The sequence below is a fragment of the Segatella maculosa DSM 19339 = JCM 15638 genome, from assembly GCF_000382385.1.
Classification (GTDB): domain Bacteria; phylum Bacteroidota; class Bacteroidia; order Bacteroidales; family Bacteroidaceae; genus Prevotella; species Prevotella maculosa.
In genome coordinates, this window is the sequence record NZ_KB908325.1 from 57,672 (window position 1) to 115,342 (window position 57,671).

General features: G+C 49.4%; 46 protein-coding genes and 2 tRNA genes (1 of these 48 only partly in view). 26 read left to right on the top strand and 22 right to left on the bottom strand.

Going from position 1 to position 57,671, the window contains the following annotated elements:
- The 3 genes in view from H164_RS0107720 to H164_RS0107730 are tightly spaced (at most 26 nt apart) and all read left to right on the top strand, a layout consistent with a single transcriptional unit that may run on beyond the window.
- A protein-coding gene (locus H164_RS0107720; RefSeq protein ID WP_019968081.1) for a glutamine--tRNA ligase/YqeY domain fusion protein crosses the window boundary here: on the top strand, positions 1-986 show its 3' portion. 733 nt of this gene lie to the left of the window's left edge; the window shows 986 of its 1,719 coding nt (coding positions 734-1,719); the start codon falls outside the window, past its left edge; it ends in the stop codon at positions 984-986.
- Between the two features lie 26 nt (positions 987-1,012).
- Entirely contained in the window at positions 1,013-2,437 is a 1,425-nt protein-coding gene (locus H164_RS0107725) for a tetratricopeptide repeat protein (RefSeq protein ID WP_025829809.1), read from the top strand.
- Positions 2,434-3,072, top strand: a complete 639-nt coding sequence (locus tag H164_RS0107730) for a DedA family protein (protein ID WP_026356282.1) — start codon at positions 2,434-2,436, stop codon at positions 3,070-3,072. Before H164_RS0107725 ends, H164_RS0107730 begins: the two co-directional genes overlap by 4 nt.
- A gap of 38 nt (positions 3,073-3,110) precedes the next feature.
- On the opposite strand, the gene H164_RS0107735 is transcribed toward H164_RS0107730, so the two are convergent.
- Together H164_RS0107735 and spt are read right to left on the bottom strand one after the other, a co-directional pair.
- Positions 3,111-3,184, bottom strand: a tRNA-Pro gene (locus H164_RS0107735).
- A gap of 155 nt (positions 3,185-3,339) precedes the next feature.
- Positions 3,340-4,527 carry a serine palmitoyltransferase gene (spt, locus tag H164_RS0107740; RefSeq protein ID WP_019968084.1) on the bottom strand — a complete coding sequence of 396 codons (1,188 nt, stop codon included), beginning with the start codon at positions 4,525-4,527 and terminating at the stop codon, positions 3,340-3,342.
- 238 nt (positions 4,528-4,765) lie between these two features.
- Between spt and H164_RS0107745 the strand changes: the two genes are divergently transcribed.
- On the top strand, positions 4,766-5,797 hold the full coding sequence (locus tag H164_RS0107745) for a diacylglycerol/lipid kinase family protein (RefSeq protein ID WP_019968085.1): 1,032 nt from the start codon (positions 4,766-4,768) through the stop codon (positions 5,795-5,797).
- An 898-nt stretch (positions 5,798-6,695) separates the two neighbouring features.
- On the opposite strand, the gene H164_RS0107755 is transcribed toward H164_RS0107745, so the two are convergent.
- Positions 6,696-7,391, bottom strand: coding sequence for a tRNA1(Val) (adenine(37)-N6)-methyltransferase (locus tag H164_RS0107755; RefSeq protein WP_026356283.1), 696 nt, complete (start codon positions 7,389-7,391; stop codon positions 6,696-6,698).
- A gap of 154 nt (positions 7,392-7,545) precedes the next feature.
- On the opposite strand from H164_RS0107755, the gene lon reads away from it, so the two are divergent.
- The 4 genes from lon to H164_RS0107775 are packed head-to-tail and all read left to right on the top strand — an operon-like array spanning position 7,546 to position 13,995.
- On the top strand, positions 7,546-10,008 hold the full coding sequence (gene lon, locus H164_RS0107760; RefSeq protein ID WP_019968088.1) for an endopeptidase La: 2,463 nt from the start codon (positions 7,546-7,548) through the stop codon (positions 10,006-10,008).
- Positions 10,005-11,132 (top strand): tRNA guanosine(34) transglycosylase Tgt, encoded by a 1,128-nt coding sequence (gene tgt, locus H164_RS0107765; RefSeq protein WP_019968089.1) that lies wholly within the window; start codon positions 10,005-10,007, stop codon positions 11,130-11,132. The genes lon and tgt overlap by 4 nt, the downstream gene beginning before the upstream one ends.
- Positions 11,133-11,137: 5 nt before the next feature.
- Complete coding sequence (locus tag H164_RS0107770) at positions 11,138-12,412, top strand: LptF/LptG family permease (protein ID WP_019968090.1); 1,275 nt, start codon at positions 11,138-11,140, stop codon at positions 12,410-12,412.
- An 8-nt stretch (positions 12,413-12,420) separates the two neighbouring features.
- Positions 12,421-13,995, top strand: coding sequence for a DEAD/DEAH box helicase (locus H164_RS0107775; RefSeq protein WP_019968091.1), 1,575 nt, complete (start codon positions 12,421-12,423; stop codon positions 13,993-13,995).
- A gap of 531 nt (positions 13,996-14,526) precedes the next feature.
- On the opposite strand, the gene H164_RS0107780 is transcribed toward H164_RS0107775, so the two are convergent.
- Positions 14,527-14,601 (bottom strand) — tRNA-Arg (locus H164_RS0107780).
- 107 nt (positions 14,602-14,708) lie between these two features.
- On the opposite strand from H164_RS0107780, the gene mtaB reads away from it, so the two are divergent.
- Together mtaB and H164_RS0107790 are read left to right on the top strand one after the other, a co-directional pair.
- Complete coding sequence (gene mtaB / locus H164_RS0107785) at positions 14,709-16,049, top strand: tRNA (N(6)-L-threonylcarbamoyladenosine(37)-C(2))-methylthiotransferase MtaB (RefSeq protein ID WP_019968092.1); 1,341 nt, start codon at positions 14,709-14,711, stop codon at positions 16,047-16,049.
- An 11-nt stretch (positions 16,050-16,060) separates the two neighbouring features.
- A complete protein-coding gene (locus H164_RS0107790) occupies positions 16,061-17,095 on the top strand; it encodes a glycosyltransferase family 2 protein (RefSeq protein WP_019968093.1) in 1,035 nt (344 codons plus the stop codon).
- On the opposite strand, the gene H164_RS0107795 is transcribed toward H164_RS0107790, so the two are convergent.
- Complete coding sequence (locus H164_RS0107795; RefSeq protein WP_019968094.1) at positions 17,067-18,311, bottom strand: DUF4861 domain-containing protein; 1,245 nt, start codon at positions 18,309-18,311, stop codon at positions 17,067-17,069. The genes H164_RS0107790 and H164_RS0107795 overlap by 29 nt on opposite strands.
- 190 nt (positions 18,312-18,501) lie before the next feature.
- Here H164_RS0107795 and H164_RS0107800 point away from each other — a divergent pair, with 190 nt between their 5' ends.
- From H164_RS0107800 to H164_RS0107830, 7 genes are all read left to right on the top strand, one after another.
- Positions 18,502-19,275 (top strand): gliding motility protein GldB-related protein, encoded by a 774-nt coding sequence (locus H164_RS0107800; RefSeq protein ID WP_019968095.1) that lies wholly within the window; start codon positions 18,502-18,504, stop codon positions 19,273-19,275.
- A 139-nt stretch (positions 19,276-19,414) separates the two neighbouring features.
- Positions 19,415-20,338 (top strand): tRNA threonylcarbamoyladenosine dehydratase, encoded by a 924-nt coding sequence (locus H164_RS0107805; protein WP_019968096.1) that lies wholly within the window; start codon positions 19,415-19,417, stop codon positions 20,336-20,338.
- 15 nt (positions 20,339-20,353) lie between these two features.
- Complete coding sequence (locus H164_RS0107810; protein ID WP_019968097.1) at positions 20,354-21,442, top strand: hypothetical protein; 1,089 nt, start codon at positions 20,354-20,356, stop codon at positions 21,440-21,442.
- A gap of 541 nt (positions 21,443-21,983) precedes the next feature.
- Positions 21,984-22,907, top strand: coding sequence for a FecR family protein (locus tag H164_RS0107815; RefSeq protein ID WP_019968098.1), 924 nt, complete (start codon positions 21,984-21,986; stop codon positions 22,905-22,907).
- A 77-nt stretch (positions 22,908-22,984) separates the two neighbouring features.
- Positions 22,985-26,392: a TonB-dependent receptor gene (locus H164_RS0107820; RefSeq protein WP_051082191.1), complete on the top strand. Its 3,408-nt coding sequence runs from the start codon at positions 22,985-22,987 to the stop codon at positions 26,390-26,392.
- An 18-nt stretch (positions 26,393-26,410) separates the two neighbouring features.
- On the top strand, positions 26,411-28,183 hold the full coding sequence (locus H164_RS0107825) for a RagB/SusD family nutrient uptake outer membrane protein (RefSeq protein ID WP_026356287.1): 1,773 nt from the start codon (positions 26,411-26,413) through the stop codon (positions 28,181-28,183).
- A 9-nt stretch (positions 28,184-28,192) separates the two neighbouring features.
- A complete protein-coding gene (locus H164_RS0107830; RefSeq protein WP_026356288.1) occupies positions 28,193-29,623 on the top strand; it encodes a sulfatase in 1,431 nt (476 codons plus the stop codon).
- A 345-nt stretch (positions 29,624-29,968) separates the two neighbouring features.
- Here H164_RS0107830 and H164_RS0107835 read toward each other — a convergent pair whose 3' ends face one another.
- The 4 genes from H164_RS0107835 to nth all read right to left on the bottom strand — a co-directional run bounded on the left by H164_RS0107835 (position 29,969) and on the right by nth (position 35,605).
- Positions 29,969-30,595 (bottom strand): TetR/AcrR family transcriptional regulator, encoded by a 627-nt coding sequence (locus H164_RS0107835; protein ID WP_019968102.1) that lies wholly within the window; start codon positions 30,593-30,595, stop codon positions 29,969-29,971.
- A gap of 21 nt (positions 30,596-30,616) precedes the next feature.
- Positions 30,617-31,870 (bottom strand): hypothetical protein, encoded by a 1,254-nt coding sequence (locus tag H164_RS0107840; RefSeq protein WP_019968103.1) that lies wholly within the window; start codon positions 31,868-31,870, stop codon positions 30,617-30,619.
- 30 nt (positions 31,871-31,900) lie between these two features.
- Positions 31,901-34,288, bottom strand: a complete 2,388-nt coding sequence (locus H164_RS0107845; protein ID WP_019968104.1) for a TonB-dependent receptor — start codon at positions 34,286-34,288, stop codon at positions 31,901-31,903.
- Positions 34,289-34,918: 630 nt separating this feature from the next.
- Positions 34,919-35,605, bottom strand: a complete 687-nt coding sequence (gene nth, locus H164_RS0107850; protein ID WP_019968105.1) for an endonuclease III — start codon at positions 35,603-35,605, stop codon at positions 34,919-34,921.
- A gap of 54 nt (positions 35,606-35,659) precedes the next feature.
- Between nth and H164_RS0107855 the strand changes: the two genes are divergently transcribed.
- The gene (locus H164_RS0107855; RefSeq protein ID WP_019968106.1) at positions 35,660-36,364 is read left to right on the top strand and encodes a DUF2461 domain-containing protein; all 705 of its coding nucleotides are present in this window, start codon (positions 35,660-35,662) and stop codon (positions 36,362-36,364) included.
- On the opposite strand, the gene kdsB is transcribed toward H164_RS0107855, so the two are convergent.
- Positions 36,345-37,088 carry a 3-deoxy-manno-octulosonate cytidylyltransferase gene (kdsB, locus tag H164_RS0107860; protein ID WP_008566021.1) on the bottom strand — a complete coding sequence of 248 codons (744 nt, stop codon included), beginning with the start codon at positions 37,086-37,088 and terminating at the stop codon, positions 36,345-36,347. The genes H164_RS0107855 and kdsB overlap by 20 nt on opposite strands.
- 367 nt (positions 37,089-37,455) lie before the next feature.
- Complete coding sequence (locus H164_RS0107865; protein ID WP_008566020.1) at positions 37,456-37,929, bottom strand: Dps family protein; 474 nt, start codon at positions 37,927-37,929, stop codon at positions 37,456-37,458.
- Between the two features lie 340 nt (positions 37,930-38,269).
- Between H164_RS0107865 and H164_RS0107870 the strand changes: the two genes are divergently transcribed.
- The 3 genes from H164_RS0107870 (at position 38,270) to H164_RS0107880 (ending at position 42,730) form a co-directional block, all read left to right on the top strand.
- Positions 38,270-39,382, top strand: coding sequence for a phosphatidylinositol-4-phosphate 5-kinase (locus tag H164_RS0107870; RefSeq protein ID WP_019968107.1), 1,113 nt, complete (start codon positions 38,270-38,272; stop codon positions 39,380-39,382).
- 109 nt (positions 39,383-39,491) lie between these two features.
- Entirely contained in the window at positions 39,492-41,561 is a 2,070-nt protein-coding gene (locus H164_RS0107875; RefSeq protein ID WP_019968108.1) for an alpha amylase C-terminal domain-containing protein, read from the top strand.
- A gap of 11 nt (positions 41,562-41,572) precedes the next feature.
- On the top strand, positions 41,573-42,730 hold the full coding sequence (locus H164_RS0107880) for a DUF6057 family protein (protein WP_026356289.1): 1,158 nt from the start codon (positions 41,573-41,575) through the stop codon (positions 42,728-42,730).
- A 618-nt stretch (positions 42,731-43,348) separates the two neighbouring features.
- Here the strand turns inward: H164_RS0107880 and H164_RS0107885 are convergent.
- The 5 genes from H164_RS0107885 to trmB form a co-directional block, all read right to left on the bottom strand.
- Positions 43,349-44,197: a hypothetical protein gene (locus H164_RS0107885; RefSeq protein ID WP_019968110.1), complete on the bottom strand. Its 849-nt coding sequence runs from the start codon at positions 44,195-44,197 to the stop codon at positions 43,349-43,351.
- A gap of 86 nt (positions 44,198-44,283) precedes the next feature.
- A complete protein-coding gene (locus H164_RS0107890) occupies positions 44,284-44,979 on the bottom strand; it encodes a hypothetical protein (RefSeq protein WP_025829817.1) in 696 nt (231 codons plus the stop codon).
- A gap of 121 nt (positions 44,980-45,100) precedes the next feature.
- Positions 45,101-45,805 carry a hypothetical protein gene (locus tag H164_RS0107895; protein WP_025829818.1) on the bottom strand — a complete coding sequence of 235 codons (705 nt, stop codon included), beginning with the start codon at positions 45,803-45,805 and terminating at the stop codon, positions 45,101-45,103.
- A 666-nt stretch (positions 45,806-46,471) separates the two neighbouring features.
- Positions 46,472-47,578, bottom strand: coding sequence for an Mrp/NBP35 family ATP-binding protein (locus tag H164_RS0107905; protein ID WP_019968113.1), 1,107 nt, complete (start codon positions 47,576-47,578; stop codon positions 46,472-46,474).
- A 19-nt stretch (positions 47,579-47,597) separates the two neighbouring features.
- Positions 47,598-48,368, bottom strand: coding sequence for a tRNA (guanosine(46)-N7)-methyltransferase TrmB (gene trmB, locus H164_RS0107910; protein WP_019968114.1), 771 nt, complete (start codon positions 48,366-48,368; stop codon positions 47,598-47,600).
- 88 nt (positions 48,369-48,456) lie between these two features.
- Here trmB and H164_RS16070 point away from each other — a divergent pair, with 88 nt between their 5' ends.
- Complete coding sequence (locus H164_RS16070) at positions 48,457-48,579, top strand: hypothetical protein (protein ID WP_019968115.1); 123 nt, start codon at positions 48,457-48,459, stop codon at positions 48,577-48,579.
- Here H164_RS16070 and H164_RS0107920 read toward each other — a convergent pair.
- The 5 genes from H164_RS0107920 to H164_RS0107940 all read right to left on the bottom strand — a co-directional run bounded on the left by H164_RS0107920 (position 48,573) and on the right by H164_RS0107940 (position 53,211).
- Positions 48,573-49,196: a DUF975 family protein gene (locus H164_RS0107920; protein WP_025829820.1), complete on the bottom strand. Its 624-nt coding sequence runs from the start codon at positions 49,194-49,196 to the stop codon at positions 48,573-48,575. The genes H164_RS16070 and H164_RS0107920 overlap by 7 nt on opposite strands.
- Before the next feature lie 62 nt (positions 49,197-49,258).
- Complete coding sequence (locus H164_RS0107925; protein WP_019968117.1) at positions 49,259-50,275, bottom strand: branched-chain amino acid aminotransferase; 1,017 nt, start codon at positions 50,273-50,275, stop codon at positions 49,259-49,261.
- Positions 50,276-51,295: 1,020 nt separating this feature from the next.
- Positions 51,296-52,003: a UMP kinase gene (gene pyrH / locus H164_RS0107930; protein ID WP_026356290.1), complete on the bottom strand. Its 708-nt coding sequence runs from the start codon at positions 52,001-52,003 to the stop codon at positions 51,296-51,298.
- A gap of 32 nt (positions 52,004-52,035) precedes the next feature.
- A complete protein-coding gene (locus tag H164_RS0107935) occupies positions 52,036-52,806 on the bottom strand; it encodes a biotin--[acetyl-CoA-carboxylase] ligase (protein ID WP_154652127.1) in 771 nt (256 codons plus the stop codon).
- 30 nt (positions 52,807-52,836) lie between these two features.
- Complete coding sequence (locus H164_RS0107940) at positions 52,837-53,211, bottom strand: YraN family protein (RefSeq protein ID WP_019968120.1); 375 nt, start codon at positions 53,209-53,211, stop codon at positions 52,837-52,839.
- Between the two features lie 274 nt (positions 53,212-53,485).
- Between H164_RS0107940 and H164_RS0107950 the strand changes: the two genes are divergently transcribed.
- The 4 genes from H164_RS0107950 to H164_RS0107965 are packed head-to-tail and all read left to right on the top strand — an operon-like array spanning position 53,486 to position 56,261.
- Positions 53,486-54,187: an ABC transporter ATP-binding protein gene (locus H164_RS0107950; RefSeq protein ID WP_019968122.1), complete on the top strand. Its 702-nt coding sequence runs from the start codon at positions 53,486-53,488 to the stop codon at positions 54,185-54,187.
- The gene (locus H164_RS0107955; RefSeq protein ID WP_019968123.1) at positions 54,180-54,947 is read left to right on the top strand and encodes a hypothetical protein; all 768 of its coding nucleotides are present in this window, start codon (positions 54,180-54,182) and stop codon (positions 54,945-54,947) included. The genes H164_RS0107950 and H164_RS0107955 overlap by 8 nt, the downstream gene beginning before the upstream one ends.
- A gap of 18 nt (positions 54,948-54,965) precedes the next feature.
- The gene (locus H164_RS0107960; protein ID WP_019968124.1) at positions 54,966-55,808 is read left to right on the top strand and encodes a hypothetical protein; all 843 of its coding nucleotides are present in this window, start codon (positions 54,966-54,968) and stop codon (positions 55,806-55,808) included.
- A gap of 6 nt (positions 55,809-55,814) precedes the next feature.
- Entirely contained in the window at positions 55,815-56,261 is a 447-nt protein-coding gene (locus tag H164_RS0107965; RefSeq protein WP_019968125.1) for a nucleoside deaminase, read from the top strand.
- A gap of 22 nt (positions 56,262-56,283) precedes the next feature.
- On the opposite strand, the gene H164_RS0107970 is transcribed toward H164_RS0107965, so the two are convergent.
- Positions 56,284-57,270: an esterase-like activity of phytase family protein gene (locus H164_RS0107970; RefSeq protein WP_025829823.1), complete on the bottom strand. Its 987-nt coding sequence runs from the start codon at positions 57,268-57,270 to the stop codon at positions 56,284-56,286.
- Positions 57,271-57,671: the final 401 nt, after the last annotated feature.

Consider the following 57,671-nt stretch of genomic DNA (forward strand, 5'->3'; position numbering starts at 1 on the left):
TATATGACAAGTTCATCGACTATCTGAAAGAAATGGATGGCACGGCAGACAAGTTGCAAGACAACCGTCCCCGACAGATTGAGTTCAATCGATTGAATCTCACTTACACCGTAATGAGCAAGCGAAAGCTCCACACCTTGGTCGACGAACACCTCGTTAAAGGCTGGGATGACCCCCGTATGCCGACGCTATGTGGCATGCGTCGGCGCGGTTACAGCCCCGAAAGCATTCGCAATTTCATTGATTCCATCGGCTATACCAAGTTTGATGCCCTCAATGATATGGCTCTCCTTGAAGCCAGTGTGCGCGAAGATTTGAACAAGAAAGCCACGCGTTTGAGTGCTGTTCTCGACCCTGTGAAGCTCGTTATCACCAATTATCCCGACGGAAAAACAGAGGAAATGGAGTCTATCAACAATCCAGAAGACGACCAAAGTGGCAGCCATACGATTACTTTCTCAAAGACGTTATGGATTGAACGGGCCGATTTTATGGAAGAAGCTCCCAAGAAGTTCTTTCGCATGACGCCCGGAAAAGAGGTTCGATTGAAGAGTGCTTACATCGTAAAATGCACGGGATGCACGAAAGATTCAGCAGGAAATATCATAGAAATTCAGGCCGAATACGACCCTGAAAGCAAGAGCGGAATGGAGGGATCCAACCGAAAAGTGAAGGGAACACTCCATTGGTTGTCGGTCGATCACTGTCGGAAAGCAGAGGTACGTGAGTACGATCGACTCTTCAACACAGAGAATCCGTCGGCCGACGAGCGCGATTTCCGCGAACTACTGAACCCGGAAAGTTTGAAAGTTCACACCAATTGCTATGTTGAAGACTATGCAGCAAGTCGGCAACCTGGCGAATATCTGCAGTTCCAACGCACGGGATATTTCATGGCCGACTTGGATTCTACACCCGAACATCCCGTATTTAATAAGACTGTGGGGCTGAAAGATACTTGGGCAAAACAAAGCAACAGACAGTAATTCACACAGAATAGCACCTCAATACATTGAATAATCAAAATCATTTCGACAGCGAGGAATTCCGAGAAGCTTTGCAACAATACGAAAAAGCACGCCGGATGGGACAAGAAATATATCTTGACTCCGATGTACTTACGTCCATTGCCGACTATTACGACCGGAACAACAGAACCGACGAAGCTATCGAAACGATTGATTATGCCATTCGTTTGTTCCCCGACTCCGTGCTTCCACTTGCCTTCAGAGCCCGAATGGCCCTGATGCTCGAGGACAGTATCGACGGAGCCAAGCACTTTTTGTCATTGATTACAGACAAAGACAGTCTGGAATATTGCTACACTTCGGCCGAAGTTAAAATCGCCGAAGGCAATCAGGAAGCGGCTAATCGGTATCTTAAAAGCCATATGAACAATGTTGAAGACGATGAACTCGACAGTTACTGCATGGAAGTAGCCATTCTCTTTGCCGATTACGAAGCGTTTGAATTGGCCAAGGAATGGATCGACCGCTGTGAAGATACCGAGGACCCTGACTACTGGGAGACCATGGGAAGAATAGAAATGGGACTCGGCCACTTGGAAGAAAGCGAGCAGATTTTTACAGACTTGATAGATAAAGACCCTTTCTCGTCAAACAATTGGAACCATTTAGCGGCCACGCAGCTACTGAGAAACAAGCTTACAGAGAGCATTTCGAGTAGTGAATACTCCATTGCCATCAATCCAAACGACCCAGAAGCCGTACTCAACAAAGGCAATGCCCTGTTTGCTTTGGGCAATCATGAAGAAGCATTGAAGTATTTCAGACGGTTCACTACGCTGAGTCCAAACGAAGCCAACGGTGAAATGCTCGAGGGAGTGGTGCTGACTGACATGCAGAAATATGACGAATCTCTCGCTCATCTCTATAAGGCAGCGTTGCTATGTCATGGCAACAATCAATTTCGCCTACAGGTTTATCTACAGATTGCCGCTGTTCTTTCAAAACAAGATAGGCTCGATGAGGCCTTATCCTATATCGATCGATGCGGAGAAATGAAGCAAAGCGACCCATTGGAGTTGGCATTAACCCGCGGACATCTCTATCTTGAACACAAAGAAATAGACAAGGCTACCAAGATATTCCATGACACTTTGGCCGAAAGTAAGAACGATCCGGAGATCTATCTCAAGATAGGTGTGTCGTTTCTTGACAACGGTTTCCCCGATTCTGCCTATGGAATCCTCAATCACATAGCCAAGGTTTTGGTGGAACCTCAAGTGCCCGTGTATCCTTATCTTGCTGTCTGCTGTAAGAATTTAGGCTATCAGAGAGAGTATGAAGAGGCAGTTAAGAAGGCCATACACTACACTCCTTTAGATGCAAAGATTGTCTTAGGGCCCTATTTCCCTGAAGAAATGGAACCCGAAGACTATTATAAATATCTCATCAACCACAAAAATAACACATGAACTGGCTATCAACACTGTTAGGAAATCTCAATTACGGTACTGTTTTCTTTTTAATGCTGCTCGAAAGCACTGTCATTCCCGTGCCTTCCGAGCTGGTTGTCTCACCTGCCGCCTATCATGCTGCAGGCGGAAACTTAGACATTTGGCTGGTAATCTTGTTCGCTACGCTCGGTGCCGACTTCGGTGCTACAATCAATTATCTTGCAGGTTACTATTTAGGACGCCCCATTATCTATCGCTTTGCCAACAGCAAATGGGGCAAGATGTGCCTACTTAACCAACAGAAAGTAGAGAAAAGCGAGAAATATTTCTATGATCATGGCATGGTAGCCACTATCACCGGCCGTCTACTTCCGGGCATCCGACACCTCATTTCCATACCGGCCGGCCTGTCAAAGATGGGATATTGGAAGTTTCTTCTCTACACAACCATCGGTGCCGGCGCATGGAATTTCATTCTTGCTGCCTTAGGTTGGTATCTACATTCAGCCGTTCCCGAAGACCAACTGAATGATAAAATCATGGAGTATGGCGAATATATCAAGCTTTTCCTCGTTGCAGCGGTAGCCATTGTCTGTCTGTATTTCCTGTTCAAATGGTATATGGAACGCAAACAAGGCAGAAACAAGGAGTAAACAAAAAAAGACAATCTCGAAAAGAGATTGTCTTCGCGTCGGGGCGACAGGATTCGAACCTGCGGCCGCCTGGTCCCAAACCAGGAGCGCTACCGGGCTGCGCTACACCCCGCTGCAAATCATCTATTTGTTTGCATGTGCAAAGGTAGTGCTTTTATTTAAGTTCGCCAAATAAAACCATTACTTTTTTAACGAAAAGACCGTCCGTAATGAACAAAGAGGCTGCAATCAACTTGCAACCTCTTTTATTTTATATCGTGAAACGGCTTATTTGATGATCCCCTGCTCCACGAATATCTTTTTCAAAGCCTGAACACCACGCTCAACTTCTTCTTTCGTGTGGCTGGCCATCAGGGCAAAGCGCACCAAAGTATCCTGAGGTGCACACGCAGGTGGGATAACCGGATTGATAAAGACGCCAGCATCAAAGGCCAATTTGGTCACAAGGAACGTCTTGTCTACATCATGTACATACAAAGGAATGATGGGACTCTCGGTCTCACCAATCTCAAATCCCTCCTCACGGAAGCGTTTCAAGGCATAATTCGTCACTTCCCAAAGATGTTCAATGCGCTCCGGTTCGTTCTGAATAATGTGAAGTGCCTCCATTGCTGCAGCCGTTGCAGCCGGCGTGTTGGACGCACTGAAGATATAAGTGCGGCAGGTATGCCGCAGAAAATTAATCGTATCTTTGTCCGAAGCTATGAAACCACCAATGGAAGCCAAGCTCTTTGAGAAGGTTCCCATAATCAGATCGACCTCGTCGATGAGCCCGAAATGGTCGCAAACACCACGACCTTGTCTGCCGAAAACACCCAAACCATGTGCCTCATCGACCATGATGGAACAGTTATACTTATGCTTCAGCTCGACTATCTCGGGCAATTTGGCCAAATCGCCCTCCATGGAGAACACGCCATCGACCACAATCAGCTTGATAGCCTCCTTTGGAATGCCTTTCAACACGCGTTCCAAGTCTTCCATGTCGTTGTGCTTATAATGCAACTGACGTGCAAAAGACAAGCGACGGCCATCAACAATGCTTGCATGGTCGCGGTCGTCGCAAATGATATAGTCGCCCTTGCCCACCACTTGGGCCAAAACGCCCTGATTTACAGAGAAACCGGTAGAGAAACACAGCGTATCATCTTTCTGCATAAAGGCAGCAAGCTCCTTTTCCAGCTGAACGTGTATGTCGAGTGTGCCATTCAAGAACCTACTTCCTGCACAACCCGAGCCATATTTGTCCAAAGCGCGCTTCGCTGCAGCTATCACGCGTTCGTCACCCGTCAATCCTGTGTAGGCATTCGAGCCAAACATCAAGACTTTATGGCCTGCCATTTCAACTTCTGTACCCTGTTTGCTCGTAATCGCGCGAAAATAAGGATACACACCAGCCTCTATGAACTTCTGAGGCTCGCGATAATTCTTGTATCTTTCTTGTAATTGTCCCATTTCAAATAGGTGTAGAAAACTACTTTTAATACTTTTAGGCTGCAAAGATACAAAAAATTACACACATGATGAACATTTTCATAAGAAATATACTATTTCGTCAAAATATCATAAAGAAAAAAACATCATACAACTCAAATGATTATCTTTGCAAAAATAAACGGCTGCACCCGGCAAAACACACGAACTTGTTTGCCTTGCACGCACAGATATCTATGCAAAACAGACAAAACAGCAGATGGAGAAAAAGAAAATCGTTTTCATCATGAACCCCATTTCGGGGACAATCAGTAAGGCCGGAATCCCAAAACTCATCGAACGCTATCTCGATCACAATGCATTCGATTACGAAATCAAGCTGACGGCTTATGCCGGACACGCAACCGAACTCGCCACCGAAGCCAAAGAGCACCACGTGCCCATTGTCGTTGCCGTTGGTGGCGACGGAACCGTCAACGAGGTGGCCCGCGCCATCGTCCATTCGCCGACGGCCTTGGGTATCATTCCCTGCGGATCGGGCAACGGTTTGGCCCGCCATCTGTTGCTTCCCCTCAACATCACGAAGGCCATTCAAATCATCAACGCCTGCAAAATCCATCAACTCGACTATGGCATCATCAATGGTCATCCGTTTTTCTGCACATGTGGCATGGGATTCGACGCTTTTATCAGTCACAAATTTGCTGAAGCCGGTAAGCGTGGGCCCATCACCTATGTGGAAAACGTGCTGAGAGGAGGACTGAGTTACAAGCCCGAGACCTACGAGATACGCGACGAGAACGGAACGACACGCCTCAAAGCATTCCTCATTTCGTGCGCCAACGCCTCGCAATATGGTAACAATGCCTATATTGCCCCACAGGCTTCCATGAGCGACGGACTGATGGACATCATCGTTATGCAGCCTTTCGGCGTGCTCGACGCACCGCAAATCAGCATCGAAATGTTCAACAAAACGCTCGACAAGAACTCGAAAATCAAGACGTTCAAGTGCAAGCAACTGCATATCCACCGTGACAAACCGGGCTATATCCACTATGATGGCGACCCCGTTATGACCGGTGAAGACATCAACATCGAGTTGAAAGCAAAGGGAATCAACATCATTGTCAACCCGAACGGCGACAAACGACAGCGAAAACCCAATGCCGTGCAGAATGCTGCAGCCGACCTTTTCAACCAGTTCAACGACCTGCGCCACGACATTCACCGCCAAAGCCGACATATTCAGGCCATTAACAAAACTATTCTGCGAAGATTGAACCTGTAGTCTCCCTACCCTTGTGCCGTTCCCGCAGCGAGAAAGCCGGTCAAAATGGCCGACCGTGCGCCCAGGAACGATACAGACCGAAAGTTGTTTGCTGGTCGGAACGGCATCATCGCATTGCAGACAGCATGGATTTTCAGCTATATATTGTAAAGATTTTTAGTCGAAAAAACCGCTTGATGAATGTGATAAAATAGAAATATGAGTGAGGCTTTTCGACATTTTTCCTATCGGTTTTTCTCTTCTTGGCTTCAGAAGCCCATCAATCGCAGCCATGTTGCATGGTGATTTCAGCTATTTTACACAGCAGTTTCACTCATTTTGCGCGCTCATATCAGCCATATTGCACGGCAAAATGGGTGATGTGAGCTGCTGCGGACGCACGATTCACGCGTCCACTCCGCCAAATCATGCTGAAAGATGCACGTGATTGTGCCCCATTTAAGCGGACGCACGAGCCGTGCGTCCCTACAACACCTTGCCGAATTGCACTTATAACAGACCGTTTGCCCCCACGATGCCTTATAGGATTGTGCCTATAACGAGCTGAAAGCATGTAGGGACGCACGGTCCGTGCGTCCGCTCAGCACGTTCCATGCATGATTGCACCTCCATTCATGTGTCCGTTCAGCACGTTCTACACGTAATTACCCTCCGATTCGCACGTGTTTCCGTTTCAATTTGAACGATATGCCAAACTCAATTCAAAACAATGGCTCACAAACATGCGCAAAACTCGCGTATTCGGAAGCTGAAAACATTCGGTCGGAAATATGGAAATCTCATGAAAGGTTTTGTCAAATAAATTACAAAACGAATACATGTAGCTGTTAAAAAAGTCTCCATCAAAAAGGAAGATTGCCTCCGCAAACCAACCGCAACGCCATTTGGCAACCGAACCTCATAAATAAAAATCAGCTGTCAGGCCCTGATACCACGCCGAACGTTCACCATTAGTCATCAAATCCACGGTTTCTGCTTCGGGTTCTGGGCAAAATTCGAGGCGGAACTCCAGCAAATAACGCTTCACGGGTTTGCGTTCTACCGTTCTGACACCGCAGATACGCGACAAAGAAAAGCCGAAGAGCGTTGCTTCGGCCATGAAACGCGACCGGCAATCGGCTGGAATAATGGCCGAAAAGCGACCTTCCGGCACCAGCAGACGCCCCACTCCGGCAAACAATTCGCGATAGGATAAGGTGGAAGTATGGCGAGCCATGCTACGCAGGGCATCAGGATTGTGCAGTGAATCGACGAAAAAAGGAGGATTACTGACGATACAATCGAAGCTTTTGGGGCCGACATACTGCTGCAATGCAGTCTGAACGACGCGCACTCGACGGGCAAAAACGCTGTTCGCAACATTCTCTTTTGCCTGCAGACAGGCCGCTTCGGCTATGTCTATGGCCTCGATTTCGGCCTTGGGAAAGCGTTGCGCCATCATCAACGCAATCAATCCCGTGCCCGTTCCGATGTCAAGTACGCGGCTTCCACCACGTGCCCACGCCCCCAACAAGACGCCGTCGGTGCCCACTTTCATGGCACATGCGTCCTGTTTGACAGCAAATTCCTTGAATATGAAAACACTGTTGCCCATCATTCTGTCCTCTTCATTAACGTCGGGAATGGCGGTTTATTTTATACATTTTGCGGATTTACACATCATTTATTGGAAAATGTGCCGCCGCATGCCGGATTTCTGATTTAAAAAGCGTATCTTTGCAGTCCAATAGGTTTCAAATAGCATACAAATGAACAACAAGAATACATCAATACAGATGATTGCCGACTATGACGGTGACATTTCGAGTCTGCTCAACACCGACATCAAGGGCGAGATTCCCATTCTTACGACCCGCAATCTGGTGATTTTTCCGGGCGTGGTTTCCCCTATTCTGATAGGAAGGGAGCCCAGCATAAAGCTGATTTCCTATCTCGAGAAACATCCCGAAGCCATGTTTGGCATCTTCTGTCAGCGAGATTCCAACGTAGACAACCCGTCGTTCAAAGACCTTTACGCCACGGGAGTTTATGCAAGAATGGTGAAAGTCATCGAAATGCCCGGTCCGGGTAATAATATCACTGCTATTGTGCAGGGACTCGGCCGTTGTATGCTGGACAATCTGACCAAAACAAAGCCCTATTTCGCTGGTATTGTCTCGCCAAATGCCGAATCGCTCCCCAAAGAAACGGACAAGGAGTTTACAACCGTATGCGAAACGGTGCTGAAAAGCGCAAAAGAATATATCTCGCTCAATGAAGATATGCCCGACGAGGCCCAATATGCCTTGGCAAGCGTACAGAACAAGGTGGTCACCATCAACTATGTGTGCAGCAATCTGCCTTTCAGTATCAAGGATAAAGTCAAACTGTTGGAGATAGATGACACGAAAAAGCGGGCTTACAGCCTGCTGAAAACACTCGACCGCGAGACCCAACTCCTGAAACTCAAGCAAGATATACGCCAAAAGACGCGTATGGACCTCGACGAACAGCAGCGGGAGTATTTCTTGCAACAGCAAATCAAGAACATCAAAGAAGAGTTGGGCCACGGAGACGGCTCTCCTGAACACCGCGAACTGCAGGAAAAGGCCAAAGGAAAGAAATGGGACGAGGAAGTTGCAGCGACTTTCTATAAAGAACTCGATAAGTTGGAACTCTATAATCCGCAAAGTCCGGAGTATAGTGTGCAGCTTAACTATCTTCAAAACATGGTCAACCTGCCTTGGGGCATCTATACAAAAGACGACCTTAACCTGAAGAAGGCCGAAAAGACGCTCGATCGCGACCATTATGGCATGGAGAAAGTGAAAGAAAGAATCTTGGAATACATCTCAGTATTGAAGCTGCGGGGCGACCTTAAGTCGCCGATTATCTGTCTTTATGGCCCTCCCGGCGTGGGAAAAACCTCATTGGGCAAGAGTATCGCCGAGGCAATGCACCGCAAATATGTGCGTGTCTCATTGGGAGGTCTGCATGATGAGTCGGAAATTCGCGGGCATCGCAGGACCTATATCGGTGCCATGCCGGGCCGCATCATCAAGAACATTCAGAAAGCAGGCTCAAGTAATCCGGTATTTATCCTTGACGAGATAGATAAGATCACACAGAATACCATCAACGGTGACCCTTCATCAGCATTGCTTGAGGTGTTGGACCCCGAACAGAACAAAGCCTTCCACGATAATTACCTTGATGTGGACTACGACTTGTCGAAAGTATTGTTCATTGCTACGGCCAATGACCTCAATACCATACCGCGTCCGTTGCTCGACCGTATGGAAATTATCGAAGTAAGCGGCTATATCACCGAGGAAAAGATTGAGATTGCCAAACGACATCTTATTCCGAAGGAGCTTGAAAACAATGGATTGAACACAATTGAACCAAAAGTGAAGTTCAATAAGGCTGCTTTAGAGAAGATCATTGAGCAATATACCCGTGAAAGTGGCGTCAGACAGCTGGAGAAACAAATCAACAAAGCCCTGCGAAAGCTGGCCTATCAGAAGGCCGTAAAGGGTGAGATTGAAAGCCCGGACATTACACCTGACAAGATAGAAGGGCTGCTCGGGAAGCCTCCTTTCTATCGTGATATCTATCAAGGTAACGGTTATGCCGGCGTTGTCACAGGCTTGGCGTGGACCAGTGTGGGCGGTGAGATTCTCTTTATCGAGACTTCTCTCAACCAAGCTAAGGGAGGCAAGCTCACATTGACGGGCAATTTGGGCGACGTGATGAAAGAGTCGGCCATGATAGCCCTGCAATATGTCAAGGCCCACGTGAGCGAATTGGGTGTTGATTATCGTATTTTCGACAACTGGAACATTCATATCCACGTGCCCGAAGGAGCCACACCGAAAGACGGTCCATCGGCCGGTATCACGATAGCCACGTCAATTGCCTCGGCTATCACGCAACGAAAAGTGCGCAAGAACACTGCCATGACAGGCGAAATCACGCTGCGTGGCAAGGTACTTCCCGTCGGTGGCATCAAAGAAAAGATATTGGCTGCCAAGCGAGCCGGCATCACCGACATCGTGATGTGCAAGGAAAATATGAAAGATATCGAGGAGATTCCCGAGAAATATCGCACGGGTGTCGAGTTCCACTATGTTGAAAATATCCGTCAGGTATGGGATTTTGCCCTCACTGATGAGCGTGTGGAGAACGCCATCACGTTCACTATTCCCGAAGAAAAAGGAGAAGGGAAATGACATTTGAGGTTCAACACACCGACAACGCCAGCGATGCAAGGACCGGACTCATCACGACCGACCACGGAAAAATCAAGACTCCGATCTTCATGCCCGTGGGAACTGCCGGAACGGTAAAGGGAGTTCACTTCAGCGAACTGCGCGAACAAGTAAATGCTCAAATCATTCTTGGCAACACCTATCACCTATATCTGCGTCCCGGACTTGACATCTTGCGACGCGCCGGCGGCCTTCATGGCTTCAATGGTTGGGAACGTCCTATCCTGACAGACAGCGGTGGGTTTCAGGTTTTCTCGCTTACAGGCATCCGAAAGCTGACAGAAGAGGGGTGCACTTTCCAATCCCACATCGACGGAAGCAGACATATCTTCACGCCGGAGAACGTGATGGACACGGAAAGAGTCATCGGTGCAGACATCATGATGGCCCTTGACGAGTGTCCTCCAGGGCAAAGCGACTACCAATATGCCCAGAAAAGCCTCGCCTTGACGCAGCGTTGGCTCGACCGTTGCATCAAACGTTTCAACGAAACCGAACCTCTTTACGGCCATCATCAGAGCCTTTTCCCCATCGTACAAGGCTGCACTTACAAGGATTTACGGCAGGAAGCTGCCAAGTTCGTTGCTGACAAGGGAGCTGACGGGAACGCTATCGGTGGCTTGGCTGTGGGAGAACCGACCGAGGTGATGTATGAAATGATTGAGGTTGTGAATGAGATTCTACCAAAAGACAAGCCCCGCTACCTCATGGGTGTGGGCACCCCACAGAACATTCTGGAAGCCATTGAGCGCGGAGTGGACATGTTCGACTGCGTGATGCCGACCCGAAACGGGCGCAATGCATTGCTCTTCACCTATAATGGTACGATGAATATGCGCAATAAGAAATGGGAGAACGACTTCACGCCCATCGATTCCGAGGGCTGCGATGTGGATAAAGTCTATTCAAAGGCCTATCTTCATCATCTCTTTAAGGCCAAAGAACTGTTGGCCATGCAGATTGGCAGCATCCATAACTTGGCCTTTTACCTGCGTTTGGTGACCGATGCCCGGCAACATATCGAGCAGGGTGACTTCGTGACATGGAAGAAGTCGGTCATCGAAAGGCTCGGTCAACGATTATGACAACAATGACAGCATTCAGTAAGATAAGGAAACATACCAGATGGTATCGCATGCTGCGTTGGTTGAGCACTCATCCGGCGTGGCTGCATCGGCTGTTTCATTGGCTCATGTGCCACACACTATGGTTGCAACGGGCAGCGAAATGGACGGCAGAGCGAATGAGTTGGCTTCGGATTGTCAATCCTTTCCGCTACATCAAACGGCTGGATTGGTATATCATCAAGAAGTTCATCGGCACCTATATCTATTCCATTGCACTGATCATCAGCATTTCAATCGTTATCGATGTCAATGAGAACTTGGCGAAATTCAGCGAATATCACGCACCATTGAAAGCCATCGTGTTTGACTATTACCTGAACTTCATTCCCTATTTTGCCAACCTTTTCAGTCCGCTCTTCGTCTTCATCGCCGTCATTTTCTTTACTTCAAAGCTTGCCGGAAACAGTGAAATCATCTCCATGTTGGCCGCCGGAGTCTCTTTCAAGCGGTTGATGCGTCCCTATATGATCTCATGTATTCTGATATCCGCAACGTCGTTCTATCTCAGCGGCTATGTCATTCCCCACGGTAATGTCATACGTCAGAACTTCGAATCGCTGTATAAAAACAAGAAGAAGAGTACTGCAGCCGACAATGTCATGCTGCAAGTGGGCAAAGGAACCATCGCCTATATCCAGCACTATGACAATAATGCCAAGAAAGGTTATGGCTTCTCGTTGGACAAGTTCCAAGAGAAGAAGCTCGTCAGCCACATGACGGCCATGGAGATACAATACGACACGGTGAGCGACTCGAAGTATCATTGGACAACGACGAGTTATAAGATCAGAAAGTTCAACGGTTATCGTGAACAAATCGAAAGCGGAGCGAAGAAGGACACACTGATCATGATGGAACCTACCGACCTCGTCTACTCCAGAGGCCAGCAAGAGACGTTCACGAATCCTGAACTCAGCGACTATATCTCAAAGCAGATTGACCGCGGTTCAAGCAATGTGGTGCAGTATCAGGTGGAATACCACAAGCGGATATCGGCCAGCTTCGCCTCGTTTATCCTGACCATCATCGGGCTTTCCCTCTCCGCCAAGAAGCGAAAAGGCGGAATGGGCATGTATCTGGGCATCGGTCTGGCCCTAAGCTTCATCTACATCATGCTGCAGACCGTTTCATCAACGTTTGCCATCAATGCCAACCTTCCACCCATCATCGCGGCATGGATTCCAAACCTCATCTTCGCCGTCGTGGCATACTTCTGCTACCGACAGGCACCAAACTAACTATCATTATGTATTTTGACGAATTAGAACTGAACAACAACGTGCTCGACGCACTCTACGACATGCACTTCGACAAGTGTACTCCTGTACAAGAGAACTGTATCCCCGAAATCCTGAAAGGTAACGACGTGCTCGGCGTGGCACAGACCGGAACGGGAAAGACTGCCGCCTACCTGCTGCCCGTATTGAGCAAGCTCGACGACGGAGGCTTCCCCGACAAGGCCATCAACTGCCTCATCATGAGTCCGACCCGCGAACTGGCCCAACAAATCGACCAAGCCATGCAAGGCTTCGGCTATTACCTCAACGGAGTGAGCAGCGTTGCCGTGTATGGCGGCAACGACGGCAACCGCTATGACCAAGAACTCAAAAGCCTGCAGCTCGGTGCCGACGTGGTGATTGCCACACCGGGACGCCTCATCTCGCACATCAGTCTGGGCAACGTAGACCTCAGCAAGGTCTCGTTCTTCATCTTAGACGAAGCTGACCGCATGCTCGACATGGGCTTCTCGGACGACATTCTCAAGATAGCCAAGGAACTACCGAAGACTTGTCAGACCATCATGTTCTCGGCCACGATGCCCGACAAGATTGAAGAACTGGCAAAGACGCTGCTCAAGAACCCGAAAGTCATCAAGCTGGCCGTGAGCAAACCGGCCGAGAAGATACGGCAAAGCGCCTACGTCTGCCACGAGACCCAGAAGATGGGCATCATCAAAGACATCTTCAAGAACGGCGACCTCAAGCGCGTCATCATCTTCTGCGGCAGCAAGATGAAGGTGAAACAAGTGGCCGGAGCCCTGCAACGCAAGCACATCAACTGCGGAGAGATGCACTCCGACCTCGACCAAGCCATGCGCGACGACGTGATGTTCAAGTTCAAGAGCGGCCAACTCGATGTACTCGTGGCCACCGACATCGTGGCCCGCGGCATCGACATCGACGACATTGCCATGGTCATCAACTACGATGTGCCCCACGATGCCGAAGACTACGTGCACCGCATCGGACGTACGGCCCGTGCAGCCCGCACCGGCGCAGCCATCACCTTCGTCTCGGAAGAAGACATCTACTACTTCCAGCAGATAGAGAAGTTCCTCGGCAAGGAAGTAGAGAAGACCCCGCTGCCTGCAGGACTGGGCGAAGCACCCGAATACAAGTCGGCAGGAAAGCCCAAGCGTGGCACCTCGGCCAAGGCTCGCCGCCGCAACGACCGTGACCACACTGCCCACAAGGACAAGAAACAGCAGAACCGCCGCCAACGCAACAATGCCGAGGCCCCGTCTCGCGGCGAAGAAGCGACTAAGGAGCAACGCACCGGCAACCGTCGCAACAATAACAACAGGCCACGCAACGAGAAGCGCAGCAGCAACCGACCGAGCGAGAAGAACAACGACCCACGCACGGCATCTCCTACTCGCAACAAGCGGCGCGGAAACGTAGAAGGCAACTACAAGAAACGTAATCACCCGCAGGGCGAGAAGCGGGCACAGAACCGGCCGTCCAAACCCCTCACGACACAACCGGCCAAGCAGGAAAGCAGCATCAAGAAGTTCTTCAAGAAGATATTCAGAATGAAATAGGAGGACACTTACATCACAACCCTATAACAAAGGCCTTACCTTTCATATAAGAAAGCCTTGACCTTTCCTTATATAAACCCTCGACCTTTCCTATAAGGAAGCCTCGACAGTTCCTTATAGGAAAGGTGGAGGACTACCAATAGTAATCCTCTTGCACCTCCAATAGAAGTCCAATCGTACCTCCATTGGAAGTCCTCTCCGACTTCCAATAGGAGTCCAATCGTACCTCCACAGGAAGTCCTCTTGGACCTTCAATAGGAGTCCAATCGTATAGATAGTATCTGTCCTCTCCTATATATAGTATCTGTCCTCTTGTATAGATACTATCTATCCAACCCTACACATACTATCTGTCCTAAAGGACACTAAGTATAAGTCCTCAAGGAGTCTAAGTATAAGTCCTCGACACCTTTAAGTATAACTCCTCAAGGACTTTAAGTATAAGTCCTCGACGACTCTAAGTATAAGTCCTTAAGGACGCATACTCGAAAAAGGGAAGCATGAATGGTTGTGGATTGCTGACAGGAGAAGTGATTCCGTTGGGATTCGAACCCAAGACCCACAGCTTAGAAGGCTGTTGCTCTAATCCAACTGAGCTACGGAACCCCTATGGTGAAGCAGGTGCAAAAATAATCTTTTCTAATGAGATATGCAAACATTATCAAAAGTTTTTTCTAACTTTGCGACTTGATTGGGATAAATGACCGAACAATATGATTGACAGTTCCGCCTTTCAGGGTAAGAAAGCCATATACTATACGCTTGGTTGCAAGCTAAACTTCTCGGAGACGTCTACCTTCGGCAAAATGCTGGCCGACATGGGGGTGGTTACGGCCGAAAAGGGAGAGCGGGCCGACATCTGCCTGATTAACACGTGCAGTGTGACCGAAGTTGCCGACCACAAATGCCGCCAAGCCATTCATAAGATGGCGCGCGAACACCCCGGGGCCTTTGTCATCGTGACGGGCTGTTATGCACAATTGGAAACGGAGAAGGTGAGCAAGATTGCAGGGGTGGACCTTGTGCTCGGCTCCAATGAGAAAGCCGACCTCATACAATACCTGAACGACGCTTTTATCCATAGGGCCGAAGGAACGACGCTCCATGCGTTCCATGCCGTGAAGACCAAGGACATCAAGCGTTTCCAGCCTTCATGCTCGAAAGGAAACCGGACAAGATACTTCTTGAAGGTGCAAGACGGCTGCAATTACTTCTGCACGTATTGCACGATTCCCTATGCACGGGGCCTCTCCCGCAGTCCTTCCATCGCTTCATTGGTGGCTCAGGCAGAAGAAGCGGCCGCTGAAGGAGGTAAGGAAATCGTGCTGACAGGCGTGAACATCGGAGACTTCGGCACAACCACCCACGAACGCTTCATCGATCTGGTCAAGGCTTTAGACGGGGTCGAGGGCATCAAGCGGTTCCGCATCAGCAGTCTGGAACCCGATTTGATTGACGACGAGCTCATCGAATATTGTGCCGGCAGCAGAGCCTTCATGCCCCACTTCCATATTCCGCTGCAAAGCGGGAGCGACATGGTCTTGAAACTGATGCACCGCCGGTATGACAGTGCGTTGTTTGCGCGTAAGATAGCGTTGATAAAAAGGTTGATGCCCGATGCTTTCATCGGTGTAGACGTCATGGTGGGCAGCCGTGGTGAACGACCGGAGTTCTTCGAGGCGTGTTATCGGTTTCTTGATGGGCTTCCCGTCACGCAGTTACACGTCTTCCCCTACAGCGAACGCCCCGGAACGAGTGCTTTGGCCATTCCCTATGTGGTCGATGAGAAAGAGAAGAAGCTGCGTTCGAAACGCTTGCTGGCCATGAGCGAAGAGAAGACGCATGCATTCTATGAACAATATATCGGTACCGAGCGCCCCGTTTTGTTTGAGAAAGCACATCGGGGAAAGGCCATGCACGGGTTTACCGATAATTATATCCGCGTTGAACTGCCGCCTTCACTGGCTCGTGATGCTTATGACAACGAGATCATGAGCGTCAGGCTGGGCGGCTTCAACTATGACGGAACGGCGTTGAAAGCCGAATTGACTTGACATCAAAGCGTATGAAACTTGCAATTGTTATCTTGAATTGGAACGGTAGCGAGATGATGCGGCGCTATCTTCCCACGGTTATACGACATTCTTCGCATCAGGCACGGATCATCGTTGCCGACAATGCGTCGTCGGACGGCTCGCTTTCAATGCTGAAAGAGGATTTCCCCGAAGTCGAGACCATACCGTTAAGCAAGAACTACGGCTTTGCCGAAGGGTATAATCGGGCGTTGAAACAGGTAGACAGCGAATATTATCTGCTGTTGAACTCCGATGTGGAAGTGACCGAAGGCTGGTTGACCCCGTTGTTGGCCTATATGGAGCACAATCCCGACACGGCGGCATGCCAACCCAAGCTATTGTCTGTTGCCAATCGCAATAAGTTCGAGTATGCCGGTGCCGCAGGCGGGTTCATAGACCGGTATGGTTACCCCTTCTGCCGAGGTAGAATATTCGATGTTGTCGAAGAAGATCACGGACAATACGACAGTATTGCCGACGTGATGTGGGCAACGGGGGCCTGCCTGATGATACGTTCGAAAGACTATTGGGACGCAGGTGCCTTGGATGGAAGGTTCTTTGCGCACAACGAGGAAATCGATTTGTGCTGGCGACTTCGCCTGATGAACCGAAGAATCGTGTGTATCCCAAGCAGCAAGGTCTATCATGTGGGGGGCGGAACGCTGCCCAAGAGCAATCCGATGAAAACGTTCTTGAACTTCCGCAACAACCTGACGATGCTTTATAAGAACCTGCCCGACGACGAATTGAGGCACACCATGCGCGTGAGATACATGCTCGATTATCTCGCGGCATGGGAAACGCTGCTTGTGAATCGTAACCTCGCCGACTTCAAAGCCATCTATAAGGCCCGACGGGCATTCAAAGCGTGGCGTCACGACTTTGAAGACGACCGGAAACGCTTGCAGTCTCGGCGCACCAACAAGCGGGTGGACGAACGCAAGGACTTCTCTTTGCTCTGGCAATTCTACGGACACGGCAGGAAAACATTCACTGCTATTTTGAATGCCTGCGTGAAATCTTAACCCGAGGTTGGCCAAGTAACAGTGCTTTCCACTGCTTTAAATAGGCAAACCAGTCGCATGCTTGATGATAGCCGTAGGTCTCTTTGTCGGCGGAATACGTAAGATAATACTTTAAATGTCCGTTTACGGGGGCCAAGACATAGGCATCGTCCAAACCATCGCAGGTAAGTTCCTTTTGCAAATAGGCTGCCGGGACATAGATTCCCATTCCCAAAGTCTCTTGTGTGCAGGTGGTTGTGTCCTTTACCGGCCAATTTGTTCCCCAAAGCCCCCGCAATCCTTTATGGTCGGAAAGCTTGCTTGCACCGGCCATGTGCATGAGTCCCGTTGCAAATCTTAGGCCCTCGGCTACGGGAACGACCCATGCTTCCACGCAGATATCCCTGTGCCCGGCATACAAAGTATATCGTTCCGTGAGGTTGACACGCTGTCCTTGCTTCCAAAGCCAACCGCCGTCGCTCATCTCGACAATCGTGCGTACAGGGCCATGACAGACAATTCGCTGTCCACGATGGGCCACATCGTCGAGCATTTGCGCTTTTCTGTTGCTCCAACCACGGAGTGCACCCAAGCCCATGCTGTTTCCTGTCCACAGAATATCTTCTCCATACCCTTGCAATCTTTGTTCTTGCGTCGTGTAAAACTGCGTGTCGTGTAGCTCCAAGCCCATTCGTTTCTTTCCATATAAGTCGAGCGTTTGCCGCTTATCAAAGTAGATGCGCAATGCAATCAACTCGTTTTCAAAAGCTATCCCGTGATGATGGACCAAGTGATAACTGTCTTCGAGTTCCTTTGTGACAACGAGTTGGCGGATATATAAATTCTGTTTGGTCTTATCTTTAACCTTCGGATTCGTCAATAGCAGCTCAGCATAGGTGCGTAGTGGGTAATCTTTTTGTGTTCCCACCTTGCTCAAGACGACCTTGCATGTATAAGTTCCACTGCGTTTCAGGTCAACAAGGAAGCACATCTCGTCGTTTATGCCGTCGCCTTCCAAATCATCAAGCTGTGAAGGCAACTCTTTTCCCTCGAAATAAACCGTGGAGCTGGTTGTAAAAGGATAGTCCTTCAACGACACTACTACGGGATAGTTCAACCATGGCCTATCATACGAATAATCGATGTTCACAATAATCGTGTCGGCTTCAGCCTCTCCGAAGGCCTTTAAAGAGAGCACAAAGAAGAGAAAAAAGCATAAAATGGTCTTTGTTTTCATTGGTCATGTCAATGTAAGAGTACGGATTTGCGAAAATAAATAATTTTTTTGATTACGGAATTCTATTTTGTTTTTTTTGAGTTAAAAGGGATATTGCGTCGCATTATTTTTAAGTTTTTTAGTAAAATGCTTGTTTATTAACAGATATTTTAGTACTTTTGCCGAAGTTCTTGATGAATAACCCCGTCGATTGAAGAAGATATACTACATATTTCTCGCAGTGATGGTGCTTTGTGTGGCTTGCGAAATCAAGTTAAGGCCCAACGATGAGGCGCAGAACAAGATAGAAGTTCTGCGCTATGACCGCTTGGAGAGTCGTTATCTGACCACCGGCGACTTCTCTGCGCTTCAAGAAATGAACACGGAATATGCCATTGAGACGCGGACACTGATAGAAAACGTTCTCAAATTAGGCGCCGTTTACGAACCGGATATCAACAGTAAGTTCTTAAACTTCTACCAAGACACCGTCCTGCAGACCATTATTGCCGATGTGGAAACGCAATATGCCGACATGGATGACGTCAACAAGGCGCTTACACAGGCTTTCGGAAGGGCAAAAGAAGCACTCCCGGAGTTTGTTATTCCCAAAGTCTACACCCAAATCGGGGCACTTGACCAAAGCATCATCGTGGGAGAGAACATCATCGGCGTGTCACTCGACAAGTATTTGGGCGAAGACTATCCGCTATATGTGAAATATTACGCCAAAGACCAGCGTGCCACGATGATGCGCACATACATTGTCCCCGATTGTCTCAATTTTTATTTGTTGAGTTTATACCCACTTCACGATGCCGATCAACGAAGTCAGCAAGAAAAAGACATGCATATGGCACGCATCATGTATGCAGCAAACACATTCGTGGGCTATAAAGCCTTTTCAACTCCATATGTTGCCCAAGTAGAGCAATACATGAAGGCACATAAGGACCTTTCCTTAGCCGATTTACTGAAACAATAACTACCCTTGATTTGGCCTTGTTTCAGCCATAACCAACAAATGCGAAGCATGCAATTGCTTCCATAAAGCCCTGCTTTTGTTTTGAAATTACAATGGCAAGTATTACCTTTGCAGGCGAAAAAAGAGACAAATCGTTTTTATGCAAAATCAATTTTCACGCACACAACTGCTGATGGGAAAGCCGGCCATGGACACTTTGACCGGCGCACGCGTGGCCGTCTTCGGCATGGGTGGCGTGGGTAGTTATGTAACAGAGGTATTGGCGCGGAGCGGTGTAGGCGAGTTGGACATCTTTGATGACGACCGTGTCTGCCTGACCAACGTCAACCGACAACTCTATGCCCTGCTTTCAACGATCGGAAAGCACAAGGTTGACGTGGCCGAAGCACGCATTCACGATATCAACCGCCAGTGCATTGTCCACAAATATCAAATGTTTTACTTGCCCGAGAACGCCGATGCGGTCGACTTGTCACTGTTTGATTACGTGGTGGATTGCATCGATACCGTCAGTGCAAAGCTGGAACTCATCAGGCGTTGCTATCATCTTCAGGTCCCAATCATCTCTTCCATGGGTGCAGCCAACAAGCTCGATGCGACCGCTTTCCGCGTAACCGACATCAATAACACCAAGATGGACCCCCTTGCAAAGGTCATCCGAAAGAAGCTCCGCAAGTTGAATATCCCCCGACTCAAGGTGGTTTACAGCGAAGAAGAACCGCTCAAGCCGATTGACGACCCGAACATCAGCTGCCGTTTTCACTGCATTTGCCCCGATAAAGACATGCGGAAATGCACCGACCGCAGGGATATTCCGGCAAGCAATGCGTGGGTCCCGGCCGCGGCCGGGCTGATTATCGGCGGCGAAGTGGTGAAAGACCTCATCAGAAAGGCAAACACCATGCGCATACTTCCCGAAGCATTTGAGAACAACGAGGCTGTCACAATGGCCGAAACCAAGGCCGCACGCCACAAGGAAAGGTATGAGGCCATCGCATCGGCCAAGAAGAACGGCACATGGACAGATGATAAGGTCGTCATCAAGCTGCCCGAAGGTTTCTAAGTCGCAACCGAGAAGATGAAACTACACATATTCAACCCCGGACATGAGATTGCTTTGGCCGAGCACCGCAAGTATGTGACGCTGCCACATGCCGCCCGCCAGCTGCAACATGACCTCTCTTTCCTGCCTGCTTTGTGGGCCGACGACGGCGATTTCGTCCTCGTGGAAAGCAAAGCGCATCAGGATATCCCTTCCTATCTGAAGAAATATGCAGCCAAGGTCAGTCTTATTGACGACGAAGACTTGCCGTATCTTGACCTCGAGAACACAGAAATCATGCCTTGGGGCTGGAATCTTGCGTTGCAAAACCGGCTCTTGGAACGGTCACGGGACCGACTTTCCCGGCTGCTTCCCTCACAAACGCAATTAGAAGCCTACAGAACGCTTTGTAGTCGGGGCTGGTGTGCCACGCATCTTTTGCCCCATTTGGTTGCAAACCTCGCCGATGCGGTGGGCATTGCCCATGCTTTCAGCTCCAATGCCGCGCTTTTCGCTCATCTGAAAGCCATAGACAACGTCCCGTTCCGTCAATATGTGTTGAAAGCACCGTGGAGTAGCAGCGGCAGAGGGCTGCGATATGTCGACATGCAACGTGAAGGCATCACGCCCCACCTGCAAGGTTGGGTTGCAAACGTGATTGCAAAGCAGGGATATATCATGGCCGAGCCTTATTATAATAAGGTGTTCGACTTCGGAATGGAGTTCCATGCGCACAAAAACGGCTCGATAGACTATCTGGGACTCTCCGTTTTCCACACCGTTAACGGGGCTTATGCCGGCAATCTCCTTGCCAACGAAGCCGACAAACAAGAGCTTGTGTCACGATATGTCTCATCTTCCGTTTTAAAAACCCTGTGCGACGCGGTCAAACACTTCATGCCGGCGCAGCTTCAAGGCATATATGCCGGTCCTTTCGGCATCGATATGATGATAGTCGGCGAAGGAAAGATACATCCTTGCGTAGAACTGAACCTGCGCCGCACGATGGGACATGTTGCTTTGAGCCTTTCTGCAAAGCAACATCCACGGCGTTCCATGCAGATAACATACAAGAACGGCCGCTATTCACTACACATCAATCCCCTTTCCCATCAATCTGTCTGAAGCCGTTGGCGTATCGTGTCGTTACATCAACCCTATTCCCATGCAATACGGCCAAGCCGGAGATGTAGGGACTTTGACTTTGAACATTGAATTTTGAACATTCAACTTTATGATTAGCCATATTATAAGATGATTTATGGGCAAGGGACATGTAGGGACGCACCGCTCGTGCGTCCGCTCAAGGGGAATAAAATACAATTGGATGGTTCTTGAACGAATACATATAACTGTTTGAGCGGACGCACAGACCGTACGTTCCTACATTCATTCATGTTGATAATCAATGACTTATACCTTACGTTTCAATATCAGCCATTTTACACGCTAACCTCAGCCATTTTACCGCGCAATAGGACTGAGATTAGCGTGCAATAAGACTGCTATTGTCCGAGAACCTTATCGTTGTTGAGTTAAAAGTCCACAAAAGGGCTGTTCAATATCGTGGAAAAGACGGCATAATTGCACGGTATCGAAAAAAAAGTCAGTTAAAGTTGTCGGATTTCTTCTTTCAGATTGTCTTATGAATAAAAGACACATGAGAATGAAAAACGATAGCATCGACCACAAAGCTAATTTGCTTAAAGCCATCGAATATCAGAGAATGATAGACCGCATCAAGCAGATTGACACAAAATCGGCCTTGGAAGAAACGCTCGACCGCATTCGCAAGCGGGAGCGAAAGACCGTTTTCATGAACGTGTTCCGCAAGGTCGCGGCCGTTTTGCTTGTGCCGTTGCTATGCTCGACCATTGCTCTGGCCTACCTCTCTCTGCGCAACAGCAAGCCCACTTTTGCAACTTCGGTCATCGAGACCGTCACTCCGGCCGGCTGTCGCTCTCGGATTGTATTGCCAGACGGTTCGATTGTATGGCTGAACTCCGGCAGCCGCATCAGCTATCCCAATAGGTTTGAAGGCGACAGCCGCGAAGTAGCCTTGGAAGGAGAGGCATTCTTTAAAGTCAAATCCGACATGAAACATCCTTTTTATGTGAACCTTTCCGACAAAATCAAGGTCATGGCGCATGGAACGCAGTTCAATATCTCGAACTACAAGCATGAGAATACCATCCTGATGACATTGGTTTCGGGGGCCATCGACGTTTATAACGGGGCCAAGATACAGTCGGCTCTGATGCCGAACGAGCAATGTAAATACGACAGGGCAAGCGGAATGTTCACCAATTCGGCCGTGAATCCGACAGACTATGCCTCATGGAAAGACGGCAAGCTCGTGTTTCACGACACTCCGCTCAACGTGGTTCTGAGCCAATTGTCGCATCGCTTCAACGTTAAGTTCAGGCTTCACGATCGCCGACGCGCAGATTACCATGTCCGTGCCACGTTCGAGAACGAAGATTTACATGATATGCTGCAAAGTTTGCGCAGTATTATCCCGATAAAATGGCAGGACAGCCCCGATATGTCGGGCGACAATCGCAGGATTATCGACCTTTACATCGACTGAAATGAAAGAAAACAACCTTCAATAAACCTATTTTTAATTTACTTAAGTCCTAAGACATGAAAAGAAGAACAAACAAAATGGCATCTTGCCCCCAAGAAAATGTGTTCCGAGATCTCGGCCTGAAGCTGCTCGCCGGAATGATATTGGCCCTGGGTTCGCTGAATGCCATGGGACAAAACCTCAATGCAAGGGTGACCGTGAAGTGCAACACGCTTGAACAAGCCATGAACCAAATCGAGAAACAATCGGACCTTACGTTTCTCCTTGCCACAAATTCGGTGAAGCCCTCTATGACCATCAGTCTTGATTGCACCAAGCTACCCGTGAAAGATGCGCTGCAACAACTGGCAGAAAAGGCTGGAGTGACCTATTCCATAGCCAACCGGCATGTTGTTTTGAAAGACAAACCAACCGAAATCACAGTTCCTCAACCTAAGCAAATCAAGGAAAATGTGATAAAAGGTCGGGTGGTTGACAACGCAGGAGATCCCATTATCGGTGCAAACGTGTTGGAGAAAGGCACTCAGAACGGCACCATCACCGACGCAGATGGCAACTACACGCTCCGCATAAGCCCCACCGGAACGCTTGTTGTTTCCTATATCGGCTTCAAGAACAAGGAAGTCGAGGCCTCAAAAGGCAGGCTGATCACCATGACGGAAGACACAAAGTCACTGAAAGAAGTGGTCGTCGTGGGCTATGGGGTGCAAAAGAAGGTAAATCTTACAGGGGCTGTGAGTAGCGTAAAGCTGGAAGACGTGCTCGGAAACCGCCCGGTTTCGACCGTCAGCGAGGCTTTGCAAGGCGCGCTCCCTGGCTTGCAAGTGACAAGTACCTCAGGAGCACCGGGCGAAGGAATGTCGTTTAACATCCGTGGTGTGAACAGTATTAACGAAGGAAGCCCGTTAGTGCTGGTGGACAACGTGGAAATGGACATCAATATGCTCGACCCCAATGACATAGAATCGGTGACAGTGCTGAAAGATGCGGCTTCGTCGGCCATCTACGGTGCCCGAGCTGCCTTCGGAGTTATTCTTGTCACGACAAAGAAAAGCAACAAGTCGGCCTTCCACATCAACTATACCGACAACTTTGCCTTTAGCAATGCAATCAATATTCCCAAGAAAGCAACTCCTTTACAAACCGTTCAGGCTTATAAAGACCAAGGATTCACGGCCTATACGACTGGACAAGACGTCGATACATGGCTGAAATTGCTTCGGGAATACGAGGCAAATCCGGCTTCCTATCCCGACGGTTATGCCGAAGTGGGCGGACTTCGTTACAGTCTAGCCCCAACCGACCTCTTTAAAGACATGATGGAAACGGGCTTCAAACAGTCGCATAACCTGTCAATGAACGGAGGAAGCAAACAGATAGCCTATCGTATCGGCCTCGGTTATGTCAACCAAGACGGCATTCTTTATAGCAACAAAGACGCTTTCAAACGCTATAATGTCTCCTCTTATCTGAGTGCAGAGATGACCACATGGCTTAAAACCGAACTGGATATCAAGTATGCTCGCTCCATTTCAAGCATGCCCTACACGACGGCAGCCTACGGTATTTGGGGAGCGGCGGTCGCTTTCCCTTCTTACTTCCCCACAGGAACACTCGACCTTGGCGGAGAAACCCTTCCCATCAACACGCCGCGTAACTTCATTTCATTGGCTGCACCGCTTCAAAAGAAGAAGAACGATGCAAGAATCTTTGGAAAAGTCACGCTAACGCCAGTCAAAGACTTGCACATCATCGGAGAATTCACATACAACTACAAATCGATTGAGACGCAGTTGTTTGACAAGAAGTTCGAATATGCACACGGTGCACAGTTCCGCAAGGAGCAATCCGTGTCCGACTCCAAGTATCAGCATGTACAAGACAATATCGATTACACCGCATTGAACCTTTATGCCACGTATGCAAAGGCACTCGGAGCACACAATCTGAGTGCCACGGCAGGCTTCAATCAGGAGAGCAACGACGATACTTACAACATGGCTTATCGAACAAACATGATTAACGAAGATCTCCCGTCGCTTTCGCAGGCCACAGGTCCTTATTATGCAACCGACCGCTTCAGTCGATACACCGTCAGAGGACTGTTCTACCGGCTGAACTACAGTTATCGCGACAAATATCTCATCGAGGCTAACGGCCGCTACGACGGGTCTTCCAAGTTCCCCTCAAGGCATCGGTTCGGTTTCTTTCCGTCAGTCTCTGCTGGTTGGAGGCTCGGTGAAGAGCGTTTTATGGCATGGAGCAACGCATTTCTTTCCAATCTCAAACTAAGAGTCTCGTGGGGAAATATCGGTAACCAAAGTATTCAACCCTACGCTTATATTCCCGGCATGCTATCTGAACGAGCAAACTGGATTGTGGGCGAAGAAACAGCCACCACCTTGCGTGCTCCGAAACTCATCAGCACTTCGTTCACATGGGAAAAGGTCTCAACCATAGACTTCGGTGTGGACGTAGGATTGTTCCGAAACCGTTTCAACCTAACATTCGACCTCTACAACCGAAAGACTAAGGGCATGTTGGCTCCCGGAATGGAACTTCCCTCCGTGCTGGGAGCAGAAGCTCCACTGCAGAACACAGCCGACCTGAGTTCGAATGGCTGGGAACTCAGTGCTTCATGGATGGATAAGATTGGGAACCTGACCTATCATATCGGCTTCAATCTTTATGATTCCCGAACGAAAATTACCAAATACAACAACGAGATAGGGCTTATCGGCGACAAGGTCTATAGAAAAGGCATGTATCTCGGTGAAATATGGGGCTACCTGACCGACCGTTTGTACACGACCGACGACTTCAAACCGGACGGAACACTCAAAGAAGGTATCGCAAAAGTAGAGGGGTATAACCCCAATCCCGGCGATATCCTTTACAAGGATTTGGACGGAAACCATGTTATCAACCACGGAAAGCTGACAACAGACAATCCCGGAGACAGAACCATCATTGGTAATAATACTCGCCGATACCAGTTCGGCATCAACGGAGGCGTGGAATGGAAGAACTGGGCACTGTCTTTCATTCTCCAAGGGGTCGGCAAGCGCGACTTATGGCTCATGAACGAACTTACTTATCCTATCTACGACCGTTGGTCAACGCTTTACAGCAACCAACTCGACTATTGGACACCGACCCGCACAAGCAGTTTCTTCCCAAGAATCTACCAGAACTCCGAGGGAAACACCAAAGCAAACACACTCGTTCAAAGCCGTTTCCTGAAGAACGGAGCTTATCTCTCTATCAGAAACATCACCCTTACGTATGCCTTTCCGAAACAATGGGTCGCAAAGGTGGGACTCTATCGGGCGAGTATCTTCTTTAGCGGCGAGAATCTCTTTACTTTCGACCATCTACCCAATGGTATCGATGCCGAAAGAGTCGTTACCGAGGATATGGGGGCAAGAGGGTTTACCTATCCTTATATGCGTCAATTCTCTTTTGGCGTGAACATAACACTATAACTTATAAACACAAGCACTATGAAAAGAAGTCTGATATATTTTTGCCTTGCCATACTTGTCAGTTCATGTATGAACGATGCCTTCATGGACGTTTATCCAAAAGACCAACAGACGGAGAAGACAGCTTTCAAATCCTATGATAACTTCAAAACCTATTCATGGGGATTGTACAATGTTTTCTTCGGGTATGCGAGTGATACCCGCCAAACCGACTCCATCTTCATCGGAGATTATGAGGCCGACAACATGATCAAAGGCCCCTATGGCAATGAAAGCAAGTGGGCTTATGGCAAAGCTAAGGCCGAGGCAGAGTCACCCGACTGGGACTATGTCTATATCCGTAACGTGAACCTCATGCTCGACAACATAGATCAATCGTCAATGTCCGAAGCCGACAAGAAGCATTGGAGGAGTGTAGGCCTGTTCTTCCGTGCTTACAAATACTTCCAAATGCTCTCTAAGTTCGGCGATTTGCCATGGGTAGAACACGTCATAACGGAAGCTTCGCCCGAACTTTATGCTTCCCGAAGAACTCGCGATTTGGTTGCAGGCAACCTCCTTTCCGACTTAAAGTGGGCCGAAGAGAACATCAAGCCCACAGGCGACGGCAACAACACAATTAACACGAATGTCGTGAGGGCCTTGATTTCCAGATTCTGTCTCTTTGAAGGAACATGGCGGAAGTACCATAACTTGGTCAACGCCGAAACTTATCTGAAGGAATGCGAGCGAGTGGGACCACTCTTGATGAAAGCTTTCCCAACCATCATGCCCCACTACGACGAGGTGTTCAACTCAGAAGACCTCGCGGGCCAGCCCGGAATTATTCTCTTCAAGGCCTACGCTGCTAACCGCCTTTGCCACGGTCTTACACGAATGGTCAGAACAGCCGAGTCGAACATCGAGGCCACAAAGGATGCTGTAGACGCCTACTTATGCAGCGACGGCCGGCCTTTCAAGGGAAACGACAAGGACGTTCACGAACAATTCCGCAACCGCGACCACAGGCTCTACCTCACCATTTGCCCACCCTACATGGTCAACGTTTCAAACAAAACCAACTGGAGCCACACGGGGAAGCCAGAAGACCGAGAATTCATAGACCTTATGGCCGAGATTTCGGGCGAGACTTTCCATCGCTTGCCAACGACAAACTTCAAAGGCTTTGTCTGCAGTAGGCAGCCTCACTTTAAGAACAACAATAAAGGACAGGCATGGAACGCCACGCAGATGGGCTTTTGGGTGTGGAAATATTATAACACCCACACAAACGCCATCAATGCAACGGGTGTATGCACGACCGACGCACCCCTCTTCCGCATTGAAGAGACCATGCTCGACTATGCCGAAGCAATGTTCGAGTTGGGTAAGTTCGACCAATCAGTTGCCGACAAGACTATCAACATCTTGCGTAAGCGGGCCGGTGTGGCTGCTATGAAACTCACGGAAATCACTCCCGCTTTCGACAGCCACAGAGACGCTTCCGTGGATCCGGTCTTATGGGAGATACGAAGAGAGCGCCGCGTAGAGTTCATGGGCGAAGGTCGCCGTCTTGACGACCTGCGCCGCTGGGCCAAAGGAAGCTATGTGGACAAACAACCTTTGGGTGTTTACGTTGCCGACGCAGCGGCAAACAAGGTTAAAGTTACGGGAGGACACAGCGACAACGAGGGCTACGCCTTCTACTTCAATCAACCGACAGGTTGGCAACAACACTACTATCTATATCCTCTGCCGCTGAAGCAGTTGGCCTTGAACAAGAATCTCAAGCAGAATCCCGGTTGGAAATAAGTCACGAAGATGAACCGAATTGTTTGCCTTTCCTTGCTTGGTGCCGTCATCGAGCCTTTCGGCCTCACGACGGCGCAAGCCGAGCGGCCCCGCAAGCCGCTGAATATATTGTTTGTCATGGCCGACGACCTTCGACCGGAACTCGGTTGCTACGGTGTAAAAGACATACACACGCCTTATATCGACAAATTTGCGTCTGAGGCAATGGTGTTCAGAAACGCCTATTGCAACGCTCCCGTCAGCGGAGCTTCACGTGCGAGTCTGCTCACGGGCATGTACCCTAACTATCCGAAACGCTTCACCAACTACACCTGCAAGGCCTCGGTGGATGCTCCGGAGGCAGTCCCACTTTCTGCTTGGTTGAAGCGGCATGACTATTACACGGTGTCGAACGGAAAAATCATGCACCACATCGAAGACCACGCCGCATCGTGGAGCGAGAAGCCTTGGCGCAGTCATCCCGACGGTTACGATGTCTACTGGGCCGAATACAACAAATGGGAACTGTGGCTGAACTCGGAGTCGGGCCGCCACATCAACCCGAAAACTATGCGGGGGCCCTTTTATGAATGGGCTGATGTCCCCGACAGTGCCTACGACGACGGGCGGGTGCTCGGGAAGACCATAGAAGACCTGCGGAGACTGCGCGACAATGGAAAGCCCTTCTTTCTCGCCTGTGGTTTCTGGAAACCTCACCTTCCGTTCTGTGCACCGAAGAAGTATTGGGATCTCTATCCTGCCCTTCCGATAGCCGACAATCTGTTCCGGCCCGACGGCCTACCCGAGGAAGTGCAAAACTCAAAGGAAATCAATGCCTACGCCCTTGCCACCGCCCCCGACGACAAGGCCTTCCTCCGACTGGTAAAAACGGGCTACTACGCCTGCGTCAGCTATGTCGATGCCCTTTTCGGCGAACTTATGACAGCTTTGGAAACGCTCGGACTGAAAGACAACACGGCGGTCATCCTGCTGGGCGACCACGGGTGGGACTTAGGCGAACATGGGTTTGTAGGCAAACACAACCTTATGGACATCACAACCAGAGTGCCATTGCTCATTCGGGTGCCGGGCCTACGCGGCGGCTACACAACCTCTATTGCCGAACTGGTAGATGTATACCCGACGATATGCGACATCTGCCGGGTCCCCTGCCCTACCGGACAACTCGACGGGAAAAGTCTCTTCCCCATCTTGAAGAAAGGGGGAAAGACCACTACGAAGCGTCTGGCCTACATACAATGGCAAGGCGGAGACAATATCCTCACCCGGCGTTACAACTATGCCCGCTGGCCCGACTCGGGTCATGAAATGCTGTTCGACCATCTGTCGGATGCACCGGAGAACCACAACCGCGCGAGCGAAGCCTCTTACAGCAGGATTAAAAAAGAACTCGAAACCGAGATGAAACGCATCAGACGTTTCGCTTTCAGGACACATTGAACCATCGTTCATAAGTTCGACAGATAAAAAGGTTTGGCCATGTTTCTATGGTCATCCGACGCGTCGGAAGGTAGTTTCTTTTCACATTTTTTATCTTCCGCCATGGCGGACGAACATTTCCTTTACATTTTTTATCTTCCGCCACGGCGGAAGAACGTTCTCTTTACATTTTTTACATTCCACCATGGCGGAAGAACATTTCTTTCACATTTTTTATCTTCCGCCACGGCGGAAGAACGTTCTTTTCTTATTTTACTATTTTCCGCCATGGCGGAAGAACATTTTTTTCTGTTTTCTGTTCATCCGACACGTCGGAAAGTCGTTTTTTTAATTTTCTCACAGGGTTCATTCATCGGCATCGATGCCCAGCAGGTTCTTCCAGCCGCCGATGCCGAAGCGCACGTAGTTGGAAATGATGCGGTCGAGTTCGGCTTCGTTGAGTCCGTCGTTGACGACGATATGCTTGATGAGCCCGGCCCAGAGTTCACAGAGAATGCGGATGAAGTGTGTCGATACGTCGGCTGTGATGTGCGGATAGCGCGCTTTCACGTGTTCGATGTAGGTACGACCGTCGTCGCAATTCATCTCCGAGAGCCGGTCGAAATAGTTCTCGAGCGAGGTTCCTGCAGTTTCAAAGAGCAGCAGCCGGAACTCCTTGCGGTAGGGAATGATGAGCGAGACCACCTGCCGGCGCATCATCTCGTAGTAGACCTCGTAGCGATAGATGTCGAGCGAGGTGTAGGTGACGTCGAGGTTCTGCGCACGATAGTCCTCAATGGCATTGAAGAGCGGGGCAAGGACGGCCTTGAGAAGCTCGTCCTTGCCTGCATAGTAGTTGTAGATGTTGCCCACGGCCACGCCCGCCCGAGTGGCGATGGTCTTCATCGACGTGTGCTTCACGCCGTGCTTGAGGAACTCGTCGCGTGCCACGCGGAGAATCTGCCTGCGTATCTCGTCTTTCTGCGTCTGCATAAGCTTAAAGGCCTCCCGCTTCTACTTTGCGAAGCTGTGGAAATAGCAGGGATTGCCGGTAACGCGCATGACAGGGCCTGCCACCTGCTTTGTTGCCGGGTCGTAGGTATAGAAACCATTGGCCTTCTTGTTGGCACTTCCGAAGACGATAAGGCCTTTGTGACGACCGATGGCGATGCCGTGCGGATTGGAAATCTCCATGCCTTTGATGACGCTCATCGTCTTTTCCTTCAGGTCGATGACGATGGGAACGTTGGTGATACTGAGGTATGGATTGGTCTTTGCATTGGGATCGAGGCCGTAGGAGTTGGCATAAGCATAGAGCTTGCCGTCGCCGGCATAGCAAACCTCGCCGAGGAATTCGGCATGCTTGGTGGAAAGGCCTGCAATCTCGGTCTTATCGAGTCGGATGCTGTAGTCGGGGTCGATATCCGTAGCGCCGTTCTTGATGCGAACGACACCTCCGTTCAGTCCCAGAATAAAGCCGAACGAGCCGATACAGTTCAGGTAGATGTCCTTCTGCTCGTCCATGAAGATGGACTGTGGGTCGATGGGACGCGTGGCGAAGCACATACCGAGCGTGGTATTGACGATATGCTTCTCCACCTTGTCGGTCTTCGTGTCTATCATGGCCAGTTCAATGTTGTTGCGTGCCGGCATGTACTGGGCATTCATCTGGTTAAGACCGACGAAGAGCTTGCCGTCGCGCACGATCATTGCTGCCGGCGACACTTTGGTTTCTGTTTGCTTGAGGTCGTTGAGGTCGATGTCGGCCAGCTTCTTCATCGTCGTGGGGTTGAATGCCATGACGATGCCCAAACCTTGCAGGCTGACGTAGGCCTTTTCATTGTTCAGTTCGACGATGTTGCAGGCTGCGGCATTGGCCGGAAGCAGCAGTGTTCCTTTCTTTATCCACTTCCCTGCGGCATCTATCTGATAACGGTTGAGCTCGGGTTTGGTGTTTCCCATGTAGTCGGGAAGCACATAAACGTTGCCCGAAGCCGTGGCAATGGGTTTCGTTCCGAAGCCTACGGGAAGAGCATTGCTATTGTCATAGGTGCCGGGCAGCAGGTCGGTCAGTGCCTGCATGTAGGAAGCTCCGCTGTTTCCTTCAGGATTGGTGACACTTGTGGCGAAGATTACGCCCTTGAAAGTCCCCGTGCCGGGGTTCGGATTTGGCTGCGGAGCCGGTGTCGGGTCGTCGTTACTGCTGCCGCAAGCGCAGACAAGAGCCGTCATTGCAACGGCTGTAAGAATTGATTTGAAGTTTTTCATTTGTTTATATGATTGAATGAATGAATAAAATTACTTGAACAGGTAGCGCAGTTTGAAGCCGATATAGCGGCCGGGAAGCGGACGATTGAACTCGGAGACCACGTGGCGGTCGGCAAGGTTCTTCACTTTGAGGGTGAGCGTCCAGCGGTCGTCGCCGAAGCTGTGCTCGATTGCGGCGTCCATGGTCATTGCCGTGGGGATTTTGCGCTCTTGATACTTGCTCATCTCAAAGTCGTAGAAGTATTGATGCACGTAGGAGGCATCGAAAAGCAGGCGCGTGTTCTGTCCACTTCCGCCGAAAAGGTTCTCCTTGTGCAGCTCCGCGCCGAAGTTGGCCAGCAGATAAGGCACGTTCGGAATGCGCATGTTGCGCGTCGGGTTCTCCACTTCAGTCCCCGGAACGGTCTTGCGCACGTCGCGAAGGTCTTGATATGTGCCGTTGGCATAGAGGTAAAGCAGCCGACAGACGTCACCTTTCATCTCAAGTTCCACGCCTTTGGTGCGCACACTGCCGAAGTTTCGGTAGCGGGCCATGGTGGGTATCATGTCGGGCGTGAAGCGTATCATGTCTTCCAGTTGATTATAGAAGCCATTCAGCTCCACTTCCAAGAGCCCGCCGTAGTCTTTCACGTGGCGATAGAGCAGACCGAGGTTCGCTCCCGTGGTGCGTTCGGGCTTCAATGCGGGCGAGGCAAGAATGGAATAGCCGTTTCCGATGAGCTCTTCGCTCGTGGGAATGCGCACCTCGGAGTTGAAAGAGGCCTTGAGCATCAAGTCGTTTGTGAACTTATAACGCATGGCATCGCTGAAGCCGAGATAGGTTTTGGAGACGTCAACCGGCTCGGGTTCCGAAACGGAATAGGTGTTGATGCTACGTGAATGCGATGAGAAAAAGAAGTCTTTCAGCGTGAAAGCGTTCTGAAAACGCCCGTCGAAGAGCGTCAGATCATAGGAAAAGCCCACGGTCACGGTGTTCATCTTGCTCGGGAAGTTGGCCTTGAAGCCCAATGCCTTGTCCATCAGGTCGTCTTTCGGGTGAAGCGAAGTTCGGTCGGCATAGATATTCAGGTTGACGGCATGGTGCATGTCGATGGTGTAGCCCATGTTGAGCCTCGATGTCAGTTCGTTTGAACGGTTGCTGCCGTCAGACGGAAAGTTGTTCTGCTCGCCTCCGAACGGCGATACGGGCGGCAATTGCGTCCCGTCCCAGTCATAACGGTGCATAGCCTTGTCGCTCAAGCCGTATATCCCGATGATATAGCCCGCATCAAAGTCGAAGTCTAAGCCGTCAAGGAAGAAGTTGTTACGCTTCAGTTTCAGTGACGTGACGTAGCTTACCGAATGATTATAGGCCTCACGCACGTCAAGGTCGATGCCTTGTATCTCTTGTCGGGTTCGCATTCCGATGAGTTCCCACTTCATTTCATCAAACCACCACTTGGTAGCCTTCAGCGACATACCGCCCATGAGCTTGCTGAAGCGGTCGTGATCGCGCTCAACAGTGCGGCCATCAAGGTTGTCCAAGGTCATCTTATAGTTGTTCTTCGCAAACGAAAACACGCCTCCGATACCGAATTGCAGGCCACTTTTGCGATCGGTGCGCTTCAAAACGGTCGAAAACTGATGGGTATTGAACGACCCTACTTCGTAAGATGCGTCCAAATAAACCGGAGGATACTCTTTCGTCACCACGTTGACAGCCCCACCCAAGGCCGAACCGCCGAACTTATAGGGCACAATGCCTTTATAAACCTCGATGCGTTCGATCATATTCGTGGGAATATCGTTCAGTGCCACAAAGTTACTCAACTGCGACATGGGTGCTTCATCTACGTACATGCCCATGCGTTTGCCTTCAAGTCCACGCACCGAGATGCGCGAAGCACTGCCCATGCCGCCCGTATTGCGCACGGTGACGCCCACAGTTCGCGCCAATACGTCGTTGATGTTGGAGGCCGTGCCCTGCAATTGGTGCTCACCAATGACCGAAACCGGCATGGCCGACTCCCTCAACTTGCGGATTTCGCTCCGTGCTATCACTGTAATTCCGTGCAATTCTTTGGCAGTTGACTCCATCAGCACGTCGCATTTCAGACTGTCACGCACCAAGAGTTCGCGCCTTTCAGGCCTATATCCCATGTAATGATAGTCGAGTTGCACGCGCTGCGATCCCTGAACGACGAGCCGATAGCGGCCATTGGCATCGGCAGTCGTGCCCCCCTGCCCTTTCGATACCGTCACCGTGGCCCCCACAAGTGGCTCACCCGTCCTCCTGTCTGTGACTTTTCCATAGACCACTCTCTCCTGAGCAACAACCGAAAGCACGCAGAACAGCATCGCCAGCATGGCCAAACTGCATCTCAAGCGCGTTCGTGTCTCCCGGCTTTCCACGTGCTTTGGCCGCACGGTTCCGGGCATTCTCCTTATCATATTTGTAATAAACAAATTAAAAAATGAATAATATTCAAAATCGTTCACAAAAGAAAAGTGCGCCACCCTCAACTTGGGTAGCGCACTTTTCAGTTGCGACTGTATCGCTATATGGCCTTTTCTTCTTCGTTTCATAACCGATGATTCATCTCTTTTCAGATTTTAGCAGATGCAAAGGTAGCTAAAAACGCGAAACTGAACAATACCTAATGGTAGGTAAAATCGGCGTGCAAAAATCAATCCATAAGCCTCTTTATACCCAAACCTTGTCAATATTTCCTCTCGTTTTTTAACACATTGCGACACCACCAAATAGAAACTGAAACCCGAAATCCGGCATTATTCAATCCCGTTTCATGGGACTAAAAACGCAAAACGCCCCACTTTTCCACACAACATGCCCCACTCTATCGTATAATATCAGCCATGTTGCTATTCATTTTATGCTAAGCTGTTTTTAATATGCTTGATATACCGCCAGCAATCAGGAGACCCAAACTCGCGATAAGGCTCGTATTCACGTGTAATCGGCTCCTTTTCCTTTCGTAACCCACATTACAATGCATGGTAACCCACATGATAATGATATGGAAGCGTTGCTGTTTCGGAGCGGGAGAACTATGCTTTTCGCTTGGAAACCGTTGAGGATTTGGCCGCTCTTTCCTTCAAAATCTTTAGTCCTGCAGGGCAAAACGCATTGAAAGGACAGCTTTCACACTGCGGTTTTTGGCTCTTGCAGACATACCGACCATGCAATAATAGCCAGTGATGAGCATCACTTACGTCGGCTTCGGGAATGTATTTCATCAGTTCAAGCTCCACTTTCAGGGGCGTGTTTGCCGTTTCGGGAACGAGTCCCAAGCGATGACTGACACGGAAAACGTGCGTATCAACGGCCAAAGTCGGCTTGCCGAACCACACAGCCTGCACCACATTGGCCGTCTTTCTGCCCACGCCGGGCAACCGAGTCAGGTCATCCGTGTTGTCAGGGACCTCGCCATTGAACTGTGCTACCAGCATCTTTGCCATCTCACTCAGGTGATGTGCCTTGGCATTGGGATAGCTCACGCTCTTTATCAGTTGGAATATTTCCTCCCAATCTGCCTTGGCCATGGCCTCGGCCGTAGGGTAATGGCGGAACAATTCGGGCGTGATCATGTTGATGCGCTTGTCGGTACACTGCGCACTGAGCAGGGTGGCGACAATCAATTGGAATGCACTTGCAAAGTCAAGTTCGGTGGTCACGGGTCCTTGTTCCTTGCGGAAGTAATCTAAAATGAACGCAAATCTTTCTTTTCTTGTCATGCGGCAAAAGTATAAAAAAAGCATTATCTTTGCAAACATAACGGATAAAAAGCTATGAATACGAAGAGAATATTAGGCTATTTGCATGAACTCGCGGCCAACAACAACCGGGATTGGTTCCACGAACACAAGAAAGAGTATGACGTATGCAGGAAAGATTTCGAGGAAGGTGTGGCACAAGCCGTGGCAACCATCGCGCGGTTCGATGCCTCCGTGGCGCATATCACGCCCAAGGATGCCTGCTATCGCTTCAATCGCGACACGCGTTTCAGCGAAGACAAAAGCCCCTATAAGAACCATTTCGGGGCATACATCTGCACACACGGCAAGAATTCGCTGCGCGGCGGCTACTATCTTCACCTGCAACCCGGCCAATGCATACTGGGTATAGGCTGTTATTGGCTGCCCACAAACATTCTTACGGCCTGCCGAAACGAGCTTATGGGCAATATAGAGGCATGGAGAGCATGCGTCGAAAACCAGAAGTTCGTCGAGCTTTTCGGCCGTCCGAACGAGGGAAAATGGGACGAACCGGGCGGCAAGGGCTTCGGATTAGCCTGCTTAAAAACGGCACCGAAAGGCTTTCCGCGTGATTATGAATTCGTGGAATACCTACGCATGAAAGACTATTGCGGCTGGCATGCGGTGCCCGACGACTTCTTTGAGGGAACGACGTGGCTCGAAAAAGCGGCCGATATCTTCAAAACCGCCAAGCCGATGATGGACTTTATGAACAGCGTCATCGACGATTACGAATGAATTCCTCAGCCCGTTGCAAATCATCGGGCGTGTCTATGCCCACGGTTTCAACGTCGGTGAGCCCCACTTTGATACGGTAACCATTCTGAAGCCAGCGCAGTTGTTCGAGACTCTCGGCCAGTTCGAGCGACGATTGCGGTAGTTTTGTGATTTCTTTCAGCACGTTTGTGCGATAAGCATAGATACCCAAATGCTTCAAAAAAGGGTATTTTGAGAGCCAATCCTGCCGCTCCGTGCCTCGCACAAAGGGTATGATGCTTCGGCTAAAGTAGAGGGCATAGCCCCTATTGTCAACGACAATCTTGGGCGAATTGGGGTTTTCTGCGGCCTCAATGCACTCGAATGGCTTGCCCAAAGTGGCTATTTGGGTAGCCTTGTCCACGAAACATTGGCACAGCGTTTCAATCTGACTTTGTGCTATAAAAGGCTCATCGCCTTGGATATTCACCACAACATCGAAGTCTCCCCCTACCTTTTCGAGGGCTTCTTCAATGCGATCCGTGCCGCTATGGTGCTCGGTTGAGGTCATCACGGCCTTGCCTCCGAACGCCAACACCTTATTATATATACGCTCATCGTCGGTAGCTACGTAGACGGCATCCAGCACTTTGGCCGCTTGTTCGTACACATGTTGAATGACAGGCTTGCCATTCAGCAGGGCCAAAGGCTTGCCCGGAAAGCGCGTAGAGGCGTATCGGGCAGGAATTAATCCAATGAATTTCATGCTTCTTTAGTTTTGTTTATATCGCAAAGTTAATAAAAAACAAGATAGGAACAGCAAGGCTGGCGATAAAAAAATGAATGCAAAAAGTCAATAACTTTGACATTGGAAGTTGACGGCCGTTATTCTGTTTTTCCGTATGCCGCCCGTTGGAGCGGACGTAAGAGCCGTGCATTCCTACATGCATTCATCTTGAAAACCAACGACTTACACCTTGCTTTTCAATCTCACTCATTTTGCGGCGCAATCTCAGTCATTTCACCGTGCAATCTCAGCCATTTTGCGCGGCAATATAGCTGAGATTGTATGTAAAAAAAGGCTTTTGCATGTTTCACCCATGCAAAAGCCTTTCGCATTTTGGTAGAGATGCTTAACTCAATGTAGCCACTAACATCCACACATTCTTCTCTTGACCGGTCAAATAGTCATCGATCATGGCCACGGTTACTTCGTCTTCGGCCTCTTGTGCAGCAGCCAGTACACGGCGTTCTTGTGCAATAAGCACTTTCAACGTGTCTAAGACATACTGCAAACCCTCCATCTTCTCGGGCTCATGTCCGGCCTCTTTCAACTGAGTTTGCTTCAGATACTCGCTGTAACGGTTCTCCGGACGGGCGTCCAATTGCAATAAACGCTCTGCAATTTCATCAACCTTGGTAGCAGCATCGTTGTATTGGCTCTCGTAGAACTCGTGGAGTTGATAGAACTTATCGCCCTTTACGTTCCAATGGAAGCCACGAAGGTTAGCATAATACACTTGGAAGTCTGCTAACAACTGTGCTAATTCTTTTACTACATGTGCTACTTTCTTGGCATCTAAGCCGGTGTAATCTAACTTTTTCATTTTCTTTGGTTTTAAAAATTAACGATTTATTTGTTTATCCTGTTCTGTCTTATTTGTTGAAAGCAAAGATAAACAATAAAAAAACACCGTCCAATAGATATTTTCTATACATATATTGACACATGTTATCATATTACATGTAAAGCATTGAATAGTAGTTTGTTGACCATTGTTTGGCAAATCATGCATTAATTGCTTCCAGTTTGAGATGAAATACCGTGGAAAGCCGTTGCACAAATGATGGCGGACAACAGTCAGAAGATATGATAAAAAACGCTAACTTATTTTGCCGTATTCCATTATTTTGTTATCTTTGGGCTGAACTATCATTCAAAATACAGTGAAAAAACTTACACTATTCATCATATCCTTGGCGTTGTGGTTGCCGGTTCATGCGCAGAAAATCGTCTTAGGCTCGTGTGTGACGCACGACGGTGGGCAGTATAAGGGGCAGATGATGAACGGTAAGCCCAACGGAAAGGGCAACACGGTCTTCAAGAACGGAGACACCTACGAAGGAGAATACATCAAGGGGTGGCGCGAGGGCTATGGTATTTATTCGTTCTCTGACGGCGAACGCTACGAGGGGCAGTGGTTTCAGGACCAACAACACGGGCACGGGACCTATTATTTTGCCAATAACAACAAGTATGTAGGCCTCTGGTTCCGCGATTATCAGCAGGGACAGGGAACAATGTTCTACTATAACGGCGACAAATACGTAGGCTCGTGGGTGCGAGACAAGCGCGAAGGCAAAGGTCGTTACACCTATTCGAGCGGTGCATATTATGACGGTCAGTGGAAAGATGACCGGAAAAGCGGTCGCGGTTTCTTTGATTGGGGCGACGGAACCACCTACGATGGCATGTGGGCCAACAATCAACGATCGGGCAAAGGCACCAATAAATATGCTGATGGTGACGTATATATCGGCAATTGGGCTGATGATATACAGAACGGAAGAGGCATTTATAAGTTCCAAAACGGCGATGTTTACGAAGGAGACTACGTGCAGGGAGAACGTACGGGCGAAGGAATTTTCAAATATGTCAACGGAGATCGCTACACAGGACACTTTGAAGAAGGAGCCAAAAGCGGGCAGGGAACGTTTGAATGGCGGTCGGGCGACGTCTATATAGGGCAGTGGAAGAACGACTTACAGAACGGTCATGGCAAACTGATCAAGAAGTCTGGCGATACCTTTGAGGGCGATTTCAAGAACGGAAAGTTTGACGGTGAGTTGATTATCCGCTATACCAACGGTAGCCGTTTCAAGGGAACATACCGCAAAGGACAGCGCAATGGCGCGGCAATTGAGGAGGATAAGAACGGCAACCGCTTTGAAGGCAGCTACGTGGACGACCGCCGTGACGGCCGTTTCGTGGAGAAAGACCGTAACGGAAACATCACCCGAACAGGGAGATATGAGCTTGGCAGGAGGTTTGAAGATTGATGCGGACCTCCCGATTCGTGTGGAAATGACAGGCTATAAGATAGATATTCTTGGGTAAGATGAGGCCTTTCGACCGCTTCCCAAGGTCAGAACATAAAATATTGATGATATGACAACAAAGAAAAACACCGTGAAAAAGGTAACGACAAAAGCCGTTAAGCCACAGTGCCTCAAGCATATCGGTCTTGTAAAGAACGACCCCTACTTGGAACCCTACGAAGATGCCATTCGCGGGCGCCACGAACATGCGCTGTGGAAGCTGTCGCAGTTGACCGACGGCGGCAAGAAAACCTTGTCGGATTTTGCAAACGGGCACGCTTACTACGGGCTTCACAAGCTCTCGCGCGGTTGGGTTTTCCGCGAATGGGCCCCGAATGCTACGGCCATTTACCTCGTAGGCGACTTCAACAACTGGTCGGAAGACGAGGCATATCGGGCAAAACGCGTGGAAGGAACAGGGAATTGGGAACTCCGACTGCCCGAAAAAGCCATGCAGCATGGCGATTTGTTCAAGATGCATGTCAAGTGGAACGGAGGCGAAGGTGAGCGTATTCCGGCTTGGGCCACACGCGTTGTGCAGGACGAAGTGACCAAGATTTTCTCGGCACAAGTGTGGAATCCCAAGGAAACCTATCAATGGAAGAAAAACAGTTTCAAGCCCCATACTTCACCATTGCTGATTTATGAGTGCCACATCGGCATGGGACAAGATGCCGAAAAGGTGGGCACTTACACGGAATTCAAGGATAACGTGCTGCCGCGCGTGGTCAAAGCGGGCTACAACTGCATTCAGATTATGGCCATACAAGAGCACCCTTACTACGGCTCCTTCGGCTACCACGTGAGTTCTTTCTTTGCCCCTTCGAGCCGTTTCGGCACACCCGAGGAACTGAAGGCCCTCATCGATGCGGCCCATTCCCAAGGCGTTGCCGTCATCATGGACATCGTTCACTCGCATGCCGTGAAGAACGAAGTCGAGGGTTTGGGCAATCTTGCCGGCGACCCCAACCAATATTTCTATCCCGGCGACCGTCATGAGCATCCCGCATGGGACAGTCTTTGCTTTGATTATGGCAAGGACGACGTTGTTCATTTCCTGCTTTCGAACTGCAAGTATTGGCTCGAAGAGTTCCATTTCGACGGCTTCCGTTTCGACGGTGTCACCTCTATGCTCTACTACAGCCATGGATTGGGTGAGGCATTCTGCAACTATGGCGACTATTTCAACGGGCACGAGGACGACAATGCCATCTGTTATCTGACCTTAGCCAACCTGCTTATCCATGAAGTGAACCCGAAAGCGATCACCATTGCCGAGGAGGTGAGCGGCATGCCCGGCCTTGCTGCCAAGTTTGAAGACGGCGGATTCGGCTTCGATTACCGCATGGCAATGAACATACCCGACTTCTGGATCAAAATCATCAAGGAGCAAAAAGACGAGAATTGGAAGCCGAGTTCTATCTTTTGGGAGGTAAAGAACCGGCGAACTGACGAGAAAACGATTTCCTATTGCGAGAGTCATGACCAAGCACTCGTGGGAGATAAGACCATTATCTTCAGGTTGATAGACGCCGATATGTACTGGCATTTCAAGAAAGGCGACGAGAACGATATGGCCTTCCGCGGTATTGCGCTCCACAAGATGATACGCCTCGTGACGGCATCGACCATCAATGGCGGCTATCTGAACTTCATGGGCAATGAATTCGGGCATCCCGAATGGATAGATTTCCCACGCGAAGGCAACGGTTGGAGCTATAAATATGCGCGACGGCAGTGGAATCTTGTCGATAACAAGGAGCTTGATTACCATTATCTGGCCGACTTCGACCGCGAAATGCTGAAGGTCATCAAGAGCGAGCGTAACTTCAACGGCACGCCGGTGCAGGAAATATGGCACAACGATGGCGACCAAGTGCTGGCATACATGCGAGGCGAGTTGCTCTTCGTGTTCAACTTCTCACCCGTGAGGTCGTTCACCGACTACGGTTTCCTTGTGCCTGTGGGCAGCTACGACGTGGTGCTCGACAGCGACAACAAGGCTTTCGGCGGAAATGGACTGAATGACGACACCATGACGCACCTCACGAACCACGATCCACTCTATGCCGATGCGCACAAAGCGTGGCTGAAGCTTTATTTGCCGGCACGCACGGCTTTGGTGTTAAAGAAAAAATGATTTCAAACCCAATGTCTGAGGATACTTTAAAAAGGCACGGCACACGCCCTTATCAAGTGGCATGTGCCGTGTTGTTTCTTGTTTTCACGTTCTGTTATCTTTATTTCTATCAGGATAACCTGTTGGCCATGGGTCAGCACGTGCTTTCAAAAGGGCGAACACACTACGATCACATGGTCGGTGCAGTGCTCCTCACGCTTGTCTTGTGGCTATTGCAAATCGGTTGCTACCTCTTATTCCGGTTGAAAGGTCGTTCCCATGCGCTGACCTACGTGCCTTCGGTCGTCTGTCTGACGGCGATCACCTCCATCGGCAGCGACATCGTGCAGGGCGTGACGCTCGGTTGGTGGTGGATAGTCGCTCCGTTTCTGATAACCATCGCCCTTGTCGCGATGTGCTATGCCCGCCGGTCGCAGACCTACGAACCGCTTGAGCACAGCTGGCAAGGGCTTTTGGGCCGTTGGGCATGGGTCAACTACGGCGGTCTTTTGGTGCAGTTCTTCTTCGTTGCACTTTGTTCCAATCACAACCAAGTGCTCCACACGCAATTGGAAATCGAACAGCATGTCATGGATGGCACATATCGGCAGACACTAAAGGTGGGAGCGCATTCCTTACACACAGATTCCACACTAACTTGCCTGCGCATATACTCCCTGTCATTGGCCGGGCTACTCCCCGAACGGCTGTTTGAATATCCGTTGGTAGGCAATTCGGCGGCCATGTTGCCCGATAATCCGGGCGTAAACTTCCTGATGTGTGGAAAGGATAAGTTTTATCAGCATTTAGGTGCATGGTTCCGCCAACCGATGCACACGATGCACTATCTTCGTTTCATTCATCGGCACGGCTTGGCCACGCCCGCCGCCCACGACTATCTACTCTGTGCCTATTTGTTAGACGGCAACTTGGAAGCCTTCGTCCGCACCATCGGCAAGTATTATGACCTGAAGCGGCCACTTCCCAAGCACTATCGTGAAGCTCTCGTGCTTTATAATCACCTGCGGTCGAACCCCTACGTCGTCTATCACGACAGCGTGATGGATGCCGATTTCACCGATTTTCAGTCGCTTGCTCGGCAGTATGGGCGCCCTCGCCAACGTCTCTCGGCCCTGCGCGACACATATGGGAACACCTATTGGACATATTATTATCGGTTGAGACATTGAGATAGTCCCTTTTTTGTTCTTCCTCCATGGAGGAAGAACTTTCCTTTTTTGTTTTATTATTATCCGACGCGTCGGACAACCGTTTTTACGTCAGTTCGGGATAAGAATATTTAGACGGAAACCTCGAAGAGGTAGCAGAACAAAGACGGAGCGAGTGATGTGCGTAGCCCCCGCTGTCGTGACGGAAGCGGCAGGAACCTTGAAGAGGTGACGGAACGAAGCAGGAGTTGTTTCCGCTGGTCCGTCACCCCCCCCTCGGGATTCCCGCCGACACATTTTTTAATGTTTAACTCATAACGGAACTTCCGCTAACACATTTTTTAATCTTTGACCCTCGGCGGAACTTCCGCCGATATTTTACCTCTTGGCTTCCGGCGGAGGTCCCGCTACGTATTTTTTATTTCTCAAAGTCTCGGCGGAGGCACCGAGACTCTTTTTGAATTTTTCCCCCATTGGGATTTATTCCGAACTCGCGTATTTTTGGTTTTCTTCCTAACTTACATCGGATTCACATTAAATCAAAACATATAAAAAAGGAAATCGCGGGGAATATGGACTTATCCCGGATTTCCTTTGTTTTATCAGAAGGCGGAGCTTCCCTAAGAATGGCGGGCAGACTTACTGCTGGACGACCTTCCTCGTTGTACCGTCACTCATCTTGACGATATTCAGTCCGCGCTGCATCTTTTGCAGTTGACGGCCGTCGGGCGTGTAAATAGCCTTGACGGTAGCGTCGCCCGATGTTACGACTTCCGATATGCCGGTAGTATTGTCGGGAACGATGGTTACTTCACCGGGATAGACCTGGTCATTGTCGTCGATGAGTTCATAATAAGTAAGATAGGGTCTCATACCGAACTTCACACCGGGTGTTGCGATGTGGCAGTTCTTCAACTGATAGGCTTTGAGATTGGCTATACCCGACATCGCAGAACCGCCATTCGTGAAACCTTTCGCTTTTACCGTGGCATTGTCGATGACGAGTGTCAGACATTTATTTCCCCCTTTTTCAGCACCGAGGAGACTCCGCTTCTCGCCCTGCACATCGAACTTGCAATCCTTGATGGTCAATGTGTGGGGAGCTGAGAGGTTCTGCTGCATGGCAGTTTCAAGTTTACTACGTACCGTGAGCGAGCCGCTACCCGAAAACTCAACATCGCAGTCTTTCATGTAAAGTGCTTGCCATCGACAGTTCACAAGGTTATTTCCCACAAGGACGATCTTTACCAATGGCATATCTTCGAAACGGAGAAAAGTACTGTTTGTGTTTGGCAGATTAACGTTGTCGAGCGTGAGCGTAGCGGTGGCCTTGTTCCACGTTACTGTGCCCGTACCCCCGTGGGGCGTGAAGGAGCCGTCTTCAGTAATTTCGTCACCTTTCACTATCACTTTTTGTGCCTGCACACTGGTTGTCCACATCATGCCTGCAAGGGCAAGGAGGACAGTAAAAAGCGTATTCTTTTTCATAATGTACTGATTTTTTAGGATGAATAATACCGGGAGTCTACCCCGCCTTTCCGACGCGGGGGAAGACTCGTGAAGCCCTGCTATCGTCAGGGAACAATGGTCACTTCTCCGGGATAGCTTTTATTGTTGGTGTCGATGAGTTCGACGTAGGTGAGATAAGGCCTCTTGCCAAACTTTACACCTGCCGTGCTGACATGGCAGTTCATCAACTTACAGTCTTTGAGATTGGCTATGCCTGACATCGTTGCGCCGTTTTCAGCAGTGTAGCCTTTCACCTTCACTGTGGCATTATCAATGACGAGCGTCAACCTCTCTGTTCCCTGTCCTTTGCTGTAGCCGAGGATACTCCGCTGCTTGCCCTGCACGTCGAGCTTGCAATCCTTGATGGTCAGCGTGTGAGGAGCCGACAAGTCCTGCTGTATAGCATCATTTACTTCGCTGCGTGCCGTGAGCGAGCCTGCACCCGTAATTTCGACATTGCTGTCTTTTATATAAAGTGTGTGCCACTTCGAGTTCACGAGATTCTCGCCCACAAGGACAATCTTCAACAGCGGAATGTTTTCGCAACGAATGAAAGTACTGTTTGCTTCTTCTACCTTAACATAATCGAGGGTGAGCGTAGCCTCTTCCTTGTTCCACGTCGCCGTACCACCACCGAGATGAATGCTAGTGTCATCGGTGTAGTCCGTTCCGAAGAGCGATAAGGTCTGCGCCTGCATACCGGTTGTCCACATTACGCCTGCAAGGGCGAGAAAAGTTGTAAGAATTGTTTTTTTGTTCATGATTTTTTTATTTTTAAGGATGAATAAATAAAAGGTTTCGTCTTATATTATGGAAGCCACACCACTTTCCTGATGGGAGAAAAATACGCGAAGCACGCCCGTGCGGCATTCCCAATGTCGGTTAGTCGCCGGGAACAATAGTTACTTCGCCGGGATAGCTATTGTTTTCTTCGTCGATAAGTTCATAATAGGTAAGGTCGGGTTTCTTTCCGAATTTCACTCCCGAAGTGTTGATGTGACAGTTCTTCAACTCACAGCTTTTGAGACGACTGATGCCCGCCCGCTTCTCACCCTTACGGGTGGCAGACCCTTTCACCTTGACCTTAGCATTGTCTATCACGAGGTTCAGCATCTCCGCGCCCGCTCCTTTGCTGAAGCCGATGATGCTCCGCTCTTTTCCTTGCACGTCGAACTTACAATTCTTGATGGTCAGCGTATGGGGTTTCGACAGGTTTTGTTGTATGGCCTCGGCAACCTCACTACTACGTCCCTTGAACGATCCTCCGCCCGAAATCTCCACGTTGCAGTCTTTGATATAGAGTATCTGCCACTCGGTTTCCACGGTATTCTCGCCCACAAGAACAATCTTCAGCAGCGGAAAGTTCTCACAACTGATGAAGGTGCTGTACATGTTGTATGCTTCGACCTCATCAAGGGTGAGTGTCGCGCTGGCCTTGTCCCATGTTATCGTTCCTCCGCCGATATCGACAGAGGTGTCGGCGGTGTATTCTTTATCGAACACCCGTAATTTCTGCGCCTGTGCGTCAGTTGTCCACATCACGCCTGCAAGGGCGAGGAGAGTTAAAAGAAATGTTTTTCTGTTCATGATGTTTTTTATTTTTAAGGATAAATATAAAAGGTTTCGTCTTACGTGTGGAAATCTTCCTGCCTTTCCGATGAAGAAAGACATGCAAAGACGTCTATACAAGCATTTTCAAAAATGGCACGGGCGTGCTTCATGTGGTATTTCTCCAATGGTTTTATCATAGTCAGGGGACAAAGGCTTCCTTTGCTTTGATTATATGCCGGCAAATATAAATCTTTTTTTCGGAATATACAAGAGCTGGAGCAAAAAATTTGTTTACAAGTTTACCTCGGACTAGTCTTCGAGACTTCTCCGTGCTGTTGAAAAAGGACGGACAGCCCGGAATTTCGGAGGCAAGACTTGTGTCCGTTCGGAATAAGAATAGCCTCGAAGAGACGGTAAAACACTGGCGGAGAGGGAGCGCAACAGAACCCCTGCCTGTGGTCCATCTCTCCTTCAAAGCTTAGCGTGCCGCACTCTTATACTTTTCTTAATATTTAACTGTCAGAGTGCAGCAATCCTACACTTTTCTTAACGTTTAACTACCAGAGTGCCGCACTCCTATACTTCTTTTAACTTTTAATTCCCAGAGTGCCGCACTCCTGACGTTTTTTATTGGTTTGCTCGTCGGAATCCTAGCCGGAAGCGCTGTGCGACTTCATCGAAGTGGGCAGAGCGAGGGGCAGATTATCCGTTATCCACTTCAACAATCTTCGTTGGTGCCTGTTCCCTATTGCGGCGGTTGACCACCGTTACCACGGCCTGTGCGAGCGCGAGGAACGCTTGCCCCGTGATGGTGTCGGCCTTCGTGGCCGCCGGTTCGCCATTGTCTCCGCTTTCACAGATGCTCTGCACAATGGGAAGTTGGGCCAGCAAGGGGACGTTCATCTCGCGGGCGAGGTCCTTTGCTCCGTCTTTTCCGAAGATATAATACTTGTTATCGGGCAGTTCGGCCGGCGTAAAGTAGGCCATGTTTTCTATCAGACCGAGAATCGGCACGTTCACCTTGTCGTTTCTGTACATGTCGATGCCTTTTCGCGCATCGGCCAAGGCCACCTTTTGCGGCGTACTCACGATGACGGCTCCCGTGATGGACAGTGTTTGAAGCAGCGTCAGGTGGATGTCGCTTGTTCCGGGCGGCGTGTCGAGGATGAAATAGTCGAGTGCCCCCCAGTCGGCATCGGCGATGAGTTGCTTTAAGGCCGACGTCGCCATGCCTCCGCGCCACAGAGTGGCTGTTTCGGGGTCGACAAAGAAACCGATGCTCAGCAGTTTCACACCATATTTCTCCACGGGCGCGATGAGCCGACGGCCGTCTTTATCGACGGCGTAAGGCCTTTCGTCTTCCACACCGAACATCTTGGGCATCGACGGACCGAAGATGTCGGTGTCGAGCAGGCCCACTTTGTAGCCCAGACGGGCCAAAGCGATGGCTAAGTTGGCCGAGACAGTGCTCTTGCCCACTCCACCTTTGCCCGAACTGACGGCGATAATGTTCTTCACTTGCGGCAGAAGTTTGTCCGGTTCGGGGCGTGGTGCCGATTTGAATTCGGTCTCTATCGTCACTTCAATGTCCTTGCCGACGTGATAATGTATGGCAGCCTCGGCCGCCTTGAGCGTCGATTTAAGGAAAGGATCGGTCTCGCGAGGGAATATCAACGTAACGGTCACGTGCATTCCTTTGATATGCACGTCGTCCATCGCAACCATTTCGCTCTCCACAAGGTTCTTTTTCGTCCCGGGATAGACGACGGTTGCCAATGTGTCAGTAATCAGTTTCGGATATAATGTCATTTCTTTTCGATTTATAGATTTATCTTCCAGTTTCCCGATTGCTTCTTTTTGGGCGGTGATAGCTGCGATACTCGTCCAAGGGAATGTCCACTTCGGGTTCAACGAGCATGCCTTCATACGGCAGACGGAACTTGATGTAACGGATGTTCAGTCCTCTTTCTATCCACATACTTTCATAATAGGTGCGTATGGAGAGGATTTTCCGTGTTGCTTCGTCCAATCCTTCGGTGTGATAAAGGTCGTCGGTGGCGAAAAGCACAGGAAGTCGGTTTTCCTTTGCCATGTATGTGGTGTAGGTGTAAAGGAAGTTCGAATCGGTTTTCAGGTGGACGATGCCTCCGTCAACAAGGAATGTCCGATAACGATTCAAGAAGAATGTGCTCGTGAGTCGCTTGCGGGCGTTCTTCATCTGCGGGTCGCTGAAAGTCAGCCAAAGTTCCTGCACCTCATCTTTCGCGAAGAAACGGTCGATGATTTCAATATTCGTGCGCAGGAAGGCTACGTTCTTCAGACCATCTTCGAGGGCCTGTTTCGCTCCCGTCCACATGCGGGCTCCCTTGATGTCCACACCGACGAAGTTCACATCGGGGAACAATCGGGCCAGCTCTACCGTGTATTCTCCCTTGCCGCAACCCAACTCCAGCACAATGGGGTTGCCGTTGTTGAAGTAACGGTCGCGCCAATGCCCTTTCATGGCGAAGGGCACATTGTCGATGACGGAATACGGATACTGGAAGACATTACTGAACGTCTCCATCTCTGCGAACTTTGCCAATTTCCCTTTTCCCATAACACTGCAATCTTGGCTGCAAAGGTACAAGGAAAGTACGATATACGCAACTTTCAGAGCGAAATATCGGGCGTTATCCGGAAAGAACATGACCGGAAAGACCGTCACTTTCGAGGGCAGCATGAAAAAACAGGCATTGCAACCGGGCTTCTCTCCGGGGTCGCAATGCCTGAACATAGGAACGAAGTCGCTCCGGCAAGGTCTTTATTGACGCTCGCCAGCTTCCTTCTTCAAGTCTTCATAGAAGTAAGCACATGCTGTCTGCATGTAGGGAATGAGCCACAAAAAGCCTATACCGAGCGTCAACAGCGAAAGCAAAGCCCAGCCGATGAAGCTCAAACTGAGCAAGAAGAGTTCTGCCTTGTGGCCCGACATGAGCCGCATGCTCTCTTCGATGGCCTCATTGCTCTTCATATTGGGATTATCTTTCAGCACATAGGGCGTCATGGCATAGGAAAGAGCCTTGATGATACCGGGAATGATGAGCAGAAGTGTCCAAAGAAGGATGTAAACATACATCAACAGAAGGGTGAGCAGGCTCTTTGAGAACCATTCCTTCGAATAACCTTGGAAAAGGTTTCCCAATCCGACTTTCTCACCACGAATATGGTCGAGATACATCGTATAAAATCCCCAAATAAGAGGCAGCAGCAAAATGGTCATCACCAGACTGAGACCAGCCAATGAAGCCGATTCTTCGTCGATTCGTGTGAACGATTGACAAATAGAGGAAATCACAAGGTAAACAAGCGTAGCGCAAACGAATGTTCCCCAACCATGTTCCAAAGAGGCCAAAGCTCTCTTTCTGTAATTTGATAGTGTATCCATAAAAATTAAAAATTAATGAAGTATGTATATAATAATGTATAGTCGGTGTCGCTTTCTTGGCGTCAGTCAATCACAACCGTGGTCCAACCGTGCTTGTCTTCCACCGTTCCGTACTGTATTCCACGCAACGTTTCGTAGAGTTTCGTGGACCAAGGCCCCGGTTTCTCGCCGAAGTTGTAGACCTTTCCCGTGTCCATATCGTCGAGATGTGAGATAGGCGAGATGACAGCAGCAGTGCCACAGGCTCCCGCTTCCTCGAAGGTTGCAAGCTCTTCTTCGGGAACCGGGCGGCGTTCCACCTTCATTCCGAGGTCTTCGGCAATCTGCATCAGACTCTTGTTTGTGATGGATGGCAGTATAGAAGTGCTCTTCGGGGTGACATAAGTGTTGTTCTTGATGCCGAAAAAGTTGGCAGCTCCGCACTCATCTACGTATTTCTTCTCCTTCGAATCGAGGTAGAACTCGCTGGCATATCCCTTTTCATGCGCAATGGAATTGGCCTTCAAGCTGGCCGCATAGTTGCCTCCTACCTTGTAGACACCCGTACCCAGCGGTGCCGAACGGTCGTAATCGCGAATAATGACATAGGGATTTGCCGAGAAACCGCCTTTGAAATAAGGGCCGACGGGCGTGACAAAGATCATGAACAAATATTCTTTCGACGGGTGAACGCCCACTTGTGCGCCCGTTCCGATAAGCAAAGGACGCACATAAAGCGTTGCCCCACTCTCGTAGGTTGGGATATATTCCTGATTGAGACGAACCACCTTCTTCACCATTTCCGTGAACATTTCGGTCGGAACTTCGGGCATCAAGATGCCCCGACACGTGCTTTGCAGGCGCGCAGCATTCTCTTCTACGCGGAAAACGCGCACCTTTCCGTCGGGACAACGATAGGCTTTTAGTCCTTCGAACGCCTCTTGTCCGTAGTGAAGGCACGTCGCTGCCATGTGAAGCTTGATGTATTCATCGGAGCAAACCTCTATTTCTCCCCACTTCCCGTTGCGATAATAGCAGCGAACATTATAGTCTGTCGGTAGATAACCGAATGACAATTTTGCCCAATCCTGTTCTTTCATAACATCGTTCGTTTATATATTCTACGTTATAATTAGCACAAAAGTACGAATAAAAACAAACATTTGCAACAATCCGGCCCATAATTTCTGATTGTTTCAACCATTTTTTATCGCACAATATGGCCAAGCCGGAGATGTAGGGACGCACGCTTCGTGCGTCCGCTCCATTAGAATAGATGGATAAACACGTGGTTGTTTGAGTGGACGCACGAGCTGTACGTCCCTACATGCAGTCGAGCAGATTATAGCTTCATCCCGTTGATTATCAAATGCTTATACCTTACGTTTCAATATCAGTCCTATTACCGCGTAATTCCAGCCATATTGCACGCTAAAACGACTGAGATTGCGCGGTAAAACGGCTGAGATTAGCGTGCAATATAGCTGGGATTAAAACTATGTAGGGACGCACGGCTCGTGCGTCCGCTCCAAGATTAGCGTGCAATATAGCTGGTATTAAAACCCAAAGGGTCTCCTATTGCCTGCTTGTCCAAATCAAGTAACAAAAAAGAAAAGCCGCAACGTGCTTTCCCCGACACAAAGATACAACATATTTCAGCCGATTGCAAATCGCCATTGAAATGGTTTTACAAAAGCAATCAGCATTTTTCTCTTATTCTTCTCTTGGAAGTTCTGAACCTGTAACGGTCCTGTAGGGACGCACGGTTCGTGCGTCCGCTCAAACAAAAGGCCGGAATGCCCTGACGTTTCCTGCTGCTTATCGCCGTGATTTGAATGGACGCACGAGCCGTGCGTCCCTACATCCGTGCTCACATTCAACTTGTTTACCCGTCCACTTGTCAACTGTCAACTACAACATGAATGGACGCACGAGCCGTACGTCCCTACATCCTTGCTCACATTCAACTTGTCTACCCGTTCACTTGCCAACTGTCAACTACAACATGAATGGACGCACGAACCGTGCGTCCCTACATTGAACTGCAATGCAAGCGCATTCTCCCCTCCCCCCGGGAGGGGTTGAGGGTTGGCCTTCGGGGGTTGGGGTGGGTTCCCTCTTTAATTATGCACCAGCGTACCGATTTCTTCTCCGTCTATCACCCGTTTCAGGTTGCCATACACGTCCATGTTGAACACATAGATGGGCAGATTGTTTTCCTTGCACATGGTGGTTGCCGTGAGATCCATCACTTTCAACCCACGTGTATAGATTTCATCGTAGGTGATGTCGGTGAATTTCGTAGCCTTAGGGTCCTTTTCCGGGTCGGCAGTATAGATGCCATCAACGCGCGTTCCCTTTAACATAACGTCGGCTTCTATCTCTATTCCGCGCAGCGAACTGCCCGTGTCGGTGGTGAAATATGGGCTGCCTGTGCCCGCAGAAAAGATGCAAACGTGGCCCGATTCCATGGCTTCAATGGCTTTCCATTTGCTGTAGAACTCGCCAATCGGCTCCATACGAATGGCCGTGAGCACTTTTGTTTTGACGCCAATTGCACCTAATGCACTGCTAAGGGCTAAGGAATTGATGACCGTAGCGCACATTCCCATCTGGTCACCTTTTACACGATCGAAGCCTTTTTGGCTGCCGCTCAACCCGCGAAAGATGTTTCCTCCGCCGATAACAATACCGATTTGGACACCCATCTCATGGACTTCCTTGATTTGCTGTGCATAATCTGACAGTCGCTGTGGGTCGATTCCAAAGCCTTGTTCGCCCATTAAGCTCTCGCCACTCAGTTTAAGTAAAATTCTTTTGAACCTCATCGTCATATAAATAAATCTATTCGTCCTCCAACCTAGCCTCCTTGACGCTCCACTTCCTTGAACCTATATTCCCTGAACACGCCTTTTCGGTCTCTAAGCACCAGCGTTCCGTCGTCTTCAACCTCAACGATGGCAGCCTCGAACACCTCATTCTTGGCCACATCCCGATAGGGATAGAAGCCGTGACGATGGTAAAGTGCCTCGTGATAGAGGGCGGAAATGTCGCCATAACGGCCGTTTTCAATCCACGAATAGTACTTGTCGAAGGCCTCCAAAACCTCATTGAGCAACTTCTTTCGGTCTGTTTCATGGTCCAAAATCTGCGCCAATGACACGGGATTCGGGGCATCACTCGTGAATACTTGCTGATTTACATTGAGTCCGATGCCAAAGATACAATCCTTGATGCGGCCTGCCGACAAGGTTATTTCAATCAAAGTGCCGCAGATTTTGCGGTCGTTCCAATAGACATCATTGGGCCATTTCAGCGTAATGCCGGCCATATAAGCATCGAGTGCGTCTTTTATTGCCAGTCCACCGGCCATGGATAACAGGAATTGACAGCGCACCGGAACCATCACGGGACGTACCTTGATGCTGAAAAGCAAGTTTTTTCCACGCTCACTTTCCCATGTATTCGTGCCTTGTCCACGGCCCTTGCATTGGAAATCCGCCACGACGACGCTGATACGCTGCCCGTTTTCGGTCGGCAGTCTGCGCATTTCATCATTGGTGGACTCTACTTCTTCGAGCCACACCACCGCAGGTTGTTCTTTCTTCTTCGTTTTCTTGAAAAACCACATACTTGCTTTTGCTTGCGACATCGGCCACTTTCACACCAACAACGGGTTGAAAGCATCGATGATATGTTCGAGTTTGAAGTTCTCAGGAGCGGTTCCGACGATGTTAATCAGGTCGAAACGCAGTTCATCCCAGATAGCCCGCTCTTTCACATAGGCATCGGCAGCACGGCCAAGGTTGCGTATCTTGCGTGCATCAACAGCGTCTTCGGGACGGACAATGGCGTCTGAACTTCGCGTTTTCACTTCAACAAAGACCACCGTTGTGCCGTCTTCGGTGCGTGCAACGATGTCTATATCGCGACTACCTTGCCGCCAATCGCGCTCAATAATGCCGTAGCCCGCATGTTCCAAATAGGAGGCAGCGAAGTCTTCTCCTGCTTTTCCAAGTTCGTTATGCCTTGCCATAGTCGATGATTTCGGTTACAAAAATACGATTTTTATTCTGTTTCATCAAGTCTTTCAGCCTATATTTTGGATAGAATAGGAGCAGAAAACCTACAGAACGTGTTATTTTAGCTTGCAATACAGCCCACATCAGAACTTCATATCACATACTTTTAAAAACCATGTACCCACAATATAAAAAAAGAGACATAGGCATTGAACTTTAAGGATTATTTTATAACTTTGCAACCGTCGGTTAGCATTCAGCTATCTGATACCATTTTAAACTATCAATATGGAAATAAAGAACCTCAGTTTCTGCTATCCACGGCACAAACACCCTGTGTTCAGCAACTTTAGCCTGCAGCTAACTCCCGGCCGCATCTATGGTCTTTTGGGGCCAAATGGGGCAGGTAAGTCTACCTTATTATATATAATGTCCGGTTTGTTGACGCCCGATAAGGGACAAGTGAGCCTCAATGGTACCAATGTTCGCAAGCGCCGGCCTTCCACGATGCGTGAGATTTTCCTCGTACCCGACGAATTTGAACTACCCAAAGTGACGCTGCAACAATATATCAAGACCAACTCGGTGTTCTATCCTCGTTTCTCTCAAGACGACATGAACACCTATTTACAGACTTTCGGCATGACAACCGATGTGCAATTGGGCGACCTTTCGCTTGGCCAACGCAAGAAGATTTTTATGAGTTTTGCCATGGCTACGCACACAAAAATACTGCTTATGGACGAGCCAACCAATGGGCTTGACATTCCGGGTAAGCGACAATTCCGCACGTTTGTGACGCAAGGTATTGGCGAAGACAGCATTTTCGTCATTTCAACCCATCAGGTGAAGGACATAGAAAGCGTGCTCAACCATGTGCTGCTCATTGACCGTAGCGAAGTGATCCGCAATGAAGAACTGAAAGCAGAAACCGATCTTGAAGCCTATTTCGAGGAGGCTATGCAAGGAAAGGAGGTACACCATGATTGATTTCTTTGACTGTAAGCGCTTCATGCGCTATTTAGGCAAGCTATGGACCGAACAACGCCGCACAATGTTTCTTTCGGCAGCCATTCTCTTGGGTATTATGTTTATCATAGAAGTGTGGATTTGCCTCACAGCCTACAACGATCCCTATGGTTATGGAGATTGTGTAAGGACAGCAGACCCTGCACGAACCAGCATATCCTTCAGCTGTTCGCTGCTCTTTGTGGCAAGCAGCTGCATTGCGGCAAGCCGACTTTTCACCGACGGACAACAGAAAGCAGGGCGCATTCAAGTGCTGACAATGCCCGTGAGCATGTTTGAGAACTGGCTTGCCCGCATCGTTCTCTTCGTTGGCGGCTACGTTCTTGTATTCCATATCGTCTTTTATGCATTGGAAGTCTGCCGGGTCGTGCTACTCACCTCCATTTATCCAAACGTAGACTTGGCCGTACAAAGCTTGTCTTCGATAACATCTTTTCAACACGCCCCCCTGATGAATGCCCTCTATACCCTCGTATGGTATATCTATCCCATATCGCTTTTCGTGCTTGGAAGCATGGTTTTCCCACGCAAACCGCTGCTGGGAACGACCATCAGTGTATTCATCTTGGGGTTGATTGCCGTGTTCATTTTGGCGTTCTTCAGCTCTTTCAGCGAAATATTGATAGACACCTTGACCCTTTGGGCAGCCTTCCTAAGCATGGCAAACCTATGGCTTTCGTATCGTAGAATGTGTGAATTGGAAGTGATTGACCGCATGTAAACACGAGGAGGAACGACAATGAAGACAACAACGAAAATCATCATAGGGCTCATTACAGTCTCTTATCTGCTTCCTTTTATAGGCTTTGAGATTGAAAGAACAACCGAAAAAGTGTTCTTAGATACGTCGGTCAGGGCAGCGTTCAAGGCAAAAGAGGCGAAGGCGATAGCGTCGTATGCCGTTTATAGCGACCAATTGAACACCGACCAATACCGCGTCATGCTTATTCCCGACGACAAAGTAGGGGGCATTGTGGTAGACTATCCGGCAGAACTCGTTGAGGTGAGTCTGTCCAAAGGCGTGCTCCAAATTAACAAGACCAAAAGGATTGCAGAACTGGAGAGGAACTCTATTTCTTACTATATCACTGAGATAGATTCCCAAAAAGACCCGAATGAAGAGGATTCCACAGAAGACGTTCCGGCAAATGTCACCGTCTATATCAAAGCACCGACAAAAACCATCAAAACATTATTAGCCAACCAAAAGGCTTTCTACATGGCCTTCGGCACTTTGGACTTGCGGGATTTGGACTTAGAAACCCTCGATATTCAGAAGAACATCAGCCTTTCTCTGAGGCGATGCACGATTAAAAACGCCACTATCAACATCGGCCCTCAACTCTTGACGACTTATAAGACGCGGATAAACAACCTTACACTCTACACGAAAGCTTACAGCAGCATTTCGACCTCGATAGACGAGCAAGAGGGAACCTATGTGAACCATCTCGTACTGAAAGCTGCTAGCGACATCATACTCAACCACACCGCATACGGCCATATCAAAGTGGAAAAGATAAATACAATGCCTTTGAGCATCACGCTGAACAATATCCAAGAAAACGCAATCTTGAAATAAACCGACATGGAACAGGCCGAGAACAAGGACGAACTTTACATGCGAAGGGCCCTCTATGAGGCAGAAAAGGCAGCCGAAGCGGGCGAAGTTCCCATTGGGGCTGTCATCGTATGTAAGGACAGAATCATCAGCAGAGCACATAATTTGACCGAGAAACTGCATGACGTGACGGCGCATGCCGAGATGCAAGCTATTACTGCCGCAGCCGATTTACTGGGCGGAAAATACCTGAATGACTGCACACTTTACGTGACTGTAGAACCTTGCACCATGTGCGCCGGGGCCATAGGTTGGGCTCAAATCGGGCGCATTGTCTATGGGGCAGCCGACGAAAAGCGCGGCTATCGCCTTTATGCCCCACGTGCCTTGCATGCCAAGGCCACGGTGACCCAAGGCGTTTTGGAACCGGAATGCAGAAAACTCATGCAGGAGTTTTTCAAAGAAAAACGGTAGAATGCTCGTTGTTTACAAACAATTAAAAGACAATCGTGCGGAAATAATCTTTTAATACTCCTTTGTAACGGTCTTGGCTGTCGGCACAGAGCACGACAACATGGCGCCCATCGCTCAACCTCGGCCCTTCGCACATGCCTTCGTAGTTGGCAAAGTCGTTGTCCACAAGGCGGAGCCACGTGCGCCAGCCCGTCACGAACTGCTTTTTCGGGCTGCCCGGCCTGATACGGAACACCTTGTTCATTACCCAACTGTTGAGTCTCAGCGGACGAATATACAGCTCACGCTCCAAAACAAGGAGTGTTCCGTCTTCGAGTGCCAGCAACTCAGCGACGCCATATGCGTGTCGGTTGTCGGGCTTATCGGTCGGCTCAAGTGGTTCGTCGGCCCGATAAGCATATTCCTTTTCCGCTTTCAAATCGGTCGTAAACTGTTTCAGGCGCAGCGAAAGGCCAGTGTCGCCAATGAGGGGCGACTCATTGACGGTGAACAAGCAGTCACGTTGCCGGTCATACGTAAGACTTTCAATGCTGCGGTTTGCTTGGCTCAGTCGGCGATAGTCTTCAATGACCGTCGTACGGACAACCTTTCCGGCCCGCATGTCATAGTCGATAATCTCAGAAGATGCCTCGTTTCCGATGTAAAGATGACGCGTTCGAGGGTCGTAGGCAACGGCTTCTTCGTCGCGATTTGCGCCCGGAATCACCGTGAACCCCTTGTTTTCAACCTGTCGAATCTCGCCATTCGGCGTCAGTGAAATATGGAAAACGTAAAAGCCCGCTTGGCTTCCTTTGTCGGAAACCACGGCATAATCATCGTTTCCCAAATAGGAAATGCCACTGTAGTTGCCCGGAGGAAGTGCCTTGAATGCATGTTGCGGCAGCAATTCAGCATGCAACGAGTCGCCGATTTCAACGTCTTCGGCAGAGTGCGGGAAGCCGCCTTCCTCGGTGAGAAAGGAAACCTGAAGCAATAGCATGGTGAATAAAACCGCGTGTCTGAAGTTCATAAGCAAAGCATTTTTGTTGACCGCAATCCCGCCGGTCGCCATCCGAGAAGATCATTCGAAGCGAATGCCGCTGCAAAGGTAATAAAAAAGGAGCTGACGTGTGCCCAAAACGAGCGTGATAAGCATTAATTAACACGGGAGAAGAAAGCGAAAGCGGAATGATTGCTGCGTCTTCACCCCTCAAAAGGAGGGGTATGACATAAATCCACTTGATGTTGCGCCCTTTTTCTCATACCTTCCATCGCTCCACCAACACCTCTAACCAGCGTTCCAAGCAATGAAACTGTGAGTTTCAAGCTATGGAACTGTGTGTTTCAAGCTATGAAACTGTAATTCCTTGCGTATAGAAAAAGAGTGATTCCAATGGCATTTAACCACTTGGGAGCTTCTATCTTATGGGA

What these genes read in the sequence shown, in the direction of transcription:
- H164_RS0107730 (WP_026356282.1), top strand. Translation starts at nt 2,434, where the DNA reads ATGAACTGGCTATCAACACTGTTAGGAAATCTCAATTACGGTACTGTT.
- spt (WP_019968084.1), bottom strand. Translation starts at nt 4,527, where the DNA reads ATGGGACAATTACAAGAAAGATACAAGAATTATCGCGAGCCTCAGAAG.
- H164_RS0107745 (WP_019968085.1), top strand. Translation starts at nt 4,766, where the DNA reads ATGGAGAAAAAGAAAATCGTTTTCATCATGAACCCCATTTCGGGGACA.
- H164_RS0107755 (WP_026356283.1), bottom strand. Translation starts at nt 7,391, where the DNA reads ATGGGCAACAGTGTTTTCATATTCAAGGAATTTGCTGTCAAACAGGAC.
- lon (WP_019968088.1), top strand. Translation starts at nt 7,546, where the DNA reads ATGAACAACAAGAATACATCAATACAGATGATTGCCGACTATGACGGT.
- tgt (WP_019968089.1), top strand. Translation starts at nt 10,005, where the DNA reads ATGACATTTGAGGTTCAACACACCGACAACGCCAGCGATGCAAGGACC.
- H164_RS0107770 (WP_019968090.1), top strand. Translation starts at nt 11,138, where the DNA reads ATGACAGCATTCAGTAAGATAAGGAAACATACCAGATGGTATCGCATG.
- H164_RS0107775 (WP_019968091.1), top strand. Translation starts at nt 12,421, where the DNA reads ATGTATTTTGACGAATTAGAACTGAACAACAACGTGCTCGACGCACTC.
- mtaB (WP_019968092.1), top strand. Translation starts at nt 14,709, where the DNA reads ATGATTGACAGTTCCGCCTTTCAGGGTAAGAAAGCCATATACTATACG.
- H164_RS0107790 (WP_019968093.1), top strand. Translation starts at nt 16,061, where the DNA reads ATGAAACTTGCAATTGTTATCTTGAATTGGAACGGTAGCGAGATGATG.
- H164_RS0107795 (WP_019968094.1), bottom strand. Translation starts at nt 18,311, where the DNA reads ATGAAAACAAAGACCATTTTATGCTTTTTTCTCTTCTTTGTGCTCTCT.
- H164_RS0107805 (WP_019968096.1), top strand. Translation starts at nt 19,415, where the DNA reads ATGCAAAATCAATTTTCACGCACACAACTGCTGATGGGAAAGCCGGCC.
- H164_RS0107810 (WP_019968097.1), top strand. Translation starts at nt 20,354, where the DNA reads ATGAAACTACACATATTCAACCCCGGACATGAGATTGCTTTGGCCGAG.
- H164_RS0107815 (WP_019968098.1), top strand. Translation starts at nt 21,984, where the DNA reads ATGAAAAACGATAGCATCGACCACAAAGCTAATTTGCTTAAAGCCATC.
- H164_RS0107820 (WP_051082191.1), top strand. Translation starts at nt 22,985, where the DNA reads ATGGCATCTTGCCCCCAAGAAAATGTGTTCCGAGATCTCGGCCTGAAG.
- H164_RS0107825 (WP_026356287.1), top strand. Translation starts at nt 26,411, where the DNA reads ATGAAAAGAAGTCTGATATATTTTTGCCTTGCCATACTTGTCAGTTCA.
- H164_RS0107830 (WP_026356288.1), top strand. Translation starts at nt 28,193, where the DNA reads ATGAACCGAATTGTTTGCCTTTCCTTGCTTGGTGCCGTCATCGAGCCT.
- H164_RS0107835 (WP_019968102.1), bottom strand. Translation starts at nt 30,595, where the DNA reads ATGCAGACGCAGAAAGACGAGATACGCAGGCAGATTCTCCGCGTGGCA.
- H164_RS0107840 (WP_019968103.1), bottom strand. Translation starts at nt 31,870, where the DNA reads ATGAAAAACTTCAAATCAATTCTTACAGCCGTTGCAATGACGGCTCTT.
- H164_RS0107845 (WP_019968104.1), bottom strand. Translation starts at nt 34,288, where the DNA reads ATGCCCGGAACCGTGCGGCCAAAGCACGTGGAAAGCCGGGAGACACGA.
- nth (WP_019968105.1), bottom strand. Translation starts at nt 35,605, where the DNA reads ATGACAAGAAAAGAAAGATTTGCGTTCATTTTAGATTACTTCCGCAAG.
- H164_RS0107855 (WP_019968106.1), top strand. Translation starts at nt 35,660, where the DNA reads ATGAATACGAAGAGAATATTAGGCTATTTGCATGAACTCGCGGCCAAC.
- kdsB (WP_008566021.1), bottom strand. Translation starts at nt 37,088, where the DNA reads ATGAAATTCATTGGATTAATTCCTGCCCGATACGCCTCTACGCGCTTT.
- H164_RS0107865 (WP_008566020.1), bottom strand. Translation starts at nt 37,929, where the DNA reads ATGAAAAAGTTAGATTACACCGGCTTAGATGCCAAGAAAGTAGCACAT.
- H164_RS0107875 (WP_019968108.1), top strand. Translation starts at nt 39,492, where the DNA reads ATGACAACAAAGAAAAACACCGTGAAAAAGGTAACGACAAAAGCCGTT.
- H164_RS0107880 (WP_026356289.1), top strand. Translation starts at nt 41,573, where the DNA reads ATGTCTGAGGATACTTTAAAAAGGCACGGCACACGCCCTTATCAAGTG.
- H164_RS0107885 (WP_019968110.1), bottom strand. Translation starts at nt 44,197, where the DNA reads ATGAAAAAGAATACGCTTTTTACTGTCCTCCTTGCCCTTGCAGGCATG.
- H164_RS0107890 (WP_025829817.1), bottom strand. Translation starts at nt 44,979, where the DNA reads ATGAACAAAAAAACAATTCTTACAACTTTTCTCGCCCTTGCAGGCGTA.
- H164_RS0107895 (WP_025829818.1), bottom strand. Translation starts at nt 45,805, where the DNA reads ATGAACAGAAAAACATTTCTTTTAACTCTCCTCGCCCTTGCAGGCGTG.
- H164_RS0107905 (WP_019968113.1), bottom strand. Translation starts at nt 47,578, where the DNA reads ATGACATTATATCCGAAACTGATTACTGACACATTGGCAACCGTCGTC.
- trmB (WP_019968114.1), bottom strand. Translation starts at nt 48,368, where the DNA reads ATGGGAAAAGGGAAATTGGCAAAGTTCGCAGAGATGGAGACGTTCAGT.
- H164_RS16070 (WP_019968115.1), top strand. Translation starts at nt 48,457, where the DNA reads ATGACCGGAAAGACCGTCACTTTCGAGGGCAGCATGAAAAAACAGGCA.
- H164_RS0107920 (WP_025829820.1), bottom strand. Translation starts at nt 49,196, where the DNA reads ATGGATACACTATCAAATTACAGAAAGAGAGCTTTGGCCTCTTTGGAA.
- H164_RS0107925 (WP_019968117.1), bottom strand. Translation starts at nt 50,275, where the DNA reads ATGAAAGAACAGGATTGGGCAAAATTGTCATTCGGTTATCTACCGACA.
- pyrH (WP_026356290.1), bottom strand. Translation starts at nt 52,003, where the DNA reads ATGAGGTTCAAAAGAATTTTACTTAAACTGAGTGGCGAGAGCTTAATG.
- H164_RS0107935 (WP_154652127.1), bottom strand. Translation starts at nt 52,806, where the DNA reads ATGTGGTTTTTCAAGAAAACGAAGAAGAAAGAACAACCTGCGGTGGTG.
- H164_RS0107940 (WP_019968120.1), bottom strand. Translation starts at nt 53,211, where the DNA reads ATGGCAAGGCATAACGAACTTGGAAAAGCAGGAGAAGACTTCGCTGCC.
- H164_RS0107950 (WP_019968122.1), top strand. Translation starts at nt 53,486, where the DNA reads ATGGAAATAAAGAACCTCAGTTTCTGCTATCCACGGCACAAACACCCT.
- H164_RS0107955 (WP_019968123.1), top strand. Translation starts at nt 54,180, where the DNA reads ATGATTGATTTCTTTGACTGTAAGCGCTTCATGCGCTATTTAGGCAAG.
- H164_RS0107960 (WP_019968124.1), top strand. Translation starts at nt 54,966, where the DNA reads ATGAAGACAACAACGAAAATCATCATAGGGCTCATTACAGTCTCTTAT.
- H164_RS0107965 (WP_019968125.1), top strand. Translation starts at nt 55,815, where the DNA reads ATGGAACAGGCCGAGAACAAGGACGAACTTTACATGCGAAGGGCCCTC.
- H164_RS0107970 (WP_025829823.1), bottom strand. Translation starts at nt 57,270, where the DNA reads ATGAACTTCAGACACGCGGTTTTATTCACCATGCTATTGCTTCAGGTT.